Source organism: Mesorhizobium sp. WSM4884, from assembly GCF_029625675.1.
In the GTDB taxonomy this organism is placed as follows: Bacteria; Pseudomonadota; Alphaproteobacteria; order Rhizobiales; family Rhizobiaceae; genus Mesorhizobium.
The window spans coordinates 1-57671 of record NZ_JARTVO010000010.1 but is presented as its reverse complement, the minus strand read 5'-3'; the positions used below and the strand labels follow the sequence as shown (position 1 = coordinate 57671).

Below are 57671 nucleotides of genomic sequence, written 5' to 3'. Positions count from 1 at the left end.
ACGCACCTATTCGCGCTACGCGATGGAAGCGCTTGGCCTTTTCGGTAAGACCATCCGGCTTGGCCGGATGCAGCACCGGTTAACCGCACAGGAGTTAGCCGAGAGAATCGGTGTTTCACGCAGCACCCTGCAGCGCATCGAGAAGGGCGATCCCAAAGTCGAAATCGGACTGATGTTCGAAGCTGCTGCCATTGTCGGTGTGAAGCTGTTCGATGCCGACGGCAATGGCATCACAGCCCTCACAGGCCGCATGGACGATCGCATCGCGCTGCTGCCGAAGCACGTCTACAAGGCCGGCAAGCAGATCGTCGATGAGTTCTAAGGTCCCCAAGTACGACGAAGCCTATGTCTGGGTCTGGCTGCCGGGCGAGACCGCGCCGGTTGTCGCCGGGCGGCTATATGCCCATGACGGACTCGTCAGCTTCAACTATGGCAGGAGCTTTCGTGAACTGGGAAGCGCGATCCCGCTTTATCTCCCGGAACTGCCCCTGAAGGCAGGCGAATTGCCTTTGCTTCCTGGCCTAACCATGCCGGGATGCATCCGCGATGCTGCCCCTGATGCCTGGGGACGACGGGTTATCCTAAACCGCAAATTCGGTGTGAAGGGCGATGAAATCGCGCGGCTCGATATTTCAGAACTGACGTTCTTGCTGGAATCAGGCTCGGACCGCATCGGCGCGCTCGATTTTCAGTTTTCGCCAATGCATTACGAGCCGCGCGCACTGGCCAATGCCACTCTCGAAGAGCTTGTCCAATCGGCGGAGCGGGTAGAGAAAGGTATTCCGCTCACCCCCGAATTAGATCAGGCGCTGCATCACGGCAGCTCGATCGGCGGCGCAAGGCCAAAGGCGCTGATCGAGGGTGACGCCGTCAAGCATGTCGCGAAATTTTCCTCGTCTGCCGACCTTTACAGCGTCGTCAAAGGAGAATTCATAGCCATGCGGCTTGCCGCCTTGTGCGGCATCAGAGCGGCATCCGTCTCGCTCGTTCGCGCCGCAGGCAACGACGTGTTGCTCGTCGAGCGATTCGACCGGATCAAGGTCACGGGCGGCTGGCAACGCAAATCCATGGTCTCAGCGCTGACGATGCTCGCGCTCGATGAGATGATGGCGCGTTACGCCAGCTACCAGGATTTGGCGGAGATCATTCGCCACCGATTCACCGCGCCGTCGGAAACTCTGCGCGAGTTGTTCAGCCGCATTGTCTTCAACATACTTTGCGGCAACACCGACGATCATGCCCGCAACCATGCGGCATTCTGGGACGGCGCTAAGCTCACCCTCACGCCTGCGTACGATATTTGTCCGCAGGCCCGCAGTGGCCAGGAGGCCAGCCAGGCCATGCTCATCAGCGGCAATAACCGCATGAGCCGGATAGCGTCCTGCCTTGAAGCGGCGCATCACTTCCTGCTCAGCGCGCCGGAAGCTCTTGCGATTGTTGAAGGCCAGCTCCGATGCATTGCGGAGAATTGGCCGCGTGTCAGCGAGGAAGCTACGCTATCCGGCACAGATCGCAATCTGTTCTGGGGCCGACAGTTCCTCAATCCCTACGCTTTTACGGCGCTGGAAGGAAGCGCCGACGTTCTCCGCGCTCTGGCTGACGAACTACGCAACAGTGTTCACGCCTGATCCGGCGCTGGATTTCGGACAAGCTCGGCAAGCGCAAGACGCCCACAATATCGACAACCCTTGCCGTGCCAGGACGAAGATTGAACAAACGGCTCTTCAACAGTGACAACGTGCACTGCGGAGAGATGTGGAGCTGACACCGCAAAAGCCCAAGACGCGCGACTTCCCGCGATACAACTCCACATAACTGAGCGTCTACAAGCGGTGCAGCCAGCCAAACATCCAGCCATCAAAGCGATGATCGTCTGATCTTTTGCCGATGACATCACGTCGGGGAAGCCTTGTTCGAGCGCTTGCCGCTTCATATCGATACCGGCCTGGGCGTAGCGCATCGTTAGTTCAGCCCGAGTGGCCTGGCCATCGACTGATGGTGGCGATGTCAACACCCGCCTTGACGAGGTGGATGGCCGTCGTGTCCCGCAAAGGGCGATGATGGATGCTTTTTTCCGCCATGGTGGTTCCTTCGCCCGCAGCCATGTGTGCGCAGCAAGTATGGAACACCGAACCGGGTGAGCAGTGTGGGGCGGTCGTTGCTTTGCTCGGCGGGACAGGGCGATACCAGACGAAGGTCACAATCGAAGATTCAGGATCCCTGAACTCGTGCATCCGTATTGAACATCAGCGAAAACAGAGCGTAATCCCGCTGTCCAGAAGGCGTGCGGCGGACGATACGCGCCAGGACGCTCTTGATTTCCGGGCTCATCGAGATATTCGACAGGTGCCACCCACGCGCCCTCTTGAAGGGAAGTGTCACCACCAGTTGCAGCGTATCCTAATATTCGGGGTGCTCCGAAATCAGGAACCGCGCAAAGGCATGCATCGCCGCCAGCCTTGCATTGCGGGTCGCAACTGCCACGCTCGACCTCAAGTGATGTGAGAAAGCTGCCCATCCTGTCGGTATTGATGTCGGAGACCGCTTCTTCTTTCAAGAATATCTTCCCGCTCTCCCGCGGCATGAGCCCGTGGCATGCTTCGGCCCAATGCTGTGGATTGATGTTTCTTCATGCCACAACCTCGCTGACGAGACCGCCGAAAGCCCCTTCAAAGCGGTCGGTGGCGATCTCTCGCAGCTTTGGAAGGTAGTGCATTGATTTTTCGTGGAATGGGGACCCTGTTTAAAGGGTGATTTTCGTCCAAACGGGACCCCTTAACGATGGGGTCATCAAGATGCCTCCGGCTTGATCGGAGGCATTTGTGTTTTGGATGTTGGTTTTAGAGACGATTGCAAAGATACGTCGGCTGTCGCTGGTCCAGGGGAAGTCGATCAAAGCGATCTGCCGTGAGCTGAAGATCTCGCGCAAGGTGGTGCGCAAGGTCCTGCGTTCTGAGGAGACGCAGTTCCGCTACGAGCGCAAGCACCAGCCCTATCCCCGCATGGGAGCTCGGCGTGAGACGCGGGACCGGCTGCTGTCGGCGAATGCGGCCAAGCCGCAGCGGGAGCGGCTGCCGGTCGCTTCGACGGCTTCCATTGCATTCCCCCGTCGGTGTCGAAGACCTGCACGGTGCGCTTCGACAACAACAAATACTCGGTGCTGTCGAGTGCCGTCGGTCGGCCCATCGAGATCCATGCTTATGTCGATCGGATCGCATCCGCCAGAGGATGGCGTGGTCGTGGGAGAACACGTTCGCTCCTTTGGCCGCAACGAGGTCGCCTACGATCCCTGGCACACGGCGCGCGCCGTTCCTTGGCTGGGTCGTGCGGTCGGCAATGGAGAAGGTGCGGCGCAGCTCAAGGCGGTTGATGACGTCGACCGGCAGATGGTGTTGATCCTCACCTGGGTGCTGACCGACGGATTGAGCGCGGTCGAGGCCGCCTGTCAGGAAGCCATCGAGCACGGTGCATCGTCGGCGCCGGTGATCCTCAACATCCTGGCCCGCAGCCGCGATCCGGCGCCGGGCACGATCCTTTCCATTCCCCAAGCGCTGAAGCTAGCTCACGAGCGGTCGCCGACTGCACCCGCTATGACAGTCTCAGGAGGACAAACAGCCATGGAACGCACCGAGGTACTGGAACTGATGGGAGCGCTGAAGCTCTACGGAATGCGCAGAGCCTATGACGAGATCATGGGCGCGTCGCCATCAAGCGACGGCACGAGCCGCCCAGGATTGTCGGTGATCTCTTGCAGGCCGAGATATCGGAGAAGCAGGCCCGCTCCATCAAATACCAGTTCGCTGTCGCCAAGTTGCCGCTGGCCAAGGACATCGACGACTTCGACTTCGCCGACACGCCGGTCACCCCCTGATGCGCGATCTCGCCCGGCCGCGCCTTCGTCGCCGATCAGCGCAACATCGTCCTGGTCGGCCGCCTTCACGGGTCACCCAACTCGCGCGGAAGGTCGACCGCATTGCGACGGGCGCGTGTCGACTTCCCAACAATGTCAGACAGGAGACGCAACGCTATCGGAGCGATCGCATTGCCCGAAACGATTTTCCCAGTTGGCACGACAATTGCGGTCCTATGCGCAAAAGCAAACTAGACCTGAGAGCCGCACCGCATGAATGTAGCCTCCCAATATCTGCCGCTTGTGGCGCATCACGAAGCCGGGCACGCGGTGGCCGCCATCGTTTTGCACCGTCAGACGTTCGACGACGACCGTGAACTCCCTGCTTTCTCAAGTGTTAGTATTTACCCCGACGTCGGTGACGGAGAGTGCGGTGGTGTTGTCGAAGGCGCGGGTTTTTATTCAGCGCAAGGATTCACCTCGAAGCGAAAGCCGATTTTCGAGGACGATATGGATCGATGTTTGGAACGCGATGATGCGATCCGGGAGATAGTTGCGTGTCTGGCAGGTCCTTTTGCAGAATCCGCATTCGAAGGCTATCTGGACCCGCGCGATATGGCGATGAATGCGTCCGATGGGAATGAGGGGAGCAGCGACTACGCGGATGCCAAGCGAATCTATGGTGAGTTGCGGTTCCTGATGCCGCGCCGCCCCCGTTGGAGGCGGATCGAAGATCGCACGGCCCGGCTAGTACTCGATCACTGGTCAGCCATCGAAGCATTGGCCGCGCATTTGCTGGTCAAGCATGATCTCCAATTCGATGAGGCTCTGACGATTGTTGCGCCGCATCTTCCGCCCATGCCAGCAGCTACGCCGCCAGAGCGTCATCCGCAGCCTGCTTGATCAGCCATTCGATGTGATTTGACCACATCTGCAACACCTCGCGCTTCTCCTTGACGTTGCTATAGAGATTGTAGATTTCGCCAATGTCTGTCAAGGACGCCGCCTTGTGATTCAGTATGTGCTCGATGACGTGTGGCAATACCTGCCGCCTGCCGAGATTTGTCGCGAGCGTCCTGCGCAGATCGTGAAGGGTCCAGTTCTCCAAAGCCACCCCGTCAGTATTGACCTTGCCGTCTAGAGCCTTCTTGCCCTTCGCGTAGCCTGAGAAGTGGCTTCTTTCGTTGCCCCTCGCAGGGAAAAAAACGTGTCATTGGTCTTCGGTACCGTCTGGGGGACCGACACCGCCAGTGTGGACAGCGGAATAAGCGTAGGCTCTTCGTTCTTCGTGCGGTCACCCGATAGTTCCATGTTCCGGCTTCAAGGTTGAGGACCAACGCATCGCGGCAACTTCCGTACGCCTCTGTCCGGTCAGAATGAGCAGCTTGACGATGGAGCCGAACGAATAGCCGATATCGCCCGGTTCGGGCTCACAGCCCGTTCATATAGCCGCCAGTTCGGCATCGTTCACCACTCGCTTGCGCTTGACGATCGGGGCCGGATCCGGATTTTCCAATCCCTCGCGGGGAAACCGCGGATGAGCCGTTGCGGCGGTTTGCGACACCAGTTGAAAAATGCCCGCATACACCAGAAGGCCGTGTTAGCCGCTTGCGGGTGACCCCCGGCGACGATCTTCTTGGTGATGTTAGCAATGTCGGTGTCGATCACATGGTGGATAGAGCGACTCCCGAGGGCAGGCACAAGATACCGGTTCAGGCTGGCCTCGACCAGTGCGGTGTTTTGAGGGTCGTTACTCGGCGGCCTGGAGGTGACCGCCATCGCCGTCCTCGGTATCGTCAGCGCTGATATGCGCCTGATCGGCAAGGAAGGCTGGCAGTTCCGATGGAGCTATGCTGGAATTTGGGTGACGAGGCTGATCAAGCGGCGCTCTGCGGCTTCGTTTCGATGACCTGGATTCCGTCCAGGAACCTGGCACCTGCGATGAGTTTCGGCAACTGATTTTGTCCTTTCAATCGTCGCCACTTCCTGGCCGCGGCCAACAGCTTGAAGACCATCAGCTGGGCGGTTTTCGAGGATAGCGAGCCCTTGGTACGCACCGTGCGATAGCGAACGGTTGCAAAGACGCTTTCGATGGGATTGGACGTTCGCAGATGATCCCAGTGTTGGGCGGGGAAATCGTAGAGCGCCAGCGACGCAATATGATCTTTCGTCAGGCAGTCGACCGCCTTGGCATACGCCTCGGCCTCCATCTCGATCGCATGCGCAAGCAATTTGCGCGCGCCGCTGCGAAGTACATCCGTCAGGGTATCATCGATTTCGTCGGGCTGACGAAGGCGAACAATGTGTTGATAGTCTCGTTCATGGCGTATCACTCTCCTTGAGAGGTACTGGCAGGCTTCATCACCCGCCTCGATACGCCGCTCTCCTCAAGCCGCCATCATCCAGTTTCCGCCATGGCTCCCCCTGATTGATCCGCTTCACCTGTGCAACTGCACAGGCTGCCCTAGCGGGGAGATTGGCCTCCAATGGCGAAAGCTTGCCGCAGGAGACCCTCCGATGACCGTGCCTATGGCGCCGCCGCTACGACAACTTGCCGACAAGCAGCGTGCGATCCACTGCCGCGCTACTGCGCCTTCAAGGGACGTCTGGATCGCGACGCAGGAGCCGATGACCGTTACGGGATCAATTCCAGGTCGCGCTGGCCGTCGCTGTGCCAGTTCGACGGTCTGGTGGCAATTTGGGCACATCTTCTGTCGCCGACAGTGGCGATGGCTGACGCTTCAACGAAACGGGGTCTTCGACGTCTGCTGCCTTCGCCGATGCTTTGCGAAGTGGCATAATGTTTCGACGCACGCAGGCGCGGGCAGGGGATGTCAGTCATGAATCTCCTGACTGGCGCGGATCAGGCCGATTGGCGGGATGAAAGATCATACGACTACACCGCTGGCCTGACGCTGCGGGAGTGGGCTTGGGAGTTCTTACGCCGCAATCCAGCGTTCCAGCGCGATCTGACCGCTGCGCGCCAGCATTGCAAGACTTGGTCTCTCCAATCCTTTCTCGATATGGTCGCGTCGGCCGGCGACCTGTCACGCTGGGGTGTTCTGTTTCGCGGAGTCTTGTGGCCGCGCTTCGGTCGTATTCTGGTGTCCGCTCTGGTGCGTCCATGTGCTGCCGGTCATTGCGGAACGGTTGCCTGCCTCGTCGCCGACACCGCCGTTCGAACTCTCGGCATTGCCCTGTCGTGCAATCGTCCTGCTGGCGCCCGACAAGAGCCAGCATGTTCTTCTTCGCAATGCGGACCACGCGCTGCAGCTCGCCGTCTCGGGCGCGAATATCCTCCACCCTGTTTGCCTGCATACGCAAGCCATCTGGCCCGCGGTGCTTTTAAAGCATCGACTGAGGGGACTGGAGTGCCTCAATGCTCTCAGTCTAGGGCAACAGTTGCCCCCCCGCTTGTTTGCGCCGGAAAAGCGCGGCGTTCGTTTGTCCTTCGTTCTTCGTGCGCTCGACGGTTCGCTCGCCGGAGCACCTCATCGCGAGCTCGCCGAAGTTCTCATCGGTCAACGGCGCGTCCATGCCGACTGGGCGGATCCTCGCGATCATCTGCGCGACCGCATCCGTCGGGCCGTCTCGCGTGGCCGCGCGCTCATGAATGGTGGCTACAGAGATTTCCTAATTTGAAAAGCGACAGTCCGCGCTGTGCGTCGGTGGATGAACGTTCGCTCGCAGCTGTACCCGTCACCAACAGTTCGCCCGCCGACAGGACTGCATGGCGCCTTGCAAGTGCGCTCTGGTCTAGCTTGTCGATGCCGAAATGAGATGGGCGAGGGTGCCAAGGCGGTGGTTCATTAGGGCCGGCCTCGACCTGGACGCACATCATTGGTCGGAAAGCGGCGTGCACCGCAATGTCGCCATAGCAGCCAAGATCCTTTGAGGCCGGACCTGCAGTCCTGTTGGACCGGCGGGTGCAACAATATGGAGGGATCTGAGGCCTCACACCGTTCCCTGGTCGACAGCTCGGTCAACATAGCACCCACCGCTTGATTATGGAAATGGTGTGCCTGGAGTGCAGCGAGTAGCGGCTTGCTGCGCACTGTCCTAAGAATAGCAGTCATGACCCGTCTGGGGTTCTGCAACACGACGATTCAACCGCTTGGGCATTGTCGCATATCCCACAATGTAGAATGCGCAACAGGGCAAAAGCTGATCCATCGGCGGTTTATCAATGCTTTTTGGCTTGGCACGGCACATGCAACGCAATCGGCAAAAGGCGCACGAACTGAGTGGCCCATCGGCCCTAGGAGCGCTGACTTATGCCCTCCCAAGGCATGTCCGGCCCGACAGCGAGCTCAGTCTCCTGCCGGGCATCCGTGTTTCAGGTCAACGGCGTTTGGAACTTCCAATTAGGTGGCGGCATTGACCGCAGGCCGCCCCCCGGTGGGGCGGAGAGACAGTGCAGCAGGTTTCAAATCCCGCCCATGCAAAGATATTTCATTTCCAGATAGTCCTCGAGGCCATGACGGGAACCCTCCCGCCCGATGCCGGATTGTTTGATCCCGCCAAACGGTGCCGCCTCCGAGGACATGCGTCCCGTGTTGATGCCAACCATGCCATATTCCAGAGCCTCTGCCACACGCCAGACCCGCTTCAGGTTTGAGGCATAGAAGTATGCGGCGAGGCCGTATATCGTGTCATTGGCCTCGCGCACGACCTGATCCGCATCGTTGAAGCGAATGATCGGCGCGAGCGGCCCGAATGTCTCCTCTTGCGCGACTGCCATGACGCTGGAAATCTCGGTGAGGACCGTGGGTTCGAAAAACGTGCCATTCTTGCCGATACGCTGGCCCCCGCATCGTATTGTGCCGCCTTTCGCAATGGCATCTGCGACGTGAGACTCGATCTTGGCCAGAGCATGCTTGTCGATGAGCGGTCCGATGTCCACTCCGGCATCGAATCCGTCGCCAACCGACAAGTGCCGGATTCTTTCCACGAATTTCTTGACGAACTCATCGTGAACGCTCGATTGGACGTAAATGCGGTTCGCGGAAACGCAGGTCTGGCCGGCATTGCGGAACTTCGCCTGGACCGCACCGTCAACAGCACCGTCAATGTCGGCATCATCGAAGATGATGAAAGGTGCATTGCCGCCGAGTTCAAGGCTGACCTTCTTGATCTGGTCAGAGCACTGACGCATCAGCAGCCGTCCGACCTCGGTCGAACCGGTGAAGCTGATCTTTCGAATCTTGGAATTGGTGCAGAGTTCACGGCCCACGCGATCACCTTCGGACGCATAGATCAGGTTGACCACGCCATCGGGAAAGCCGGCCTGATGGGCGAGGGCGAACATTGCGCCAGCCACGAGCGGCGTCTGTTCAGCGGGCTTGAGCACGATTGTGCAGCCCGCAGCCAAGGCCGGCGAGATTTTGCGCGCCACCATGGAGGCCGGGAAATTCCATGGCGTGATCGTGCCAACAACGCCGATGGGCTGCTTGATCACTAGCATTCGGCGGTCTGTCGAGGGTGCCGAGATCGTCTCGCCATAGACGCGATTGGCCTCCTCGGCATACCATTGCAGATACGCCGCCGCATGCGATACCTCTGAAATGGCTTCGGCAAGCGGCTTGCCCATTTCCGCAGTCAGAATCGCGGCGAGATCGCCTGCATGGTCGATGATCAGCTGATGCCATCGCCAAAGAACGTCGCTACGTTCTCGGGCCGTCAACGCGGCCCATCCCGACTGCGCAACATAGGCCTTGTCTACCGCAGCACGTGTCTCCTCCACGCCCATATCGGGAAGCTCTGCCAAAACTTCGCCGGTCGACGGATTGACGACCTCGAACGTCTTATTGCCAACTGGTCTGCCGAGTGCCGGCAGGCGGTCGATGGCTCCAAACAGGTGCGGGGATTTCAGACGGCGGATCATCGGCAGGCACAGGGGCAATACCGGATTCCTCCTCAACGCAGCGAACATCCAGGTCGACAGGCCGTCAGTGTGTATTCTGCACCAGTGGGTTCGTCGTAGGGCCTCGGCAAAGCAGCTGGTAGACCACGCTAGCCCGATGAAAAGACAGCAGTTTCGTTAGTTTGAGTGCCCGCGGTTCATCAATTGATGGATTAAGCAGTCGGATGTTTGCTTCATCCACCATGCCTGCTGGTGGCATGCGACTGAATTCTGCAAAAAGGCGGCATACATGCTGAGGAGCGCCATTTCGGCGAGAGGCCGCCGGACCGCCAATGCCGCGCAAGGTCGGCGAAAACGACTCCGCGCGTCTGCATGATCTGCTTGGCCCACGGGCCTCCACATTCGCTCTTCCCACGAGAAGCCCCGATGAAGAAGGAAGGTGAGATGAGTTTCTTTACTCATCCTTGCCGCCCAGCGGCGGGCCGACCACCAAAATGGCGGGCTCGGCCGAAAGCAGCTTTTTGGCCGCCGCCTTGACCTGTTTGAGCGTCACCCGACCGATGCTGCGGGCGCGACGCTGGTTGTAGTCGACGTCGGCCTTGTGAATCTGCAAATCCAGGAGCCGGTCTGCAATCGAGCGGGTCGAGCCCAGTTGGTCGATGGCATAGGCGCCGATCAGGTGCTTCTTCGACGCCTTGAGCTCGGCCCCGGTCGGTCCTTGCTGCGCCATCTGCTTTACCACATCTCGCACGATGCTCAGTGTTTGGGCAGCGCAGTCCGAGCGTGTCTCTGTCGTAACCAGAAGCGAGTCAAGGGTTAGTTCAGAGCTGACGTGATAGGCAAGGCCGCGTTTTTGACGTACCTCCTCGTAAAGGCGGGAAGTCAAGTATGAGCCGCCAAGGATGTCGTTCAGCAGCACGGCCGCGTAGAAATCCGGCGCGCTAGGCTTCACGCCAGGCCAGGCCAACGTCAGCGAAGTCTGCGGCAGGTCGTAGTTCTCCTCCACCAGTTGACCGAGTTTCGGCGCGACATCGTAGACGGGGACGAGGGTTTGTTGCTCAGGCAAATCACCAAACAGCTGGTCAAGCCTTTCCCTCAACGTGTTCGCGTCAATGTCACCCACCACGGCAATATGGAGCCCGTCGCGAGCGAAAATGGCCTGGTGGAAGGCGCGGAGGTCGGACGGCGTGATGCCGGGCAGGCTCTCTTTTGTGCCTTCTCCCAGCCTTGAACAAGGATGCGCGCCATAGATCGCGCGCAGCCATTTGCGCTGAGCGATGGCGTTAGGGTCTCGCTCGCTGCCGACGATGCGGGAGACAATCTCGGCGCGGACGCGATCGATCGGCCCCTGCTCGAAGCGCGGCGCGTTCAGCGCGAGCCGAAGCAGGCCGAACGCCGCGTCCTGCTTTTTGGAAAGCATGCACATCGATCCGTAGATGTCGTCGCTTTGCGCGTCCAAACTCATTTCGGCGCCGGCATGGTCGAGCTTCACCTGGAAGGCACCGCTGTCGTAATGGCCAGCGCCTTCGATGAACAGGCCGGCCATCAGTTTGGCCATCCCCTCCTTCCCGACCGGGTCCTGCTTGGTGCCGCCCTTGAAGGCAAAGCCGATGTTGACGATTTCCACTGTGTGGTCCTCCACCAGCCAGGCGATGATGCCCTTTTCGGACTTCACCTCCTGGATGTTCATCGCAGCATGGGGCCGAGCGCCGAGCGTCATCTCTTGATTCTCCGTCTTGGGCAAGAGATAGCCCGTGGTCGAACGGTCGAACGCGAGATAGCGGGCGGCAACTGCTTTGATTTGCTCGGGGGTAACCTTGCGGATGCGATTCGGCCGTTCCTCGACATCCTTCACGGTACCGCCGGTGGCCAGCGTCGAGCCGTAGATGCTGGCGAGCCAGTCCAGGTTGTCTTCCGCAAAGATCATATTGAGCAAATAGTGGTCCTTGGCCTTGCCTAGTTCCTCGTTGCTGACACCATCCTCGGCAATGCGGGCAACTTCGGCAGCGGCCGCCGCTTCGAGATCAGCCAGCTTGGCATCGCCGCGCGGTGCGCCATAGATGGCGAACTTGGTGTCGTCGAGCATAGTGCCCTGGAAATAGACGCGGGCGCTGGAAGCGATACCTTGCTGGACAGCGAGCGCCTGGTAGAGCCGGCCGCGGTTACCGCCGCCGAGAATTTCGGCCAGCAGGTCGAGCGCTTCGGCCTCGCCCGGCTTGGCGGTGTGGTAGGACGGCACCACCCACTGCGTCGAAAAACTGGGCACGCTGACGCGGGCGTCTGAGAGCGTGACGGTGCGCCTGGTGTTCTGCTCGGGCTCAACCGGCCGGATGCGCGGCGGCAGGTCAGGTCCGCGCGCCACCTTGCCATAGGTCTTTTCGGCCAGCGCCCGCACCGTGTCCGGTTCGACATCGCCGGCCACGATCAGCACGGAGTTGTTGGGCCAGTAGTACTTTTCATAGAAGACGGTGGCGTCGACGCGGTTCAGCTGCTCGATCTCCTGCATCCAGCCGATGATCGGGATGCGATAGGGGTGGTTCTGCCACAGCGTCGCGTCGATCTCCTCATGGAGAACGTCCTGCGGGTTGGTGTCGGTGCTTGAGCGGCGCTCCTCGATGACCACATCGCGCTCGGTCTTGACGACATCGTCGGTCAGGATGAGGTTTCGCATTCGGTCGGCCTCGAAGCTCATCATCAGCTCGAGCGCCGACGGCGCCACTGTCTGATAGAAGGCGGTGTAGTCGGAGGAGGTGAAGGCGTTGTTGGAGCCGCCGATCTCGAACACTGCGCGGTCGAATTCGCCGCCCGCATGGTTGGTCGTCGCCTTGAACATCAGATGCTCGAAGAAATGGGCGATGCCGGATTTGCCCGGCGGCTCGTCGGCGCTGCCGATCTTGTACCACACCATGTGGGTGACGATCGGCGCCCGGTGGTTGGGAATGACGACCACCTCCATGCCGTTGTCGAGCACGAAATCCCTCGCCTTGCCGTCCTCCCATGCGACGGGGATCGGAGCCGGCCCCGCGCCGACCAACTCGGACGCAACGGACGTCCTGCGAAGCCCATGAGTGCGGGGCTTGCTTGGTAGTTCTGGTAGGGAGAGTGGGGTTATGGGCTGCGTTCCTGGCAAAGTGATCTGTTCCTCATTTTGAAGGATCTATGTCTCCCGAACGCCTATTGGGAGAAAGTGGATCGGCACGCGACGCCGAGCCACATGAGCCGTCAGCGTGTTGCTGGGCCTGACGCGAGCCTCATCTTTGGATGCGTCCGGGAAACTTTCGGCATGGTGAGGCCATGGGAAGTCTGCTCGTTATCCATTGGGTGTTTGCGGATACCTGAGCATGCCCCGTGCCAAGTAAGAAAGCCCCGATTCGCAAGGTTTGATCCAACCTTGATACTTGCGATATCCGACATTGTCGGGCATCCGACAGAAAGCGCCTTTCGCCGGCGCGCCGGCTATGACGCTCGCCTCCTCCGGCGTGACGACGATCCTTTGGCGGGCGCCGCGCACACCGATCTGCCCGCCTATCAGCACCGCGACATCGAAGGACAGCGCGATCGTGACTGGATGGGTCTTACGCAAACATGCAGCAGTGCCACCGCGATCAGGACTTCATCCGCCCCACAAAGACCCGAGCGCGAGGGACGACGTGTAAGGCAACATGTCATCCTCGATAATGATGCCGCGCATAAAGAGGTAAGGTCCCTCGTCGTACCGGCGAGCCCCTTCGCTGGGTCTCGCGAGGGTCTGGTTTGCGAACGTCGACCGACAGCATCACGGCATGGGCGGCCCCATCGGTAGGCAAGCATTGACCGTGCCATCAGCGTTGAGGCAGCGCAGAGCCCAATTTCCCGGTGCCAGCCGGTACGTTGGAGCTTCAACTGTGGCCAGCCAAGCGGGCCGAGGCCGTGAAACTCCTGATACCCTGGACCGTCCGGATTGCAACGCACGACGCCTTGGTCTCGCGCCAACGTCCATTGACGCTCAGCGAAGCATCATGCGGACGAGCTGGGAAAGCTTGGCCGGGCCGGCGCCTTCCCAGGCGCATGGGACGCGCGACGACCCATGTGGACCTTGGATTTCACTACGCACTTACGCTGCTTTGGCCTTGTCAGCAGCCTGAGCATAAAGCGTGCTCAGCTTTCAGGGCGAGCCTCTTTCATGTTGATAGCATCTGTCGTCATTCAGGATCGCCCCATTTTCGCATGCCGCTTGCAGCTTTCAGACTGTTGTCAGCCAGGGCCGCCATAAAGGGTCTCGTTTAACGCATTCGGGAGGCTTCATCACTCGACCACATTAATTTCGGGCCGTTCGCCGGCGCTCCGAATGGCACTTAACACCAGATCCTCTCCAAACCCGTGATGATCCAAGAGGAAAACGAAAAATCCCTAAATCATAAAAAAGCACCGATACGGTCGGCTCCAGGCTGATGAAATTGCGGTCTCACTGGCCACGCACGATACTTGCGATGGCGATGGCCATTGCAAAGGCCGGTCAAGCACCCAAGACGCTGACAAGCACGCCTCCGACCAAAGCTCGATCGTTGGCAGCCTTTCTAGCCGTATACTTGGGGCATTTTGGGACGGCGATCCGGACGCCGATTAAAACCTGCCGGTCGTCTAAATGGAATGGTTGGTCCGGGTCCTTACTGGACCTGCGCCAACCCGATCGGGCCGGCGCACAGGGGCACCCAGACAATTGGACACGTCGCCTTTGCGCGGCGGCTTGCACTTTCTCGGATGGCCTTTTTTCTCCCCGGGCGAAATCGAGCGAGCGGTGAGGCGGAGCCTTCGATTTTGCCGATCATGTCGTGTCGCTTCGATCGAACTGCTCAGACGATGATAGCGGCATTGATTGCCGCGGCCGAAATGCGTTGTGTGAAGTACGATTTCTACGCCGTATACATACTGCCGTACAGTTCGCCCTGTCAGCAGCCTTGCCAGCAATCCGCCCTGTGTCCAACTGTCGTCGAATTCACCGGTGTCATTGAGGAATTCGTATGATCGCCTCGAAACCATCATTGCGACCGCGGGCGGGCGACGCAAGCTCTAGACTGCCACCGATCCGCTGGATAACCATGTTAGCGATATGTAGACCAAGGCCTGAGCCCGCAGCAGGAGTAGCACCACGACTAAATCGCTTTGTAAGCCCTTCGAGGTCGGGGAGGGGCACCACCGGTCCGGCGTTTGCAATAGCGATGGTTCCATCAGTTTGGACGGAAACTGTTGTCGGAACAGTGGGCAGTCCATGTATCAGCGCATTCTCGATCAGGTTACGAAGGAGGATCCCAAACGCATCGACATCCACTTTGCGCATCAAAGTGGGGCAGCCGTCGACGTTAAGATGCAGGCGTCCGGCATATTGCGGCTTTTTCCTCAGGTCATCGATTTCCAGCCGAACCGATCGGACAAGATCGATCGCGTGATCCGCCATGCCAACCCCCGATTCGGCTTGAGCGAGCTGAAGCACTTTTTCGACAAGGCGGCCAAGGCTCGACAGCGCTTGCTCGATGCCGCGCGCACGCATTTTGGCCGACCCATTGGGAAGCTCGGCCACTAATCTCTGCATCTGAGCGATTGAACCTGCGATCGGCGTGCGCAGTTCATGCGCACTGTTTGCGGCGAACTCGCGTTCGGCCTCGAGAGCCGCCCGCAGACGATCGAGAAGCCGATTGACGGATGCCGCGATTGGAGCCAACTCTGCCGGGAAATCGCCCAAGTCCATTGGTGACAGATTGCCGCCGTCGCGCGATCCGATCTGCTGTCGCAGTACCTCGATTGGCCGCAGCGAGCGCCGGATCACGATCCACCAAACAGCTAAGCTAAAGGGCAGGAGCACGAGTGTCGGAAGGAAGACAAAAAGTGCGCCCTTCGCGATTGTGGTACGGCGGCCATCAAGCGGTTCGGCCAACTGATGATACACGCCGTCTTGGATCTCCTCTGTGTAGACGCGGTAATCAGCGTTTCGCCAAAAGCCGTTACTCAGGGGAGCATCAGGGAAGGGCTGCTGACCCTCTTCCGGTTCAGAAATAAGCACTACCCCGTACTTATTAATAACCTGCTCACGATAGGTCCAGTACTTTTCATAAGTTGGCAAGTGGTTATTGTATTGATCAACGTGTTTTCCATTCAAGACCTTGATCAGCTCTGGTTCTCTGTACTCTGCGCTCCCCTGGAGCAAGTCATCCGAACTTTCGTTTACATTATTGCAAAAAATGAACGCAGCAATGGTTGGGGCGGCGATCCAAACCAGGAGCGTTGCCCCGCCTAACCACGATATCAGCTTTCTCGTCATGCTGTTCGAGTTCGTCATGTGACCACGAGCCTGTATCCGGAGCCACGCACGGTTGCTATTCTATCCCCGCCGATCTTCTTGCGGAGCCGGCTGACATAAACCTCCACTGTGTTGCTCTCGAACTCCGAATTGAATGAATAAAGCGCGTGCTCGATCCTCCCCTTTGAAACGACCGAACCGGGCCGGCGTAGAAGGCAGTCGAGCACCGCCCATTCGCGTCCAGACAGGTGGACCTCCTGCCCGTCGCGGAAGAGGCGTCGCTCGGCTGCCTGTATGGAAAGCGTCCCAACCGAAAATTGCGGCTCCGGAAAATGCCCTTGGCGACGTGCCACTGCACGGATGCGTGCCGAGAGTTCCCCCAGATCGAACGGCTTGACCAAATAGTCGTCGGCGCCAGCGTTGAGCCCCTCGATGCGATGCGAAATCCGATCGCGGGCTGTCAGAATGATGACCGGCGTTGTATCAAGCCCCTTGATCAGCTCCCGCAGATAGTCGATGCCATTGCCGTCCGGCAGGTGAACGTCGAGCAAAATAACGTCGTAGCCGGCCACAGCTGCATGACCGCGCGCTCCGGACAGGCCCTCGGCCCAGTCGACCGCGTGGCCACCAGCCACCAAATGATCGTGCACAGCACTTCTAAGGTCGTCGTCGTCTTCAATGAGCAGTATTCGCATCAGGCTGCCGAGCTCCGGTATGAGGGCAAGGCTCCTGCCTTATTGATCGAAGCTGACAGTAGGCTGAACCGGCGCCAGCGAATATCTGGGGGCTTTCAGGCTGCTGTCAGCTACAATTGCAAGAAAGGGGTCGTTAACAAAGCCAAACGAAGAGGCCTTATGAAACCCCTCCTGATCTCGGCACTTTTGCTCAATGTGACCACCGGCGGCTGTACACTGGTTGGCGGGCAATTCGACGTGGCGGTCAACGAATGGCAGCCGCGCCACGCGTCAATGTCCAGGCTTGAAACTGACAGGTGTCTTAAATACGAGGGCACCGTAGCGGGTGCCTCCAGTTATCGAACAGTGCCTAGCAGGTCAGAAGTGCACTTTGACCATAGGGGTCGTCCGTATTTTCGGCGCTCGCGAACAGAGTCGACGGTCAATCGATGCGCCACTGCCAGAGTCTGGAACGGTCAAGTGTTTGTTATCCCCCGTCCGGGCCATATTCTCTGCCGAGGACCAAGAAGGCCCTATTTTCGGTGCCCACGAACAGAGCCAACGGTCAATCGATGCGCCACTGCCAGGGTCTGGAACGGTCAAGTGTTTGTGATCCCCTGTCCCGGCCGTGTTCTCTGCCGAACTCGCCCTTGTAGTCGGCACACCAAAGATCGTTAGGGCGACAGCCGTTTGAAAGTGGTGTCCCCGTCGCCCTGTTGCGCCTGCGCTTGCGGCGCTCGACCATGCCGTGGCGGTCGAGCACGGCATGCACGGCCGAGATCGCGGGCCGGTGCACATCCGGATACAGCCGGGCCAGCCGCTCGCGTATCTTCGGCGCACCCCATGTCGGCTTGTCTTGCTTGAGGCGCACAATCAGCTTCTCGATTTGAAACGGAAGCTGATTGGCGTGGCGATAGGGCCGCCGCGATCGGTCCGTCAGCCCTCCAGGCCGCTGTCGTTGTAGCGCGTGAGGATCTTGTAGCCGGTCTTGCGCGAGATATCGAACTCCCGGCAAAGCACCGCCATCTTCTCGCGTCCAGCAGCCGGGCGACGAACTTCAGCCGCTCTTCCATGACGTTACACTCCTTCCAAGGCACCTTGCTCTCCTTGCAAAGGGCCGAAAGTGTAACCCATCTATCCGGAATGAACTGTCACCCATCTCTCGGGAAGGAAAGTCATGGCCAAGGCAACTGGAAGCCGAATTTTCTTTTAGAGTATGAATCAGCGCCGTCTGCCGAAAAGCGCGTCCACGATCTTCCCTTTTGAAACGACCGTGCAGGGCTGGGGCAGACGGTAGTCGAGCACCGCCCATCCGCGTCAAGTCAGGTAGACCTCCTGCCCGTCGCGGAAGAGGCGTCGCTCGGCTGCCTGTATGGAAAGCGTCCCAACCGAAAATTGCGGCTCCGGAAAATGCCCATGGCGACGTGCCACTGCATGGATACGCGCTGAGAGTTCCCCCAGATCGAACGGCTTGACCAAATAGTCGTCGGCTCCAGCGTTGAAGCCCTCGATGCGATGCGAAATCCGATCGCAGGCTGTCAGAATGATGACCGGTGCCGATTCAAGTTCCTTGATCAGCTCCCGCAGATAGTCGATCCCATTGCCGTCCGGCAGGTGAACGTCGAGCAAAATAAGGTCGTAGCCGACCACAGCTGCATAATCGCGCGCTTCGGACAGGTTCTTGGCCCAGTCGACCGCGTGGCCACCAGCCACCAAATGATCGTGCATAGCACTTCCAAGGTCCTTATCGTCTTCAGTGAGCAGTATTCGCATCATGCTGCCGAGCTCCGGTATGAGGGCAAGGCTCCCATCTTATTGGTCGAAGCTGACAATAGGCTGAACCGGCGGCAGCGAATTATTTGGGGAGCTTTCAGGCTGCTGTCAGCTACAACTTGCAAGAAAGGGGTCGTTAACAAAGCCAAACGAAGAGCCCCTATGAAACCCGTCCTGAACTCGGCACTTTTGCTCAATGTGACCCCCGGCGGCTGCATCAGCAAATTGATTTGGGAAACAGGCGCGCCGGTTCTAATGACCGACGCAGGCCGAGGTCTGGAGCTGGACCAGCGAACGGCGTCTTCGGTTTTTCAGGCAACAGCCACATGGAAGAATATGATTGGCTCGACCATGCGCCGAGCTTTGTCGAACGGATTGGTCGCGGGCGCACTACCACAGATTATGGCAGGTTTACGCCCTGGCCTTGACACCCGGGGTGATCGTCACCGGCGGAGCCGCGGCGTACTGATCGGATATCTAACGTCGCTGAGTCTCTCGTCGGTGCAGTGGATCTCTCGGCTTAGCCATCATGCAAAAAACGACGGTTCCGCGACACCACTTTTCAGGTCCGTGACACAGGCTTTGTGAGCCGATCTGTTGTTCTTACCCCAGGCTAATGGCTGAACAGCTCTGTCGCCGGCTCGATGCGCCAGATGGCGCGATGTTTTGAACCCTTTCACGAGGCGACGGCAGCAGCCGACCGGCTCTCCTATCGCGGCTCCCGCGATCCACACACCCAACAAGGGAATCTACCATGGTAATGAAGGCACCGGTTGCCGACGCTAGGAATGGGTCGGTAGTAGATCGGCTGGTCGGCATCGACCTCGCTCGGGGCCTGGCTGTCTTCGGGATGTATGCCGCCCATCTCGGTCCCGACCCCGGCGAAGGAGGACTAGTCGGGTTTCTGATGGAACTAACCCATGGGCGGCCGTCGGCCCTGTTTGCCGTATTGGCCGGTTTTTCAATCCTCCTGATTACAGGTCGCAAGGCGCCGAAGTCGGGGATAGCCGGTAGACAGGCCATCGCCAGAGTCGCAATTCGTGCCCTTGTTTTGCTCGCGCTTGGCTCAATCCTGGGCTGCCTCGGTACCCAGGTCGAAGTCATCCTAGAATACTACGGAATTTGCTTCTTGTTGGTATTGCCGCTCCATCGGCTCAGCGCATATCAGCTGGGCTTGATCGCTGCCGCTACGGCATTAGTTCTCCCGCAAGTCCGTTCCTCCCTTCTGTCGGTTGCCCCCAACCTCCTCGACCCGGTCTTCAACCTCATGGTCAACGGCTACTATCCCGCGGTGACCTGGGTTCCTTTCCTCATCGCTGGCATGGCCATCGCGCGCCTTAATCTTAATACGCTAGCAGCGCATTGGCGCCTTGGTCTGGCGGGGGTCGCGCTGGCCGTGTTGGGCCATGGGGGATCCTTGCTCGCGCTGAGTTCCCGCGCTTTGACTGAAACCTCCTTGTGGTGGTCTGACGTTGACGGCGCTTTTGAGCCTTCCAAGTCGTCATTTATAGTCAAGTCGTCATGGATAGCCGCACCTCATAGCGAAACGACGCTTTCGATCGTGGGCAGCACCGGTTGCGCAATGATCATCTTGGCGGCTTGCATGCTCGCTGTGGATGCGCTCCCGCGTCTGCGAAAGCTGGTCTGGCCAATAATCGCAGTCGGCTCGATGTCTTTGACGGCCTATGTGCTGCACATTGCGGGAATAGCCTATCTTATGAAGATAAACATTTTCAAAGACGAGAGCCTGTCCACGCTCTTTGGCTTCGTTGTGGTTATCAGCACTTTTGCGGTGCTTTGGCTGCGCATCTTCCAGCGAGGACCGATGGAAGTGCTGATGGGTAGGGTCGCAGATCTCGCGCGTCACATCCGCTGAGCACCGCCGCGCCCCGGCCTCCCGATCACATTACGGACAAGGTGGGGCTTTGTCCAAAGCTTGTTCGCGGCAGGGGAGGGTACTTCCTCCCAGCCTGCCGCCTTGTTGATGGAAGCTAAAACGGTCGCGCAGGCGCTAGAGTTGCATCGGCATAATCAGCTTAAACTCGCGAAGTTAAACCCGCGGTTGGTCTATCTCGGCCCGCCTCACCTGAAAGGCTAAGGTATCCGTTTCGGTCAAGGGTTTTAGGGGCCATTTTCGCTGCGCCTTGAGGAGAGCGTTTGCTAGGATGAGGAGCTTTCGCAACAAGATGATGACCTTTGCGGGTTTGCCTGCCGCCTTTAGCGCCTGGTATTTTGCCTTGAGGTCGGGGTTGAAGCGCAGGGCGAAGGGCCGGGCATGTAGAGGGCCTGGCGAACATTGGCCCGGCCGCCCCGGATGAAGGCGCGGCCGCTCCATTTTGCCGAGGCCGGCGAGGCTTGCGGCCTTTGGTTCCGAGTTCCGGCATGTCGATGGTGAGTGTGCAGGCGGTGGCATCCGATGCGCCATATGCTGGTCAGGATTTCGCGGCGCTGGACAGCGTCGGGATCGGCTTTCATGAGGGTAAGCATCGTCTGATCGATATCGCTGAGTTCACGTGGATCTGCTTCCAGCCACTCGTTGTTGTGGCGCCTGAGCAAGGCAAGCGGTCAAGGTCTGGCTCTGGTGCTGGCTGCGGTGCGATCCCCGCACGGGCCAGGTGCCGATCGTGTCGACGATCCACCTCGCCGCGACCAGAGAGCTGCTACTCTCTTCCGCTGTTCATTCTGGCCTCTTCGCAATGAATGTCATAAAATCACCTGTCGCAATTAATGGTTTTTGATTTGGCTCCTACAGCTGGCAGATATCGCCGAGAGTTCCGCAGAGAGCGTCGAAAGTTTTGGCCGCCTTCTTCCGCAGCCGCGCCTTGAGTTTTGAGCAGACCTGTCTTGATCGGGTTGAGATCGGGCGAGCATGGCGGCAGGATCAGGAGCCAGTGCCCCTTTGGCCAACCAGTGGGCGGCGCGTACCTTGCCGACAATCTGGGGTTCCGAACCCGACAGTTGGTTTTCAACCCGACAGTGGCCCGCCTCAGAGCAGGCTACCGCCCTTCGGAGCAGGCAGAAGCTAATCGAGGTTCGCGGGTTCCGGTTTGAATGTGCAGGTCGCTGCGCGCCTGATCTTTCGGTCTGGCGGCACATGACAAAAACTCTCATTTTGGCCGACGATACCCGGTCAGGAGCGGGTATCGCAGTCGAGAAGCGACCCGAGCACGTCCACAAGATGTGCCGAGTTTGCAAGGTGTGTCATTGTTTCTGTCAACGTTCGAGCGACAGCGCACGACGAAACGTCTGGCATACGCCTCGTCTGGCACGCGCCTCGCATATGTTGCAGTTGCTGCTGGAGATCAGGCGATCGAGTGGGCCTTGCAATTTTCCGATTTTGATGCGCCTAAAGTCTCGTGTACAAATCAGGCTGGCGTGAATGGCCTGCCTAAGTTGCGACTTATTACAAAGGAATGGATATGGCGACTGGAACGGTGAAGTGGTTCAACAGCACGAAGGGTTTTGGTTTTATTCAGCCTGACAACGGCGGTCAGGATGTCTTTGTCCACATTTCCGCTGTTGAACGAGCGGGCCTGTCGACCCTTAATGAGGGCCAGAAGATCAACTACGAGGTGGAACAGGATCGCCGCACGGGAAAGTCCTCTGCAGGCAGCCTCAGCAAGGCTGGCTAACGGTCCGGGAAAGCCTTGGCAAGGTTCGTCATCGCCGGAACGCATTGACGGCTCGAAACCCGGGCCGGAGCATGCAAGTTAATGCCGCGGCAGGGATTGCTGGAGCCATCATGAATTACTCTGGAAATGAGGCTCTTGGACGGGAAAGGCGGGGCTCATCCCCGCCCTTTGATTCCGCGCAGATTGGGCCAACGGCTGCTGCGCGTCCGAACGACTGTTGATACGGATTTAGGCTGCGACCTTCTTGCGGGTCCGTTTCGCCGGCGCCGTGGCTGGGGCTTCCGGCTCTTTCGGTTTGCGGCCGAGTCCCATGGTCTTGGCCAAGGCGGAGCGCGCAGCGGCGTAATTCGGCGCCACCATGGGATAATCCGACGGCAGACCCCATTTGGCGCGATATTCGTCTGGGGTCAGACCATAGTGCGTCGCCAGATGGCGCTTTAGCGATTTGAATTTCTTGCCGTCTTCAAGGCTAATGATGTAGTCCGGTTCGATCGACTTTTTGATCGGGACAGCAGGTTTTTTTACAGGCACAGGCTCTTCTGCCGGTATGAGTCCAGCCGTGCCGTTTAGAGCCCCGTGCACTTGGGCGATCAGGGCAGGAAGCTCCCCCGCCGGGACGGGGTTGTTGGAGACGTAGGCTGATACAACATCGGCAGTGAGCTCGATGAGGATGTCGGTCTTGTGGGGTTCTTCTGTCATAAACTTCTCCGGGCAGCTTGAAACACAGTTGGGCGAAGTGTCGCTTCATAGTGGCGGTTGCCGCTGAAAGCAAATGGATCGACGGGTGCGCTGCTCCTCCACCATTGAAGTCTCGGCGACGCATCCCGTCATCGTCCATCGCTAAAGGCAGCGTATTGAATTATGGGAGCGGTCGCGCCCGCCCCACCATAGCGATACAGCAAGACAATCAAAAAAGCCGGTCTTTGCTTGGCCCCAAATCTTTTCTCCTTTCGTGAACGCTGAGCTGCCAAGCTGCTACAGTTCACCTCGCGGGGCAACCGTGCACAACACAGGAGTTGCCCGAGCGATACATTCTTCACTTGCCGCTTATCAGCGCTGGTGATTGCACTTTGCAGCCTGCCTCCGGACCCGCAGCGCTCACGCTGTTGGTTTTGCGCCTGCAGGCGTCGGAAGTCGGATCGCCGCAGCTAATTTCCTCAGGCGGACGAATTCAACAAATCGATTGTTTGGATCGAAGGCATCCACACCATCGATGCCTCTAGAATATGATCCAGCTACAATCACCGTGCTGTAATGGCAGGGACGGCCAGCACAAGCGCGACACGATCCGGCGGGTCCATCGCTGCGTTACGTATTCATGGCTACTGCATCGGGCGCTCGGTCGACCGCCTTAAGCCAGGTCGCCGCATTGCGAGACGGTGACCGGCGAGGGAGAGGGCGCTCTGGCAACGAAGCGAGGCGGGTGGCCTTGCGGGTGGCCGCGTGATGTCATCCGGCTCTCCTGCCGATCTCTGCCGGCCAGATCTGGAGCAACTGTTTTGCATAGATATGGCTCTCTTCAGGGGGCCATCTATGATGGGAGCCGAGCGCGTGTTCGAGCCGGGGAACAGGCTGCGCATGCACTGTGCCCACCTATTGCGATCGTGCTAACCTTGGTTGTTCGGACTTGCCGTTAAAGGCAAGCGACAGATTGAAGTTATGCTGCACCATCTGATTGCCTGGCTCGTTTTCGAGAGCTCGCCGATACAGGGCCTGTGCCGCGTCATGCCGCCCCTCAATGTCCAAAATCACGCCCTTCGCATTCAATGCACGTACGTTTCCTGGGGCTGCAACCAAGACGCTGTCGAGCACCTCAACCGCTTCGTGCGGGCGCTTCTGGCCCACCAAGGCATTTGTAAGTCGTATCGCCGCATCAACATTGTCCGGGTGCTGCTTCACCTCATCCCGCAAAGCCCGCTCTTGAACATCCTGACCAACTTCGCGCAAAATGCGTTCGCGCATAGCCGGATCGATTTGATCGGCGCTGAGCAACTCGGGGGAAGATGTCTCCTGCACGGAAAGAGCCGGCTTTTGCCAGCTGGCGCAACCGCCCAAAGGCAGAATGGCGAGTACGGCAAAAAGAAGTGAGTTCCGGCGCAGAAACATAGGCGATGGAGAAACTGTATTACTATTCATGTTATCTCTCAGTTATCGGGGAGGCGCGTGGCGTTCAGTTAGGAAAGGTGGGACTACTCTAACAATCCGCTGTTCGATCCGTGCGGGAGTGTGACGGATCCTGCGGGGCGAATTGTAAAGTCGGAGGCGAGGTCTTGATAAGACAGCACGGCGAGATCAACCCCGTTTCGCGTCAGAAAGCCGCGGACGAAACGTCGGACATCCATCGACGTCAACAGAATAGGGCGGGTTTGACCCGGTTCTGCGTTCGAAAGGACCTGACGTATCTGTGATAGCATCGCTTCGCTTTGCCGATCCTCCAGTGCGAGATAGGGGCCTGCATCCGAATCTCGAACCGCGCCACGCATCACATCCTCGCTCTCGCGCTCGACGACCAGGGCGGACACGATGCCCTCCGTGTTGGCATGGCGGTGGCAGATCTGTCGCTTCAAACCAGAACGGACATATTCCGTCAGCAGGGCAACGTTCTGCTCACGCTCGCTCCATTCGGCCAATGCCTCCAACACGAGACGGGTGTGGCGGATTGGGATACCTTCCTCCAGGAGGCGGCGCAGAACATCGGCAATCCGAGGAATCGGCGTCGTGCGTAGCACCTCTTTCACAAGCTCAGAATATTCCTGCTCCATTCGGCCCAGGAAATGTCGGGTCTCTTGGATGCCCACCAATCGCGGTGCGTAGCGGGTCAACGCTGCATGGACGCGCAAGGCGAGGAGTTCGCCGGGAGCCCTATGCTCCGTGCCGGCGCCCGTAAGGGCCTTTGCAGGGGTATGTTCAACCGGGAGTCTGTCCGTTTTCGGCTCACGTCTAAGGGGGACACCGCTCGAGTCGACGTGCGCTACATCGGCTCGGAGCGCCATCTGGTTTGGATCTAAGGCGTCCTGTTCGACTGGCACGCCCTCGACATCAATTCGGAATTGCGATTCAGGCAGCTGCTCGTCAACCAAGACAGGGATGCGAGGAACGATAATGCCCAGATCGGCTGTGACCAGGAGCGAAACGCGCCCAATATGTTTTTGCAATTCGGCTTGATCGACCGCCTGCATAAGATCTGGCGCTAGAAAAAATGCGATCGGGAATTCCTTCGCAGGCGCGGCTTGCTTAGGCTCCGCTGCAGTTCCACCTTTCGCATCGGCAGTGCCGGCGCCCAGCACATCAGCCTTGACAATGCTTACCGCAGCGAACACTGCGGCCAGCATCAGAAAGACGGGGAGGGGAAACCCAGGAACGAACCCCATTACAACCAGGACGCCGGCCGCCAGTCGCAAGGCTCGAGTGCTGGCCGTGAGCTGACTGACCATTTCTGTACCGAGGTTGATCCTCGCCGTCCCAGTCACACGGGTGACGATGGTCGCCGCAGTAATGGAGAGCAGAAGGGCCGGAATCTGCGATATCAATGCATCGCCTATCGTCAGCAGAGTGTAGTGATGCAGTACCTCGCCGAAGGACATGCCCTTGGAGAGCAGGCCGATCGAAATTCCACCCAGCATGTTGATGCAGATAACCACCAGCCCGGCGATGGAATCGCCCTTCACAAATTTCATCGCGCCGTCCATCGCGCCATAGAGTTGGCTTTCCTTCTCCAATTCGGCGCGCCGCCGGCGGGATTCGTTGGCATCGATGTGGCCGTTGCGTAGCTCTGCGTCGACCGCCATTTGCTTGCCCGGCAGAGCATCCAGCGTGAAACGCGCCGCCACTTCTGCCACCCGTTCGGCACCCTTCGCGAGGACCATGAATTGCACCATGGTGACGACCAGAAATATGACGAAACCCACCACGATATTGCCTGAAATGACGAAATCGCCAAAAGTATGAATAATGCTGCCGGCCTCCCCCTCGGCCAGGATCAGTCGCGTCGTTGCGACCGTGAGCGCGAGACGGAATACAGTGGAAATCAAAATAACGCCGGGCAAAGAGGAAAAATCAAGTGGAGTACTGACATACAGGGCAACCATCATCAGCAGTATGGCCAACCCCATATTGAATCCTATCAGGGCGTCGACCACCACGACCGGGATAGGCATGACCATCATCGCGACAGCCAGAAGCAGCATCAACGCAACCATTAAATCCGGGCTGGCCGGCGCACGCTTGATGAAGTCACGCAGGACGTTGGCCATCGAGACACCTTTGCAATCGGTTGAGACTTACTCTGCTGTTACGCCATGAAACGTGGCTTTCGAACTCCGAAGGCGCCTCAGCCTTGGCCAGCGCGTGACCCTGCATGAGAGCCACAAGCAGGCGCGAAATGGCTGGGCAGCAAATGTTTCCAACGCAGCCAGCTTGTCAGCACCGAGCGCGACAGGATGTTTGGCTGGCCATAGAGTGCTGCTTGATGGGGCCTGCGAGCTTTCAATATTGGAGAGCAGCAATGCGGCCATTCCTGCTCAGCAGCACACGGCTGTCCTCAATACGTTCGACCACCCATCCATCAGCCAAAATGGCGCCGACAAAATACTTCTCGCTGTCGATGACAATATATGGTTGGACCCCATGCCACACAGCTTCGACCGCGATTGCGGATGGCGCCTTCTCCTCTTTGATGAGCACTCCGTTCACCAGTGTTAGAGTACCCTTGGTGCGACGATCGAACGATTGCTGAAGCTTCTGCCAACTGATGACCGATTCAGACGTGACGGTGCCTTCGGCGGTCACAACACCCTTTGCCGACCCAATCTTGACGTCGAGAAGACCCGCTCGATCGACTTCCTCCTGCAGCTCTTGGGCCGCTGCCTCCGTAAGTTCATTGTCAGCGCGGTGACTGATCGTTCTGGACGCGACTTCAGCCCGAAGTGAATTGGGGCTCGATCCACTTGCATTGCCAAGATAGGAGATCGTGCCTGAAAGCGCGCCGATCCCGAGTGAGCTGATTATGACCATGGCGAGCACACCGATCGGTAGGCGCGGTATGCCGGTCGAACCAGGCGGCTCTGCATCCTGCACGGACAAAGCAATGGACATCTCGCCTACGAGCAGGACGACAGGAAGGGGCACAACAACGGACTGGCCTGCGGCGATATTCCGGTTGCCCTCGATACTGAGTCCGGGTGCAAGCGCCTCCAGTTCGATCGACTTGCCAAGAAGAGTTACACGAAGGTGATGCGGTGCCAGTCCCTGCTCGACAAAGACCAAATCGGCATCGAAGCCGCTGCCGATTAAACACTTTTGAAGATCCGTCTTGCCGGTCAGACCGCAATAGTGCCCCGAACGCACTTCGAAACGGAGGGAAACGGCGTCATCCACAGAGCATCTCTCAAACAGGATAGAAGCCGCATGGCAATTGCCATGCGGCTCATTTCGGGACTACGTCGCGTCAATAAGGAGACGCGCTAGGGGGCAGTCTAAAACCCGCTTCCGACATTACGAAACGCGTTCGTCGGCGGCCTTCTTGATGGTCTGGAGATTGGTCGTTAGAGTGCGCAACTGGACACTCCTTTTCGTCGCCTCCAAGCTAACATTGGTTAGTTCCTGCACTTGCGCCTGAAAAGCAGTAGCATCAGCTCCGCTTGTATTGCCGGGAGTGCCACTGTTAGTTTTATCGGTATTGCCGGCGCTACTGGTATTGGTATTGCCTGATTTTTTATTATTATCAACTGCAGCCATGATCATTCCTTTTTCTGTTGGAGTTGTGCCGTCAATAACGGCCTGTATGACCTCACGCCGGATTTCCCGCGTCAGGCATCTTCTGTGTCATCCAAAGCTTCATCGGCCTCAGCCATCGCATCGTTCGCGAATTGGAACGCGAACGATCGCAGGATACTTTGGAAGGCTTCACTTTGTGCTGCAGACTGTGAGTTGTCTTGAAGTTGATCATTTGAAACGGTCCGGTTATCCGCCCGATCGTTCCCGCCAGCTGCCTTGCCATCATTCCCACCAGCTGGCTTGCCATCATTGCCATCAGCCGGCTTGCCATCACCAGAATGCTCGGATTTCGAATCCCCATGGCCCTTTCGGATCAAGGAAGTCCCGAGGTTGCCAACTCCACTCCCAATTGCTGCTATCATCAGGTACTCCGGCATTTGCCATTGGCGGCGACGTGTTAAAGGTTAGCCTCGATCAAGCTAAGGGCGGGAGCTTTCGAGAACCTGACGGCTTTTGACAAAAACCGGCCAGCGCAAAAACGTATGCTCTGCAGGATGTTGCTCTCGCATCGAACAGTCGACCACGATCTCGGCTGTTCGGCCAATCCCGCCGTCCACGCATGCCGCGACCGAATGGCAGCCGCAGCAGCTCGTTTGCATCCTCGATGCTGTGGTGTCGAACAGGAGACACGGTCCACGTGCTGCATGACCGCAATGACCGTATTCTTGCTGGCTCCACGGGCGCACGCAACGAGCAGGAACTCGGTCTTTGCATCACCATTCTCTCGCCTGCACATCACGGCCCGGCGCGGTGAGCTCATTGGCTTCGAGAAGGTCGGCGACCGTACGAACATGGGATGGTCTGCCGGCTTTGGGAGGCCGGTGCGGATCCTCTTCTCACCATATCGAAAGCTTGAAGCGGTCGGATTTTCTTGCCCTGTTCGTGAGAACTCCCATCGTCAGCTAATCGTCAGCCAAGCGGTCTATCTAGGCCGGCCGTGCCTGACCTTCGGATCCAAAGGTCCCGTCTCGACACTTTTTGTAACTATAGATCGAAATGGTCCGCGTGATACGCAACGCACACGCTTCTCTGAAGCAAATGTGTGACTTTGTCGGTGGCGAACGAGAGGAGTGACGCATCAATAAAATCGTCAGGCACGTGTCTAGGAAGGGGAGCTAGCCGAGTTGGTCTGATTTCATTCGCTGTTCCTGGAAATCGGCGGACTGAAGCGCTGATAATCTCAGGACATCGATGGCAACGTTGCGAAAGTCCTGTGAGCTCGGGCCAATCTTGGCCTGCTACTGAGAAGCACTTTGGCGGGAACATTACGCCGTCGCGGGTCTGGCTGACCGTGACGTTAACCGAAAGATGCCGCTGGTCTCGTCAGCCGCCAGCACAATAGCAGCACATTCTCGCCTACTACGGAGACGCAATATGAAGGGCATTGGCCGACCACGGAAATCGCAGGCTGAAACTGGAGCCAGCCGCGCGGGGCGGGCGAGCAGTTCCCTTTCGCAATCAAGTCTTGCTGCGGGAGAAGGTGGACAGTCATTCGATTCCGTTGTGGAGCAGATGCGCTCTGGGGACGCCGATAGGAGGCCCTCCTCCCTTCCAGTTGCGCGCGGTCCAGGCGATGCCCGCGAAAGTCTGCCAGGCGCCTCGATTGGCGAAGATCAAATCCTGAACACACCGCCACGTGGAGCCGCTGCGCCACCACGCGGAACCGTAGCGCCACGTGGCGCAGCCGCAAGGCGGCGCGGTTCTCCCTCCATGTCTGAGGGCGAAGCCATGGCGCCGGTCGGTAGCCAACTATCAACCGCGCAGGTGGAAGGCACCAGCTCATCGTCAAATAAAGATATCAGTCCGACACAGCTCAGAATGAACAGTCTTGTTCAACAACTGACTGATTGCGAGGCTGCGGCCAGGAAAACCGACGTCCCCGAGGAGGCGGTGGAGCTGATCAGTGGGGTCGTCGATGCAGCCTCAGCAATTCTGGAGTACCGCGCTAGCCTGCCTGCGGCTGAGGCGCAGACAATTATGCCAGACGACAAGGTGCGTAGATGTTGCCAGATCGTGTGCGACGCCGCGAATGAAGTAGACAAACTTGGCCTGTCGACGATCACGAAATTGGACAAAAAGACCAAGAAAGCGGCAGGTATGGTCGATAAACTCTACTCCTACTCCCAGGCGGACCGGCAGGAGCTGTTGATTTTAAATGTGGAGAACCACCATACGGCGGCAATTAAGTGGTGGGAAAAAAAGGCATGGCGCTCCGAACGGCAGCGATCCGCCTGCGCTGCCACCGCTAGCCTATCCAGTGGAACGCCCGTGATGCGGGAAGCCGAGCGGTGCGCACTGCGGCTGCGTGCCGGCTCGGTACTGAGTGTCAGGATCTGGCTGGTCCGTGAGCGGATCGGTCTTGCGCGGGCCAAGATTGAACTGCGGGCGAGCAGGTTCGAGCCAGATTTGAAGGAACTCCTCGTCGGTCGAAATGGAGTGGTGCAGCTGATGGCAAGCGCCGCTCAAGAAGCTCTTCGCGCCCTCTCTTTGGCGAAGGGCATAATGGATGATGGCAAAACACTCAACGCTCATGATTGCGCGGTTGTAGAAAAAATCATGGAGCGGCTTTCGGATTTTGGATTGGCGTTGCACGAGGTGCATACCAAGCTAAGCCATACCTACCCAGATGCCGGCCTCCCATTGAAACTGTTCGAACGGATCGTGGACGATGCATGGATCACTGCGCACGATGCCATGCACTTGTTGAACCTGCAGTCTCCGCCGTCAGCCATCATGGCGCCACAGGCCCAGGCGGGCGCTGCGATGCCGGCCAGGGCAGGCGCTGCGATACCGGCTGACACTGCTGGTACGGCTGCAGTGTCAGAAGGCACTACAGCGCGAAGGAAAGGGAAGTCAAAGCATAAGTCGGCAGCTCGCGCCGGGACTTCTGCCGCCGGGCAGCCATCAACACCAGTCGCTGCGAACGCCGGCACAGTGCCAGCAGCCAAGGTTCTCGCGCGCTCGGATCAAGTTGCGAGTACACAGGTGAGAGCGCAAGAGGTGGCTGCGAGTTCGTCGGGGGCAGGCTCGACAATCGGGGGCGCCGCGTTGTCAATGGAGGTATTGACGGAGCGGCTCAAACGATTGGACGAACTTTTGCAGTTCGATCTGGCCGGTCAGCAAAGCGTCGTCTCCCAAGTGCGCCAGATGAAGCCTGAGGAGGCCGGTAAGGTCGTGGACGATGTGGCCCAGTACCTGCGAGCCCAGGCCATTGAGATGCAAACCTGTCTCGCCGGGTTGCAGGGGCGTAATGTACGCCTGCTACTCACCTCCACCCAGCTACCCAAAGTGCACGAACGCACAGACCAGCTCAAAGGGTTGCTGAACATGGTGCTGGGACAGGCCAACGCATTGAATGAAGGAAAAGCCGGCATTACGACTGATTGCATGAAGACCTACGCATTTCCGGCGCAAAAATACCTGGAACATTTGTGCAATGCCGACGAATTGATGCCGCCGGAGGCACCGGTCGCGCTGCGTGGCGAGCCAGGAAAGCTGTTTGAGATGAAGCTGCAGCCCAAGATGCTGGTCAATGGTGCGATGCCGAGCCCGATGTGGGTGCACATCCACACGAGTCGCCCCGTCATGGCCAGAAACTTGGAAGGGCTGGCTGATTCCGAATTCACCGCTTGCCACGTTAAATCCAACGAACAGCGCGGCTACAATCGAGAGCGAGAGGAAGCCGATGCTAGGTCCGGTCGCGAGAAGGTCATAATTCATCGCGGCAAACTCACCCCCGCTTTCTGTAAGTCCTTGTTGACCTCAGGGCTTGGCCGCCAACCACGCCATTCGCGTGCCGAGCTCCCGTCGGCGCAGGCTGCATGACAGGGCACTCAGAATGCGGCCGGCCACGCTGTGAGTCAGCGAGCATTTCTCCTGGCCAAACCGCGAATGCCGCTGCGCGAGTTGCGGTCCGGCGATTGGAGTCGATCGGCTACCGTCAGGGCCGATTTGCGATGTCGCGTTACCGGCTGTTGACGTGGCGGCGTATCTTGCCTCCCATCCAACTTATCGCCGAGATCGCGCCGCCAAGATCGAGGCGGAAGGTCTTCCTGCGAGCGCGGAGCAGGCATAGCCGATCCGATCGGGATCGGCGCATCGCAACGACCCAACGGTGTGGTGGAGAAAATTGGATTCGGGAGAGCTCGGTTCCAAGAGGCGGAGTTCCGGCCCGAATACAATCCGCTCGCAAGCACCCACGATGCGCATCCGCAGTTTATTGTCTGGGAGATGGGCTGGATTGCTCGGCGGCGCTGGCGCTAAGGCGGGGCTGTCGCCGGACAATTAGCATTCACTGCCAACAGCCTTGCAACCGTCACCAGTTGCAAGGCTCGGCGGCGGGTCGACAAATCACATGAAATCGTCGTCGGACCCGCTATCGCTGCTGTCGCTATCCTCGGTTTTGTGGAGATAGAGTGGAGGTTTGCCTGCACGCTGCCACTCACCGGCACTGTTCTTCGTCCATTTGTCGGGATGCTGCGTAGGGTCAAGCACCAGGTCGCCATGATCCACTTCAACAAACCCCATCGTCTGCGCGCGCGCTTGTGCTTCCGGATTAGCCGCACGCCAATTCAGCAACGGTCGGTCGCCGTCTATCCGAAGTTGATGCTCCAGCAGAATATCGCCCGCATTTTCGACGAGCGGATGGGCGACTTGAAGATCCACTATGGAAGTGACCTCAGTTCGACCAGGAAATTGTTCCCGCCAACTTTCCGATTCGAACTCGTTCATGCTGAATCCGCCTTCCATTCTCAGCAGTCCGGCACTCCGGTCTCCCAATTGGTAACTGAAATATCGCGCGTGCTCCGTATCTCGACGGATGCCATATTGCTGAGCAACGTCCGCGGTGCGCCTGGCTCGTGACGATACGAACTCCGAATACTCTTGAGGATTGTCGGCGATGTGCGTGATTTCATCACCATGAAATTGCCTCACCTGTCTCCTGAAGGAAGTCCTGTTGATCTCCACCACAGGAGGTCGGGAATTGAGGGAGTATGCTTGGGGAGCCGCCGATGATGAGGCGCCGCTACCTTCCGATCCGGATAAGTGCATTCGGGCAAATGTGTCCGCGAACCCTTCGCTTCCTGCATCCGATTGCTCGCCGGCATTATGCGCGCGGTAACTATCGGATGAGCCACCAATTCGACCATACATGACGATTCGTACTCCTATGTTTCGCAACCGAGCTCAAGTTAGCACGGCTGTTCAACATAGGGCGCTTAGTTGACGACTAGCTGACGAGGGCATTCCAACGGCTGCACCAATCAAATCCGCACTGCCGGCCTCAAAACCTCGGACTGCGCCACGCACCGGCCAGCAGAGGCTGCAAGGTCATGCCCGGAGGACTTGCCGTAGTTGCTGGGTGGCAGATCCGAGGGGAGTGATTGCCCCAGGCCCGCGGTTGCGCGGTTGGCCTGACAGAGACACTGGGGCACGGATGGCCAGCCGACATTTGCCACTAGCATGGAGCCAGGTCAGTTTTGAACTGGGCAGTCGTGGACTTCCATGACTAGGCCAAGCCTGCGGCAAAGAATGCTTTCGCGACAGGCTGGAAATATTGCATAGGAACCGCGTGGCCGAGTTTTGTAGTGCCTATCAGCTGACGCGCTAAGACATGGTCATGGACGATCGTCAGGCGTAGTGCCCGCGCCTCGCTCAACACATGTGAAACGCGCTCACCTTCGGCACGGCAAACTAAGAACGGCACCCCGGTTTCACCGCGAACGTAACGCAGACCGATCAGGACCGCCCTTCCTGTTAAGACCAGCGTGGCGCGATGCACGCCAAGCGCAGGCTCGTCGGCCGCCTCCTCGCGGATGCGACGCTGTTCACCTTTCAACTCTGGCGCTCCTTGCTGATCCTTCGACTCGCGCGTCACTTCGGTATTGGTCATGCGCATTTCGCGCAGATACAACGCGCGCTGGAGCAGAAGATCGATCAGTCCGCCGACCAGCAGTGCGCCGGCGCCAATTCCCATCAGCAATTTTGTCTCCATAAAGATGAGGCCAACACAGCCCATGCCGCAGATCGGCAGAGGGACCATTGTCTTCCACATCCCGAGAAGGACAATGGAAAAGGTTGCGCTGAGAACCAATACCTTGAACATGGTCTTGCAGACTTCGACCATGGAACGAGCAGACCCCAAGCGCTTCAGCCCTTCAAAGGGGTCAATTTTCTTAAAGCTGAGCTTCATCGGCTCCAGAGAGAAGACAAATCCACCATTGGCTAGCAGGCTGGCCAAAATCACCGCGGCGACAAGGGTTCCAAGCAGCGGGCCAACAGCCGCGACTGTGAGTTGGACGAGCACAACCAATGCCTGCGGCACCGCGGTATCGAAAGGTAGGCTCTGCAACTTGGTGGCTAATAGGAGCGCTTCCCGGCATTTGTCCTCGATCACGCTGCCTCTTAGCCAAAGGTAGCCGAGCCCAGCGCAAGTCCCGACCGCGCGGACGAAATCGGAGCTACGTGGCAGCTGTCCTTTTTTGCGCGCTTCACTTAACTTCTTCGGGCTGGCGGCGTGTGTCTTCTCTTCACTTGTGTCGCTCATGGCAGCAATTTGTCGAACCACTCCAGCACGCCGTTGGCACGTGTGACCTCCAGTTTCATGCTCTCCACCAGATAGGCAGCGTAGGTGACCATGAGAACTGGAAAGACAATGTTCTTGATTGCCGGAGACAGTTGGCTCGCCTTAAATTGCGGGGCAAAGCGACGCAGCAGCATCATCGATATATCAATCAGTATCAGGAAGAACACGACAGGCCCCGAAACCAATAATGCCGTGCGCATTATGCTGTCGAGAAGCCCCAACAACTCCATTGCTCCTGGCCCGCTCAGTGTCGGGTGAAACTGATACACCGGCCAGATCAAGTAGCTGCGGTACAGGACACTGATCAAAGTTTCCAGGCCTCCTGATCCGACGAATATGGCAATCGCAGTGATCCCCAGAAAAACGCCCATCGCGGAAGCCTGACTGTTCGTCGCGGGATCGGCCGAAGCGGTCGGGCTGCTGATGCCGCGTTGGTTGTCGATAAGCTCCCCGGCAGCCTGAAGGCCCCAAAGCGGAATGCCAAGAAAAGTGCCAAGGAGTACACCGACAAAAACTTCCTTGAATCCGAGCAGGGTTAGCTGGATCAGGCGCGTATCAGGATCCAGCGCCGGCAATCCGCCGCTGACGTGTGCCAGGCATGGTAGTGCGAAGCCAACAGCCAAACAGCCCCGGATCAGCCCACTGATCTGCGAGCGTGTGAATACGGGAAAGATCAGCATGATGCCCATCGCGCGGGCTGCCCCAAGACCTGCCGCAACGACGAGTTCGAAAGCCGTCTGGATCAGAATTTGAATATCGGCCGATGGCGCGTCCATGGGGCGGACTAGTAGCTAAGTGTCATTGCGGGAAACTCGGTGAAGATCTGATCGGCTAGCTCTATGAGCGGGGCGCTTAGCACAGGAGCAAACAGCCCAATCACCGCGACAACGACCAGAAGCTTCACGGTGAGCGGCAAGCTTTCATCCTGGATCTGCGTCGCCGCCTGGAGGATGCCGATGACGAGGCCGACAACCACTGATGCAATGAGCGGCGGTAGAATCCAGATCATGAAAACCACCAGTGATTGGCTCATAAGAGTAATGATGCTGGATTCAGTGATGATCAGCCTCCCGGTAACGTATAACTCAGCACAAGCCCATGCATCAATTTTGACCAACCATCAATGGCAACAAACAAGAAGATCTTGAACGGAACAGATATAACAGTTGGTGAGACCATCGACATACCCATTGCCATCAAGATAGTTGTCACTATCAGATCTATAACAATAAAAGGCAGATAAAGTAGAAATCCTATCTCAAATCCGCGCTTCAATTCTGATAGCAAGAAAGATGGTACAAGTATTGCAAAGTCATCAGGCGTGGCTGCAGCGTGCATTTCCTCTGGCCAGACCTTTTCTGTCGAAGATAGGAAAAATCGCCGCTGCTCTTCATTTGTGAATTTCTTGAGATGCTCGCGCAAGGGCTCACTTCCGGCTTTAGCGGCGCTTACCCAGTCGTCGAATGTCTGATAGTGGAGCTTGGGATCCGACATGCGGTCATAGGTCTGCTCAGCAACGGGCGCACTAACGAACATAGTGAGGATCATCGCCGCGGCGTACAGCACCACATTGGGTGGTATGGTCTGGGTCCCGAGCGCATTGCGGACGAGGAAAAGAACAATTGATACCTTTACAAAGGCCGTTGTCGTGGCAACTGCTAAAACCAGCAGACCGAGTCCGGCGGTAACCGCAAGAAGCGCCAGGATTGTCGGCTGAGCTTCACTCATTGCATGCAAACCCGCCACGGAGCCTGATGCCCAGCTCTTCTCCGATGCGGACAATGTCGCCACGCCCGATACGCTGACCATTGGCCACTATGTCGACCGGGCCGTCGATCGGCCATCCAAGTTCAAAAATATGCCCTTCGCCGGCACTTCTTAATTCCCCAAGAGAAATAGGCCAGCGGCCGCATTCAAAGACAAGCACGATCTCGACATCGTCGAGATCCTTAGTAAGCTCCAGTTGCGATCCGGGTTGTGTCATATGCGCACTCTCCAAAGGACACGGTCGCGGGCGGAAAGGCCCCCGCAAGATTAATTCATCGCCGTCAAGATCCGCCTCGGCGCACAACTGGCCGACAGCTAGGGTGATCTGGCCGCGGCCGAACGGCGCAATATCGGGCAACAATGCATCACCGACACATGCGCTTCGAAGAAGCGCCGCAGGAAGGCGAAGCGTGCCGACCTCTCCTGCAACAATGAGCGGGAGCTCTGGAGGCAGCCCGCCCAGCTGCCGCGGCAACTGGGCAAGCAGTTCGCCTAGCGCGCGAAACGCAGGCGGTACTAAGCCGTCAAGTGGCGTGAACAGGAATAGACGGCCCTTGCCCTTGACCGCGCCGAAAATGATGTCGAGTTCAAGATGAGGAGCCAGCATCGTGGCTTCGCATACCCGCACGAGTTGCACGTTCAGACGCGTCGTCTCCTCCAGTCGAGTGACAAGCGGCTCCAGAGCGAGTTCGAGAATTAGCGAAGCAGTTGGCTCGGAAGGGAAGGCCAAGCCGTTCTGCACTGTCGTGATGAACTCCTCTACGAGCGGGCGCGACAGTGACAAGATGACCGTTTCGGCTCCCACTCTCCAGACGCAGTCAAGCATCGGAATGGCAGCAGGTTCCTGCTGCCAGACAAGCCCTGCCGTTCGCACCGATAGCGGCACCTCGTTGATCCGGCTTTGAAACGGCGTGCGCGGCGCTGCTGTATCATTGAGCCACGAGACAACCGTGTGGGACAGTTTCAGAACTGGTTCGAACATGGCGGGTGTGACCGCAGCGCCTATCAAAGACTGCACGGTCGTGTCATTCGGACGACCTCTTGCGACCGTCGGATCCGGTTGCGCGGCATTTAGGCAAGCGACCCCCTCGCATATTTCAGCAGTATCTCATCGTCGGCCTCGATCTCGGCTGCGGCCTCCGAATGAGTCTCGACGGCGCGCCGCACGTCGTCCTCGATTTGTTGCCATTTGTCCCTTGCCGCCGAACATATGACCCATAGCTCCCTCGTCCTGGACGCCGCCATCTCAGCCTCCTCTTGAGCGATTTGGGTATCATCAAGCATCTGCCGTCTGGAATTGATCTCAGCGGCAAGTTGTTCAGTGTGAAGGCGGTGACGGTCGAGCGCTGCGCTAGACAAGTTGTCGAGTGACATCAGATGCTGATAGAGCGCTGCTTCTTTTCTTGAACAATGTTGCTGTATCATTGCAAGCTCCCTAGAGGCATTTTGTACGGCTGAGGCGGCCACATCGCGCTGGGCTTCCTTCTTGGACAGCTCGCCAAGGGCACGACGCTCTTGCATTTCCTTCAGAAGCCGTATACTCGAAGACTGAATCCAGTTTACGCGGTCAGACGCGACATCCATGCGACCGTCTCCTCGAAATCTGACGCGTCATCTTCGCTCTGGCGCAGAAACTCCCTCAGTTCGTCGATTGACGCGACAGCCCGGTCAGTCAGGGGATCTCCACCTGGCTTGTATTCGCCAACATTGATCAAGAACTCGGTCTCGGCATAGCGCGACAGGAGCTCGCGGAAAATGGATGCTGCCTTGCGATGTGTCCCCGAAACGACTGCATCCATGACGCGGCTGCGACTCTGCAGCACATCAATAGCGGGGAAATGCGATCGCGCCGCAATAGCGCGTGAGAGGATGACATGGCCATCGAGAATACCACGCGATTCCTCGGCGATTGGATCACCCGTGCCATCACCCTCTACAAGCACCGTATAGAAGGCCGTGATTGAGCCCCGCTCACCCATGCCGGCGCGCTCGAGCAGGCCTGGCAGCATGCCAAAAACGGAAGGAGGAAAGCCCCGTCGCGTCGGCGGCTCACCCGCAGCAAGGCCTATTTCGCGCATAGCGCGGCAGAAGCGCGTCAGCGAATCCAGCATGAGAGCAACGCGTAGGCCTTGATCGCGGAAATATTCCGCGAGCGCAGTCGCCATTGGAGCGCATTGCGCACGCTCTACCGCCGAGCGGTCGGATGTTTCAACCACGACGACCGTACGGAGAAGGCCCTCTTCACCAAGATTCCTTTCGATGAATTCACGAACTTCCCGTCCACGTTCGCCTATGAGCGCCACTATGACGACGTCAGCGGCGGCACCCTTTACGATCTGTGACAACAGCGTCGACTTGCCACCACCTGGCTCGCCATAAATCCCGATCCGCTGGCCCTCGCCGCACGTCAGCAGACCATCGAGGACACGGACCCCAAGCGGGAATGGCCGCTCAATCATGCGCCTCGTCATCGGATTGGGGGCTCTGCCATGCAGGGGCCGAGTTTCGACGGTCTTGATTTCGCCTTTGCCGTCCAATGGGCGGCAACGACTGTCGATCACGCGACCGAGCAAATCGCCGCCGACGGGCACCTCACGCATTCGGCCAGTGGCCACGACCTCTGCGCGGCTGGATAGGCCCACCAAGTCCCCGATCGGTGTCAGCAATACACCATCACCCGACAGGCCGATCACCTCGGCCTCGAGCGACAGCCCGGTTCGCGGGTCCTCTAGGAGGCAAAGTTCCCCAATACGAGTGTCTGGCAAGACGGCATGAACCAGTGTGCCGATAGCCCGCGTGATCCGACCGCGCACCGCACGCGTGTCAATTCGCTTGGCCGCAGCCCTCAAAGACGAGATTGCTGGAACGAGAGCTCGAGTGTGGGCGTCAGCGTTATGTTCTGGGACGGGCTTTCTCATAGCTCGCCTTTCTCACAGAGCGTCCCGAAACCAAGGCGCAGCGCGCGCATCTGGGCGTCAAGTCCAAGGTCAACATTGCCGTACTCGCTCCACAGCACGCAGCGTTGCGGCGACAATGTCGGGTCGGGCTCGATCCGCACCCTTGGTCGACCATCCTGGCCGTCGCATCGAGCAAACTCTCGTGCAAGCATGTCGACTTGCATGGGAGAAACATGAAGGCAAACGTCGGCGCCGCTGTATTGACACTCTATGGCGTGACGAACAGCCCTCACCAATAGCTCGCCCGGATCGAAAGCGCCGATAAGATCGCTCAATATTTCCATCACGAGCTGCGGCAATTCCTGCTCCAGAGCCGCCTTTCGTCGCGCGATTTCGGAGATTGTCTCCGCAATCAACCCTGCCATCTCCTCGGTGCCTGCATTCGAGCCCTCCATGTGGCCGCGCGCCCACGCCCGCTGGTAAACCGCGCGTGCCCAGTTTCGAACGCGCTGCCGATGCCGTTCTGCCGCGGCAAGGGCTTGCGCGGCGCTGTGCCAGGTTTCGAGCTCGCTCGCGGGTATCAGTGGTCCGACTGGACGCATCTGCGGCGCTATTGGCCCCTCGGAAAGTTCGACTGTCATTTCACCGGGGTCTCTGTCTCAAAATGAGCTACTACAAGTGAAAGCAATTGGCCGGCGGCGGTCCAATGCTCATGTGCTGGAGTCTCCGCGGCAGTCCCCTCGGGCAATCGAAGAAGCACGCGGTTACGCTCGGTCGCTGAACTGTCCTGGAGCCAAGCTCCAAGACATGCGTGTCCATCGTATTCGATTTGCTGAGCGAGTTTTTCTGGGTCCGAGATCAGTCTTTTGTCAACAGCATGCAGCAGGTGTCGGATTCCGAATGCGTGTGCATCCACGCCGATGCGTTTAACAAGGATGGCAAGCTCAGGCTGAGAGACAAACGCGACCAGCGAACGGGCATGCCAGATACTACCAGCAAGAAGGGTCGCTCGATATGGATCATGCCCGCGTAGAAGGTCCGGCCTGCAGCCGATGTGGTTCAGATCCACGTCATCGTTGCCCAGCAATTCTGCCAGCCTTGGATGCAGTCTGGAACACTTCTGCAACTTCACTAACGTTTCGGCCGATAACGCTGGATCAAGACGCGCCGCAAGACGGGTTGGATGGGCCGAAGCCGCAAGCTCGCTCGCGCCCGGAAAGTGCGGACCATCAGGTCGGGCGGTCTGTATAGGCATTGGCAATGAGATGTCACCCACGTCCAATTGCAGGCATTCTTTTGCGAATGGCCTCGACAGCAGAAGCATCCCGGCGCCCCTCGACCTTGGAAACGCCGGTTGATTGCTTGCGCCGACGCGTAACAACGCCGATCAAGAGATAACAGGCCACGGCGAATACGGCTGCGGCAAAACCTGTTACGGTCGCCAGAAGTGGCGCAGGAAGAGGTAGTGATGCTTGTGGCAAAACAGCAGTCGGATCGGGCCGTTGCTCGTGTGCGGAACGTTCTACCGGCACCAAAACCACTTCCACCTTATCGTAGGACAGGCCTTCGATGCTGTCGGCTACAAGCATCTTTATCTTTGGCAGCAGAGCCGCGACATTTGTTTTTGCGTCGTGCCTGATAAACACCGAGGCCGAGGATGGCGTGGCACCGGCTCGCACAAGGTCGTTATGCGGCAGCACGACGTGAACACGTACAGAAAAAACGCCATCGATATCGCTGATCGTCCGCGACAACTCTTCGCTCAGGGCATACACGTAACGGGCACGCTCTTCGGTCGGCGAGGCAATCAGGCCTGATCCTTGGAATATCTCACCGAGGTTCTTGAAGGATTGGCGCGGCAGCCCCTTGGCGTTCAGAAGGTTGATTGAGAAGGCGAGCAGCTTTTCGTCAACCTGGATCGTGCTGGTTCCATCCTTGGCGACCACCCGGATCGCGGCGACCCCGTTGTCTTCAAGAAGTGCGAGCATTTCATTTGCCTCACGCTCTTGCAATTGCGTGTAGAGGTCGGCTTTGCAAGCAGTGAGGGCGACGAGAACTGGCAGCATGACAAGTCTAACCGACCGCCACCCTGACAGGCCACGCATGATTTCGCCCTCGGCCAAGCCAATCATGCGCGCGGTTCAGCCTTCCTTCAAAAGTTTATTCACGGATGATGTGACGCCGCTGACGCCTTTGGAGATAAGCGCCACCTGGGTGACGCCGTTGTAAACATCCCGAAGACCAGCCATCATCGTTTCGAAGTCTTGCCCTTGTTGGGGAATGCCCGAGATTCCGGTTCCCGCCTCACCTGGAACGGGAAGCTTCTGCGCCGGTCCCGGTAGAGCGCCCTTCGAAAGGGCTATGTCATGGTCGAGCGCGGGGAAGGAAACAGTGTTGTGTGGATATAGGGAGGAAATCGTCTGCAACACGCGATCGCCCATGCCGCTCGTCGGCGCAGCCGCGCGCTGAACATCCATCGCCGCAGCAACTGGCGCCGCACTCGCTGGCCCCGCGGCGGCATCGTTTTTCAGCGAGTCGGCTGCATGCCCTAAGGCGCGCTCAAACTGGGCCTGCTCGACAATCGACGGTGATCCGACCCTGGGGAGGCCAGCCGTTAGAGTGGCAGAGATCGACGTGACAGGCATCATCATGTAAGGACTCGGTTGCTCTCTCTGACCGGGCGAGCCCCGCCCATTCATCACCCGGTGTCGGCGCAACACTCCTAGGGGGGCAAGCTGACAACAAGCTGACTAACGGCGGCGTCATTTCGACAATCTAAAATCTCTTCGGCAATTTAGTCACTTGTGATGATTTCAGCGTTTGGTTTATCAGTGCGACATGCCGAGAACGCTTATCCAACCCGTCACCCTGCATGTTTTGAGACTTCTTTGTGCCGGGTTTTTTCTGTCCACCGGGATTCACCCGGCGCATGCAGTCCCGCTGTCCCTTCCGGCGACACCCTATAGATACACGGTTCTGGATCAGGAGCTCGCTGCAGCGTTGCAGGAATTCGGCAACAACCTGAATATCAGGGTCAACATCAGTCCTGCGGTGAAGGGGCGAATTCGCGGACGTATGCCTGATTTGCCACCGCGCGCGTTCCTCGACCGCTTGACGAACCTTTACGGTCTACAATGGTACTATGACGGCCTTGTGCTCTATGTGTCTGCTGCACAAGAATCGCAAACTCGAATGCTTTTGATGACGTCGATTCGCTTCGATGCGTTCAAGGGGGCTCTCGACAAGCTTGATATCTCCGACGAGCGCTATGTGGTCAAACCCGTGCCAGGCAATGGCCTCGTCTTCGTTTCCGGTCCACCGCGCTTCGTCGCACTCGTGGAGCAGACCTTTAACGGCTTGGTGGCGCAGGCGCAGGCGCAGACTCACATAGCGGCAACGCCAAAGGAATCAGTGCTGATCTTGTTTCGCGGCTCCTCCACTACGGTCGTTCGCGACGGACGACCGGATGCTTCTTATTCTTCTGACATCCCACAACAGGATAGCGTTGGCGGGAAGCCTGAGCTGGGCAAGAAATGAACATTGAGGATTTCCCGCAGCTCTGAAGAACATGACTGCGGCTACCCCTTTGTGAACTCTTCGCAAACTCGTCAGTTTCTCGAAAGCTAATCCGCTCATGATGAGTCCCGGCAGCTCTCGCGGTGACTCCGGCCATTGTGTTGGACCGAACCTTGGAGCCGGCCCGGAACACAGCAATTGAAGGCAGGGCAGGCGCATTCGTGACCTGCCGACGCTTGGAATTGTCGAATTTTGTGAAACGCAAGGGATCTTCTGTCGGGGTCTCTTGTGGGGATTTCAACGTCACGTCTGAGGATGCATAATGTCGGCCAGTAATCTTTCAACTTTCTACCGCTCAAATTCGCTACAGTCCGCAAGGGGTTGGCCGGGCCTGAAAGTTTCCCATTTTGCGACCCAGCATCAGCAAAGTGCATCGTGCTTCGAAGCGATGCTGTCCACTTGTGTGCTGGCAGACAAGCCCGGCTCTTTCGCGCAAGGGGATCTGCCAGCGTCGAATCTTGATTCGACAATGGATAAATTGCGGCAGGACCCTTTGGGCCATCTGGCACCGGATGTCTTGACATTGAATGGCTTGGAGCAACACCCACTGGATCTGCTGCCGCCAAATATGAGGGCGGCTCTCAAGGAGGACCAATCGCAACGCTCCAAGGCGACTGAAGCCCAACATCTGCTCGGCGTCACTCCGAAGATCGAGCCGGCTCCCAGGCCGAGCCCCGGAATCACGTGGAACGGTGGGTCGCTGACCACGGCTGAGTTGCAGATTGTTGCGGTACTCAACCGTCACAAGGACCAATGCCCGCTTACTTGGAAGTCGTTGACCGACAAAGCCAATGATCCCTCTACGCCACCGGATCTGAAAGCGGCGATCCAGGGACTGCAGCAGGATTCGGGACTTTTTTATGCGATTGGCTCGCAGGGCGACGGCCGCTGTGGAGGCAAGATCAACGCCAAGGACTTGGCCGGATTTTCAAACCACCACCCACAAGTTGCTGCATTTCAGGAAGCCCAAGCGCGAAGCTACGAGCAGAACTACATACCATCCGACGGCAGCGGAGGTTTGCAGCCTTCGGTCATGACCTTGAGCGATGCCTTGCGGGAGTTTTACCGGTACTCCGAAAATCTGTCCAAGGACCTGAGTCTGGATGAGTTCAAGAAAATGGTCGGCGGCGAATCGAAAAACGGCAAATTTCCGCCCCAGGTCATTGCGGCGGCGCAATATTTCCTCGATCACCCCGATGCTTGGAACCAGTTGTGCGGTGGCTCGAAAGGGAAGATGCACAAAGAGGATTTCCTGCAAGTCGCCTCATCGTCGATGAGCCTCACGCAAACTGAGCTGAATACGGTCGAGATGATCAAGGACCATCAGGACACGTTCTTTGGAAGCGGTGTTCTGACTCGCGACAAACTGGCGAAAATGAAAGACGACAAGAGCCTTGATCCGAAAGTGCGGGAAGCAGCCTCTCAGCTCCTTTCAGATCCTCTTTTGTTTGGCCTCCTGAACAATTCGATCACGGGCTATAAGACCCATCATAAATTCTTCGACTTTGGCGGCGGGCATACGGTTGATTCCGGCAATATCAGCAAAAAAGACTTTGCCCATTTTTGCACAAACATGTCGTCTGCGAACCGCAACGTTCAGCAGCCAATCACCCACGGCGCCCAAACCGCAGAAGAGCAGAATGCCGTCGCGGACATGAAGATGGGCCTGATGGACCAGCCTGACATTAAGTCAGCCAAAAAGAACGGCGGGGCCGTCATGCACGTCGTCGACTCCGTGCTCAAAATCGAGACGAAAGTGCTCGACTTGGCGGCAACGGCGGTGGGACTGCTCAGCTTCATTCCGGGCCTCGGACAAGTAGCCGATCTTGCCTCGATGGTTCTCGAGGCTGAGTCGCAAGCAGCCAATCTCCTGCGTACGGCCATTAACGGAGGCGATATGAAGCGAGCGCTGGAGGAAGCTGGCCTCAATATGGCCGCGCAGGCGATCGGCCTTATCGCAGGCCCCGAGGTCAAGCTGGCCATTCGAAATGGGCTCGTAAAGCACCTGATGGAAGAGGCCTTGGCGGCAGGCATTGATCTTTCGGTCTCGACGGCGCAGGACTACGCAGAAGGCTATGTGAATAACCTCAAAGCGCGCCTTGCAGGCGGCCCTGAGCAAAGCCTAGGCCTTCCGAGCATGCCATCATTCCAGAGTGTGGCAAGCAATGTGCCCTTCGTCGGCATTGCCTTATCCTAGCCGTCGCCTTGCGCGGAAGCTTTGGCTCGCGCGCTGACATAAGGGTCATTGTGGCACAAGCAGGGGTTCATCCGCATCAACGCAAGCGGTGTTCCTGACGCCATCTGGATCGGACTGTGAGGGGGATGTCCGAAGTCTGTGAAGACTTCGGTATATGACGACTTCAGAGTTACGCTGAGCCCAGCCATCTCGAGCCGGTGCGCCGGGTCGAGGTTTTCACGGGCGCCGGCCGGTAGCGGGAATGGTCTCCGGAAGGCACGGCGCGGATGGTGGCGGAGCGGCGCAGCCGAAGGAACGGCTGTCGCGCGCCCAGGGCGGCCTCCCGAACAGCAGACGATGATCTCCTGCCTTGGGCCTATATCCTCGTGCCACGCTCAAGGCAGTCGGCTGAAAACAGCGCTGATTTAAAACAGCATTATCCTGCACTGCACCCTCGATCCTTGCGCTCACCGATCGCTCGTCGACACGCACGCGGTCAAGTCGTTATCGGCGCTATGCCGATGGGCTTCGAGAGCAAGGTGGACGCTGAGCGGTGCGTCAGCCTCAGGGCGCGGCTGGCCAGCTTTGGGTCTCACGCTCTATGACGGCAACACCCGGCTGATCCACTTGGCCTGTTCGCGGGCTCCCGGCAGCGGCGCGGAAGCCACGGTCCGCCTTCCTCGGCTTCAGGCCAAAGATACCGCAGCATGCTCCAGAGCTATGTCTGCCGCCTTCGCCCCATCGTCGCTGGTCATGTGGAAAGGACAAGCAGGCTACGCACCCTATAATCCCGTCGGGCAGGATTCGACAGTCGACGGCGAGACATTCGCCAAACCTCCCCCTTGATTCTCAGCAACGTTAAAAAAAATTCACATAATGTTCGTGAGTGTAGTCTCCTGTCAGGTGGTACATTAGCCCCAATATCTGGCGTCTTAGTCGTAGAAAGGACTGTGATCTATCTTCCATTAGCATCCATACCAGCGGATTTACAGCAAATGACGAGAGAGGTCTCATGCGGATTGATGGGGATAGAAGGGCTAGCGGCTTGCTGCATCCCGTCCGGGTTGATGCTAACCAATGTTGACACTGGTAAATCGCCTAAGGACGGCAGCGCATCTTGATCGCCTTCGAATCCTGGGCCTTTGCGCGCATGCGGATCTAACCGTCGGCGAGCTGGCCGATATTACCGGTCTGCCTCGCGAGCAGGTTCGACGCCACGTTCGGCGGCTGGTCAGAGCCAACTTTCTTTGCTGCAACGAACAACGTCCGCAGTCTTCGTACCATATGCAAGCAGGAGGCAAGGATGGCGAGCTGGCTCAATTGGTGGTCGATCTCCTGCCCCACGATGATGGCCATCATAAAAGAGACCTACAACGCCTGGAAGCAATACAAGACGCGCGGTTGAAGGGACCGCCTGCTTGATCGTGAAATAGATCAGTCCAAATGGAGCGCGACTACCATGGATAACTCCGCCGGCGGCGCCATCGCGCAGCCCGACACTTACGGGCGGCCTCACTTAGCCGCCGTCGACTCCCGCGTTCACGAACTGCTTCTAAGACAGGAGCGTCAGGAGCGGACAACTCTCAAACTGATCGCCTCCGAGAACTTTGCCTCCTCGGCGGTGTTGGAAGCGACCGGGTCGATTTTCACCAACAAGTATGCCGAGGGATACCCCGGTGCGCGCTACTACGCCGGAAACGAGATCGTCGATGAGCTTGAGACCCTCGCGATCGAGCGCCTGAAAGCGCTATTTGGCAGTGAACATGCCAACGTCCAGCCTTATTCAGGCTCGCCAGCCAACCAGGCTGTCTATCGCGCGCTTTTGAGCCCCCGTGACAAAGTCATGGGCTTGCCTTTACCCGAAGGCGGCCATCTGACTCACGGTTGGTCCGTCAATTTTTCCGGCAGCGATTATCAGCGCGTCCCGTACAGGCTGCACGAAAAGACACAGCAAATTGACTATGACCACTTGCGCGAGACCGCCAAGCGGGAACGCCCGAAGCTAATTTGGGTCGGCGGAACTGCTTATCCGCGTATTTTTGACTACGCGGCAATGGCCGAAATTGCTTCGGAGGTGAACTCGTATCTGGTGGCTGACATCGCCCACATCTGCGGCCTGGTTGTCGCAGGAGTGCATCCGAACCCCGTGTCCCATTGCGATGTGGTCACCAGCACCTCTCACAAGTCGATCCGCGGTCCCCGGGGTGGCTTCATTTTATCAAGGAATGAAGACCGTTATCAGCCCCTCCATCATCCGAAGAGCAAACACAATCTGGCCAAACGTATAGACCGCGCCGTGTTCCCTCTTCTGCAAGGCGGACCGCATATGAATACTATCGCCGCGCTTGCCGTCGCTTTGCAGGAAGCAGCGAACTCGTCCTTTCGTGTCTACGGTCAGCAGATCGTCCACAACGCCAAGGCTCTGGCCCAGGCACTTCTGGAGCGAGGTTATGAACTCGTCACCGGGGGCACTGACAATCACATGCTGATCCTTGATCTTCGGGACCGGTCGCTGTCAGGCAAAGCCTATGCGGAGCGCTTATCGCGTGCAGGCATCATTGCGAATTTCAATATGGTCCCGGGCGACCGGCGGCATCCGGCGCTGACAAGCGGCATCCGCTTAGGGACACCAGCGGTGACGTCCATGGGCATGCGCGAAACGGAGATGGTGCAGATCGCCGCTTTCATCGACTCGGTCTGCCGCCAGCCCGATGACCAGGAAGTTCATGCGAGCGTACGAAGAGACGTTGCCGACTTCTGCACTGCGTTCGATGTTCCCGGCATCCCCGACCGATAAGCCACCCCAATCCAGAAACTCCTCACTAACTCCAGCACTTGAAGCGAGGGCATTTTTATGACCAGGCAGTTCGTGTTCTCTTCCGAATCCGTCGGCGCGGGACACCCCGATAAGATGGCAGACAACATCTCCGATGCCATTCTCGATGCGGTCCTGCGCACCGATCCGAAGGCGCGCGTCGCCTGTGAAGTGTTGGTGAAGACGGGGATGGTCGTTGTGGCTGGCGAGATCACCAGCCATGCCCACATCGATTACAGCCAAGTCGCCCGCGATACGATACTCGATATTGGCTACGACGATGATGCGATTGGCTTTGATGGTCGACGTTGCGCCGTCGTTCTGGCCCTCACCGAGCAGTCGCCCGACATAAGCCAGGGCGTTGATGAAGGACGAGGGCAGGATCTCGGGCAAGGGGCAGGGGATCAGGGCATCATGTTTGGATTCGCATGCAACGAGACGGATACATTGATGCCCCTGCCGATCCAACTCGCTCACCATTTGACGAAAAGACAGGCCGAGGTCCGGAAAGCGGGACAGCTTGGCTGGCTGCGTCCGGACGTGAAATCTCAAGTGTCGGTACGCTACGAAGGGCTCCGCCCGGTGGCGCTGGATACCATAGTCCTGTCAACGCAGCATGACGAAGCGGTCTCACAAGCCACGGTCCGCGAAGGCGTCATTGAGGAGATCATAAAACCGGTCCTGCCGGCCCACCTGGATACTTCGGGGATCAGATTTCTGGTCAACCCAACAGGGCGGTTCGTGGTCGGTGGGCCTGCCGGCGACTGCGGCCTCACAGGACGGAAGATCATCGTCGATTCCTACGGTGGGACCGGGCGTCACGGCGGCGGTGCCTTTTCGGGCAAGGACCCATCCAAGGTTGACCGCTCGGCGGCCTATGCCGCCCGGTATGTCGCGAAGAACATCGTTGCCAGCGGCCTTGCGGAGGTCTGCGAGGTTCAGCTTGCCTACGCGATCGGCGTGGCCAGTCCGGTTTCTGTCATGGTCAATACCTTCGGAACCGCAAGGATCGAGGAAAAAAGGATCGAGCGCCTTGTTCTCGAGGTTTTCAATCTCCGACCGAAAGGCATCATCAAGATGCTTGATCTCTTACGGCCGATATACCGCAAGACGGCGACATACGGACACTTCGGGCGTGAAGAGCCTGAGTTCACTTGGGAGAAGACGGACAAAGCTGACGATTTGCTGCGTGAAGCCGGACCGGCAGCTGCGTGAGGGCGGCTGGATCAAGCGCATGCGGCAACCCATTTCAACTCGCGAGACCACGCCCGGCCGGCGTGGCAAGAAGCCGGCTCGGGTTTTGGCGGAGATTTTGATGCCGGATTATGACGTGCTTTGCATCGGCAATGCCATTGTCGACATCATCGCCCAGTGCGACGAGGAATTCCTCGAGACCAACGGCATCATCAAGGGCGCGATGAACCTCATCGACACACAACGCGCCGAACTGCTCTACAGCCGCATGGGCCCGGCGATCGAAGCGTCCGGCGGCAGCGCCGGCAACACGGCGGCCGGCGTCGCCAGCTTTGGCGGCCGCGCGGCCTTCTTCGGCAAGGTCTCCAACGATGCGCTGGGCGAAATCTACGCCCACGACATCCATGCGCAGGGCGTCGCCTTCGGCACCACGCCGCTCAAGGGTGAGCCGCCGACGGCGCGCTCGATGATCTTCGTCACGCCCGACGGCGAGCGCTCGATGAACACCTATCTCGGCGCCTGCGTCGAGCTTGGCCCTGAGGATGTCGAAGCCGACAAGGCGTCCGGCGCCAAGGTCACCTATTTCGAAGGCTATCTGTGGGACCCGCCGCGCGCCAAGGAGGCAATCCGCCAGACGGCGAAGCTGGCGCACGCGGCAGGCCGAGAAGTGTCGATGACGCTGTCGGATTCGTTCTGCGTCGACCGCTACCGCGACGAATTCCTCGACCTGGTGCGCTCGGGCACGGTCGACATCGTCTTTGCCAACAGCCACGAGATCAAGTCGCTCTACCAGACATCGTCGTTCGACGAGGCGCTGGCCCAGATCCGCAAGGATTGCCGGATCGCCGCCGTCACCCGCTCGGAAAAAGGCTCGGTGATCGTGCGCGGCGACGAGACCGTGGTGATCAAGGCGACCGCCATCAAGGAACTGGTCGACACGACGGGCGCCGGCGATCTCTATGCCGCCGGCTTCCTGCATGGCTACACGCAAGGCCGCGACCTGCAGACTTGCGGCGACCTTGGCTCACTGGCAGCCGGATTGGTGATCCAGCAGATCGGCCCCAGGCCCCGTCAGAATTTGCGCCGCGAGGCTGAGCAGGCGGGGCTGACCATTCCGGACGTTCAAACGAGTTAGTGGCCTACCTTCCCGTTGTGCAGGCTATCTCGCCAGAAGCGCAATCACGGAATAGGGAAATCCTGATGTCGAACATGATGAAGGCGCTTGTGAAGGCCAAGGCCGAACCGGGCATCTGGATGGAAGAGGTGCCGGTGCCGGAAATCGGCCCCAACGACGTGCTGATCAAGATCAAGAAGACGGCGATCTGCGGCACCGACGTGCACATCTACAATTGGGACCAGTGGGCGCAGAAGACGGTGCCGGTGCCGATGGTGACGGGCCATGAATTCGTCGGCACCGTTGCCGATTTCGGCGCAGCGGTCACCGAATACAAGGTCGGCCAGCGTGTATCGGGCGAAGGCCACATCGTCTGCGGCCATTGCCGCAACTGTCGCGCCGGGCGAGGGCATCTGTGCCGCAACACGCTCGGCGTCGGCGTCAACCGTCCAGGCGCCTTCGGCGAGTATCTGGCGATCCCGCAGCACAATGTCGTGCCGATCCCCGACGATGTGCCCGATGAGATTGCCGCGATCTTCGATCCCTTGGGCAATGCCGTCCACACCGCATTGTCCTTCGATCTGGTCGGCGAGGACGTGCTGGTGACTGGCGCCGGGCCGATCGGCATCATGGGCGCGCTCGTCGCCCAATGCGTCGGCGCGCGCAAAGTGGTCATCACTGACATCAACCCGGTGCGGCTGGCGCTAGCCAAGAAACTCGGCGTCCAGCATGTCGTCGACGCCTCGAAGGAGAAGCTGCGCGACGTCATGCCGGTGCTCGGCATGACCGAGGGGTTCGACGTCGGCCTCGAAATGTCAGGCGCCGCCCCCGCTTTCCGCGACATGATCGACACCATGAACAATGGCGGCAAGATCGCCATTCTGGGCATCGCGCCGACCGGCTTCGAGATCGACTGGAACAAGGTCATCTTCAAGATGCTGCATCTCAAAGGCATCTACGGCCGCGAGATGTTCGAAACCTGGTACAAGATGATCGCGCTTGTGCAGGGTCCGCTGGATGTCTCCGGCCTGATCACCCACCGCATCGGCATCGACGATTTTCAGATCGGTTTCGATGCGATGAAGAGCGGCAGTTCCGGCAAGGTGGTGATGGACTGGTAGGGATTGCCTTGGCCGCTATTCAGGAAAAGCTGACGACAGCACCTCTGGTCCGCCGGACATTTTCCAACTAGGGGAACATGGCTGGGTGGAGAGCTATGGCTCCGCTACGTGCGCTCGCTAATCATATACGGCGACGTATCGCGGCCCACCCGGTGACGGTCGATGGGGCAATTCGCTTCAGTCGATGACGGAAACCCGGTGAACCGATGCTGAGGCCCCGACGCGATCGTCTATTTCCTATGATCTGCGATTGAGGTCGAGGTGTTGCCGCTTTCAGCGGGTAAGATGCGATAGACGACTTCCGGTACCCTTCCGGTCAGCGAAAAGGAAGGCAACGAGCCGCATTGCCTCAAGCAAAATGTTACCAATAGTGTCCTGTTCCAAAGGGGATGGACAGGTCGTGCCATTCCGGTTCGGGGGAAGGATGGCGCGGCTCAGCATGGCGACACGGTGAAGCGGCGATCGTGGAGCTTTATTGCGGCGTTGACAAGCGGCGCATTCTGGATGAGTTCGAGGCGGTAACCGGCTATTATTCGCAAGCGCGCGATCCGTCTTATGAACCGTCGTGAGCAGAGGCCGTCTGCGGGCAAGAGCCGCAGCCGCTGTTACGGCAGCGATGTCCGCGACGCGCTCATCGTGTTGTGGGAGGATTCGGAGCGGCTGGGTCCGCATCGACGCTCGCGGCGGCCAGCGCCGCCGGGCAGGAATGAGTTCGCAGTTCGCCGCTCGGTGCCAGCCCGCACCTTCGGCGATTGGAAAGATCCGCCGCCCGGCTTTGTTGAGCGCATTCGGGCACGTCTTCGTCAGGGAGCTTCGTGCAGACGATGGTGCTGACCGGATTGCCGCCGGCTGGACCGATTGCATTCCGCTCCGCACGCGCGACAGCGGCAATGTGATCATGGCGATCAAGCAGGCCCGCTCCCGGTTTCGCTGACCCTGTGCTGCTGTTTGCCGGCATCCGCCCGCACAGGAAGAGCTTGTAAAAGTGCGGAAATCGAGGAGCCGTTGGTCGTCGATCTTCAGCCTGAACGCGGTCGTTTGCTGGTGCCGCAAATCGGCTGTTGCATGTACATCCCTGTCAGACGTCAGTTTTCCTCGCCTATTTTGGTGTCGAGCGCGAAGTGCTCCAACCAGATTGCAAGGCTTTTTGGAAATGAGAGCGGCTTTGCGCAGGGCGCTCCGTTGTTGAGCATTCAAGCTACCAAGCCAATGACGCGCAGGTTCCACCAGGCTCGCCAGCCTTGAAGGACAGCGAAAAAAGCAGAGCACGACAGACACAACAGTGCATCAGGACGCCGCAGTCGTTGAAGATGGTGCGCTGCATCCATACCGTGGATGCATTCGATCCAAATAATCGATTTGTTCAATCAGTTTCTCGAAAGCTAACCCTACCCTCTGTGGGAATCGGGCTCTGAGCCGCGACGCTGCCTTGCGAGCGCAGGGGCTGCACGTAGGAGAGATGATGCAACGAGAAATCGCACGCGGGTTGCTGGCCTCGTGGGTTCGCCGACCGGCGTATTTGAGCCCGTCAGTTGGTCCTCACCCGCGCCTATTGCCACCGAGCGACTTGCATGTCCCTCCGACTCGGACCAGTTCCGAGAGCTGCGACGAGTTGCGCGCCGTGTGCTCCGATCAGATGGCCGCCGGTGACGCGTTCGATGGGCCGTCCCTCTTCGAGAGGAGATGAAATGCGAACGCTGCTCGTGGATCATCATGCGGATCTTGCGCGCGCCATGCGACTTGCGCTCGGGGATGGCGGCTTCGTCGTTGATGTCGTTGGTACTCTGGAACTGGCTTCGAGTGCATTTTCTTGCGCCAGCTATGAAATTCTCCTGCTGGAATTGGCTCTGCCAGATGGCGATGGCTTGGGTTGGCTGAGGCAGTTGAGGACCCACGGGCATTCAGTTCCTGCCGTCATTATGAGCAGCCTTAACGATCTCGATAAGCGAATTGCGATCTTCAACGGTGGTGCGGACGACTTTCTGCTCAAACCCATCTCTACCGATGAGCTTATTGCCAGAATGAGAGCCATTCTGCGCCGGGCGACACAGATGACCGACCTGAGGCTCGTATTTGGCAATCTCGACTTTGATCCGGTCGCCCGCCAGGTTTTCGTTGATGGGCACCCAATGATGATCGCACGTCGCGAACTCTGTGTTCTAGAGCACCTGCTTAACCGGGCAGGCCGCATCGTGCCCCGTGCGCAATTGGAAGATCACCTCTATTCATTCAACGACGACGTGTCTGCCAACGCGCTTGAAGTCGGAATTTATCGTTTACGGGGACATCTGACCAGATCAGGTGCAACGCCACGGATCAAGACCATCCGAGGCATTGGTTACATCCTAGAATTGACTGACGCCTCGTCCGCATAGTTTGTCGAATCGAAAGAAGATCTATTTTGCTGATCCTTCAACATCCTTGCGCTGCGCTCAATTGGCGGGCGATCGCCAACAAGGTTACAAGACCTGCAGTGCCCCGTTACCTGGGCCATCTCCTCTGCGCGCTTATTGTGACTTTCCCACTTGGTGTCGCGGCGCAAAACAAGCAGGACAAAGGCCCGCCGCATGCGGCTTCGAATAGCATCAACGCCACGCTGACCCTTTCCTCTTCGCTCGGGGAGACCGTTCATCTGCCCGGGCCAGCCACGACCATCTTTGTTGCTGACCCCACGATCGCGGATTTTCAGGCGCCATCGAGCAAAACAATCTTCGTCTTTGGCAAGAAATCGGGGCGGACCAGCCTATTCGCCTTGGATGGCAATGGCGAGCCTCTCGCCGAATTGCGTATCGTTGTCACGCAACCGATCGGGGATTTACGCGCCATGTTGCGGGAGCAGGTCGGCGACTATCCCATCCGCGTCAACTATACGCCGCGCGGCGCAATCCTTAGCGGGACGGCGCCCGACGCAGAGGTCGCCGACACCGCAAAAAGAGTCACTGAGCAATATCTGGGCGACGGAGCGCAAGTCGTCAACAACATCAAGGTCGCTGGATCCCTGCAAGTTAACCTCAGCGTGCGCGTAGCCGAAGTCTCACGCAGCGCCATGAAGTCACTCGGCGTCAACTTGTCCGCCTTCGGTCAAATCGGCAATTTCAAAGTGGGCGTTCTAAGCGGAAGCGCTGCAAGCGCTGGGTCTGGTTCAACCCAGGGTGGCGGTACAGCAGAAATCGGATTCGACAACGGTGCCGTCAACGTCAGCGCGGTTCTCGACGCGCTCGCCAAGGAGCATATAGCTTCCGTCCTGGCTGAGCCGAACCTCACCGCTATGTCGGGTGAAAAGGCCAGCTTTCTCGCGGGCGGCGAATTTCCCATTCCTGTCCTGCAGGAAAACAGGCAGGTATCGGTTGAATTCCGTCACTTCGGCGTCAGTCTGGAATTTGTGCCGACAGTTCTCAGCAACAATCAAATCAACATTCACGTAACGCCCGAAGTCAGTGAACTGTCGACGCAAGGTGCCGTGCAAATCAACGGAATTTCCGTGCCGGCAGTTTCCACGCGCCGAGCCGATACGGTCGTCGAACTCGCCAGCGGCCAGAGCTTCGCAATCGGCGGTCTAATCAGGCGGAACGTCAACAATGATGTCAGGGCCTTTCCCTGGCTCGGAGAACTGGCGATCCTGGGACCGCTTTTTCGCTCGACCTCGTTTCAAAAAGAGGAGTCAGAACTGGTCATTCTAGTTACGCCTTACATTGTAAGACCAGGCTCCAACCCAAACCAGATGAGCGCACCGACCGAGCGGGCGGCACCGGCTTTGAACGGAGGGGGCGCTCCGACGAATTCCGTGACAAGTCCCCCGCGAGACCGCGCTGCTATCCGTGCGGGCGCGCCAAGCGCCCAGGGCGGTCTCGGCTTCATCATCGAATAGTGTCATCCAAAGATGTTGCGTTTTATAATCCTCTTTGTCGCTCTGGCACCAAGCGTAAGTGGCTGCACAAGCACTACGCCAGTTGATGTCGAACCATCGGCACCAATGCTTGTCCGAGAGGAGACCACCGTCCTGACGTTGCAAAGCCTGCGCGCTTCCGAACGGCAGCGTTTGCGTGTTTTCCTAGACAAGGCCAGTCGCGGCCGGTTCGATGCCATCCACCTCCTCATCAGCGGTTCGCCCCAGCTCAGCGCAGGGGTAGCCCATCAGGCCAGGCAGTTGGCAATCGAAGAAGACAACATTCAATTGCGCGATCAACACGACGCCGGCTCAGTGCGAATTGAGGCGATTGTCTATCACGCCCGTCCGCCGGTCTGTCCCTCATATGGTGCCTTACCCAATGAAGAATCCTTCAAACAGCCGCTTGGTTGTTCGACAGGACATAACCTGGCCGTGATGGTCAACGATCCGCGCGATCTGCTCGACAATCAGGCCGTCAAGGCCGGCGATGGCGATCGTGCTTCTGTACCAGTTGCAACTTACAGAACATTCGGGACGGATAAAGGTGGCTGATACCGCCCTTATCTCGGCAGCACTCCTACCGGAGATTGAAAGCTTCCAATCGCGTCCTGATCTAAAATAAAAGGAACCGCTGGATGCAATATAGGCGCTATATCGAGGGCCTTAGGGCCGTTGCTGTACTTCCGGTCGTACTCTTTCATTTCGGAATTTCGGCGATCCCGGGTGGCTTTAGCGGGGTCGATATCTTCTTCGTCATCTCCGGCTACCTAACCAGCGGAAGCCTCCTGGATGACCTTGAACGCGGCCAATTTTCCATCGTCAACTTCTACTGGCGCCGTGCCCGGCGCATTCTGCCGGCGCTCGTCTTTGTGATGCTTCTCACCTGCATTGCGGCATTGTTCATTCTTCTGCCACCGGATCTGCGCGGATTCAGTCTTAGCATCATAGCTACCTCGACCTTCTGGTCGAACGTTTTCTTCTGGAAAACGTCAAGTTACTTCTCTATCGATGCCGCGCTTCTACCACTGTTGCACACTTGGCCGCTTTCCGTAGCGGAGCAGTACTACATCTTCGCACCAATCCTGATGTTCCTAATCTATCGCTACATCGGGAAGCGCTGGCTGACGACACTTCTTCCGATAATTCTCTGCAGCTTCGTAGTGGCGGTGATGGCGACATCGCTGGCACCCACCGCCGGATTCTATCTGCTGCCGACCCGAATCTGGGAACTCATGTTGGGCGCCCTGCTCATGCTCAAATGCCCCTCGCCGCTGGGCAACCGACTCCTGATGGAGTCGGTGGGGGTGGCCGGATTTGGCCTTCTCGCCATCGGGTTCTTCGCGATTTCGGCGAGTGATCCGTTCCCAGGCTACAACGCCTTGTATCCATGCATCGGAACGGCCCTTCTGATCTATGTTGGCCAAAATACCCCCTCGACGGTCGCCACCCGCATGCTCGAAGTCAGGCCGCTGGTCTGGATTGGGCTCATCTCGTATTCGTTGTATCTTGTTCACTGGCCTCTCAATGCGTTCGCGCACTATCTTTCGTTCCAAAAACTCGATCCGTTGATGACCGGTGCGATGTTGGTGGCAAGCCTCGCATTGGCTGCATTCTCCTGGAAGTTTGTAGAGCAGCCGTTTCGACAGAAGAGGGCCTTCACCTCCCCGGGGCCTATCTTCGCCTTTTCAGCGCTCGCGATCGTTGTCCTTTGTGCCGGCGGAGCGGCGGGGGCGCTCGGCAACGGCTTTCCGCAACGGTTTCCGGACTATGTCCAGCGGCGCATTTCCGTCGGGGACTGGAGGAATGGCATCTGTTTCAACGAGGGCACCAGCCGGATCGAAAGCTGGAATATGGAGGATTGCACGCGCACCAGCGGTTTTCCAACAACGGTTTTTTTGTGGGGCGACTCCTTCGCCGCGCACTATGTTTCCGGCTTGGGTGCTAACATAAATCGATTGCAGGCGAACATCGTTGAATATACGTACGCCAGCTGCGCGCCGATACTCTATTACTACCCGTACGATCGTCTTGATTGTGTCCGGTTCAATCGCAAGGCCTTGGACGTCATCTTGGAAGCGGACATCAAGACGGTTATCCTCAGCGGTAGATGGAGTGACTATGAGGTCAGAGGTTTCGACGGTCTTCAGCAAACAATCGCTACGCTTCGTGCCCTGGGCGTGCGCGTGTTTGTCATCGGCCAGTCTCCGCAGTTCCCAACTGACGTCCGGAAAATTGCGTTCTTCGCCAAGCGCCAAAATCTGGACGATACGTCCTGGCCGATCGCGATGGACCCCGACGTCAACGAACGTGTGCGCTCATTTACCAAAGGCGCCACATTCATCGATCCGCTGAAATTCCTGTGCAGCGCAGGACGCTGCGCCTATTTCGATAGAGGAGAGTTTTTATATTTCGACTATGGTCATTTCTCTTCAGCCGGCGCCACACTGGCAATCTCGAAATACTGGCCGGCTTTTGGCAAGGACAATGCTCTTCCTAAGACGAAGTAGCGGCTCAGCGGCTGACAAGCACCAGTACGGGTCCCAGTGATAGCTCCTGCTTCCGCAGCAGCCGCGACGATGGAGCTGTTCAGGTTTAAGGCCCCCCGATAGTGACCTAGGTGTGGAGCTTCAACAGGTTGTCCTCGATCAGGGCGAGGCGACTGATAGGCGTTTTTGACTTTAGGCTGCCATGTGGA

43 protein-coding genes and 6 pseudogenes (1 of these 49 running past the window's edge) are annotated in these 57671 nt (G+C 58.3%); 21 read left to right on the top strand and 28 right to left on the bottom strand.

Features of this window, described 5'->3' with window-relative positions; all coding sequences use genetic code 11:
* Together P9236_RS17625 and P9236_RS17620 are read left to right on the top strand one after the other, a co-directional pair.
* On the top strand, positions 1 to 322 hold the 3' portion of the coding sequence (locus P9236_RS17625) for a helix-turn-helix transcriptional regulator (protein ID WP_063169282.1). The gene continues 17 nt to the left of window position 1, outside the view; the window shows 322 of its 339 coding nt (coding positions 18-339); its start codon lies off the left edge, out of view; it ends in the stop codon at positions 320 to 322.
* Positions 312 to 1628 (top strand): HipA domain-containing protein, encoded by a 1317-nt coding sequence (locus P9236_RS17620; protein ID WP_063169281.1) that lies wholly within the window; start codon positions 312 to 314, stop codon positions 1626 to 1628. Before P9236_RS17625 ends, P9236_RS17620 begins: the two co-directional genes overlap by 11 nt.
* A 569-nt stretch (positions 1629 to 2197) precedes the next feature.
* Here P9236_RS17620 and P9236_RS17615 read toward each other — a convergent pair.
* The gene (locus P9236_RS17615; RefSeq protein WP_126066776.1) at positions 2198 to 2557 is read right to left on the bottom strand and encodes a hypothetical protein; all 360 of its coding nucleotides are present in this window, start codon (positions 2555 to 2557) and stop codon (positions 2198 to 2200) included.
* Between the two features lie 516 nt (positions 2558 to 3073).
* On the opposite strand from P9236_RS17615, the pseudogene P9236_RS17610 reads away from it, so the two are divergent.
* From P9236_RS17610 to P9236_RS17600, 3 genes and pseudogenes are all read left to right on the top strand, one after another.
* A pseudogene (locus P9236_RS17610) lies at positions 3074 to 3607 on the top strand (IS21 family transposase); the annotation flags it as partial.
* Between the two features lie 10 nt (positions 3608 to 3617).
* Positions 3618 to 3931, top strand: a pseudogene (locus tag P9236_RS17605) (ATP-binding protein); the annotation flags it as partial.
* A 192-nt stretch (positions 3932 to 4123) separates the two neighbouring features.
* Complete coding sequence (locus tag P9236_RS17600) at positions 4124 to 4753, top strand: hypothetical protein (RefSeq protein ID WP_127371024.1); 630 nt, start codon at positions 4124 to 4126, stop codon at positions 4751 to 4753.
* On the opposite strand, the gene P9236_RS17595 is transcribed toward P9236_RS17600, so the two are convergent.
* Both P9236_RS17595 and P9236_RS17590 read right to left on the bottom strand, forming a co-directional pair.
* Entirely contained in the window at positions 4719 to 4847 is a 129-nt protein-coding gene (locus P9236_RS17595) for a hypothetical protein (RefSeq protein WP_135907184.1), read from the bottom strand. The genes P9236_RS17600 and P9236_RS17595 overlap by 35 nt on opposite strands.
* 880 nt (positions 4848 to 5727) lie before the next feature.
* Positions 5728 to 6183: a transposase gene (locus tag P9236_RS17590; protein WP_256748481.1), complete on the bottom strand. Its 456-nt coding sequence runs from the start codon at positions 6181 to 6183 to the stop codon at positions 5728 to 5730.
* 793 nt (positions 6184 to 6976) lie between these two features.
* On the opposite strand from P9236_RS17590, the gene P9236_RS17585 reads away from it, so the two are divergent.
* Positions 6977 to 7492 carry a DUF2285 domain-containing protein gene (locus tag P9236_RS17585; RefSeq protein ID WP_224570032.1) on the top strand — a complete coding sequence of 172 codons (516 nt, stop codon included), beginning with the start codon at positions 6977 to 6979 and terminating at the stop codon, positions 7490 to 7492.
* A gap of 784 nt (positions 7493 to 8276) precedes the next feature.
* Here P9236_RS17585 and P9236_RS17580 read toward each other — a convergent pair.
* From P9236_RS17580 to P9236_RS17550, 7 genes and pseudogenes are all read right to left on the bottom strand, one after another.
* Positions 8277 to 9752, bottom strand: a complete 1476-nt coding sequence (locus tag P9236_RS17580) for an NAD-dependent succinate-semialdehyde dehydrogenase (protein WP_095769043.1) — start codon at positions 9750 to 9752, stop codon at positions 8277 to 8279.
* 415 nt (positions 9753 to 10167) lie between these two features.
* Positions 10168 to 10893, bottom strand: a pseudogene (locus P9236_RS30865) (pitrilysin family protein); the annotation flags it as partial.
* A gap of 549 nt (positions 10894 to 11442) precedes the next feature.
* Positions 11443 to 12747 (bottom strand): annotated as a pseudogene (locus tag P9236_RS17570) (pitrilysin family protein); the annotation flags it as partial.
* Between the two features lie 1950 nt (positions 12748 to 14697).
* Positions 14698 to 16026 carry a HAMP domain-containing sensor histidine kinase gene (locus P9236_RS17565; RefSeq protein ID WP_063169275.1) on the bottom strand — a complete coding sequence of 443 codons (1329 nt, stop codon included), beginning with the start codon at positions 16024 to 16026 and terminating at the stop codon, positions 14698 to 14700.
* Positions 16023 to 16682, bottom strand: a complete 660-nt coding sequence (locus P9236_RS17560) for a response regulator transcription factor (protein WP_024505389.1) — start codon at positions 16680 to 16682, stop codon at positions 16023 to 16025. Before P9236_RS17560 ends, P9236_RS17565 begins: the two co-directional genes overlap by 4 nt.
* Positions 16683 to 17301: 619 nt before the next feature.
* Positions 17302 to 17734 (bottom strand): annotated as a pseudogene (locus P9236_RS17555) (helix-turn-helix domain-containing protein); the annotation flags it as partial.
* A 244-nt stretch (positions 17735 to 17978) separates the two neighbouring features.
* Positions 17979 to 18437, bottom strand: coding sequence for a response regulator transcription factor (locus tag P9236_RS17550; protein WP_224570033.1), 459 nt, complete (start codon positions 18435 to 18437; stop codon positions 17979 to 17981).
* 751 nt (positions 18438 to 19188) lie between these two features.
* Here P9236_RS17550 and P9236_RS17545 point away from each other — a divergent pair.
* Both P9236_RS17545 and P9236_RS17540 read left to right on the top strand, forming a co-directional pair.
* Complete coding sequence (locus tag P9236_RS17545; protein ID WP_063169274.1) at positions 19189 to 20310, top strand: DUF418 domain-containing protein; 1122 nt, start codon at positions 19189 to 19191, stop codon at positions 20308 to 20310.
* 1543 nt (positions 20311 to 21853) lie between these two features.
* Positions 21854 to 22066: a cold-shock protein gene (locus tag P9236_RS17540; RefSeq protein ID WP_008874821.1), complete on the top strand. Its 213-nt coding sequence runs from the start codon at positions 21854 to 21856 to the stop codon at positions 22064 to 22066.
* A 228-nt stretch (positions 22067 to 22294) separates the two neighbouring features.
* Here the strand turns inward: P9236_RS17540 and P9236_RS17535 are convergent, their stop codons facing one another.
* The 6 genes from P9236_RS17535 to P9236_RS17510 form a co-directional block, all read right to left on the bottom strand.
* Positions 22295 to 22765: a MucR family transcriptional regulator gene (locus tag P9236_RS17535; RefSeq protein ID WP_024505385.1), complete on the bottom strand. Its 471-nt coding sequence runs from the start codon at positions 22763 to 22765 to the stop codon at positions 22295 to 22297.
* 894 nt (positions 22766 to 23659) lie between these two features.
* The gene (locus P9236_RS17530) at positions 23660 to 24202 is read right to left on the bottom strand and encodes a tetratricopeptide repeat protein (RefSeq protein ID WP_082826568.1); all 543 of its coding nucleotides are present in this window, start codon (positions 24200 to 24202) and stop codon (positions 23660 to 23662) included.
* 53 nt (positions 24203 to 24255) lie between these two features.
* On the bottom strand, positions 24256 to 26319 hold the full coding sequence (sctV, locus tag P9236_RS17525; protein ID WP_063169272.1) for a type III secretion system export apparatus subunit SctV: 2064 nt from the start codon (positions 26317 to 26319) through the stop codon (positions 24256 to 24258).
* Between the two features lie 232 nt (positions 26320 to 26551).
* On the bottom strand, positions 26552 to 27442 hold the full coding sequence (locus P9236_RS17520; RefSeq protein ID WP_024505382.1) for a hypothetical protein: 891 nt from the start codon (positions 27440 to 27442) through the stop codon (positions 26552 to 26554).
* Between the two features lie 117 nt (positions 27443 to 27559).
* A complete protein-coding gene (locus tag P9236_RS17515; protein ID WP_224570034.1) occupies positions 27560 to 27802 on the bottom strand; it encodes a nodulation protein NopA in 243 nt (80 codons plus the stop codon).
* Positions 27803 to 27873: 71 nt separating this feature from the next.
* Complete coding sequence (locus P9236_RS17510) at positions 27874 to 28203, bottom strand: hypothetical protein (RefSeq protein ID WP_081714433.1); 330 nt, start codon at positions 28201 to 28203, stop codon at positions 27874 to 27876.
* 1348 nt (positions 28204 to 29551) lie between these two features.
* Here P9236_RS17510 and P9236_RS17505 point away from each other — a divergent pair.
* Positions 29552 to 31666 (top strand): hypothetical protein, encoded by a 2115-nt coding sequence (locus P9236_RS17505; RefSeq protein ID WP_224570035.1) that lies wholly within the window; start codon positions 29552 to 29554, stop codon positions 31664 to 31666.
* A 525-nt stretch (positions 31667 to 32191) separates the two neighbouring features.
* Here P9236_RS17505 and P9236_RS17500 read toward each other — a convergent pair.
* The 12 genes from P9236_RS17500 to P9236_RS17445 all read right to left on the bottom strand — a co-directional run bounded on the left by P9236_RS17500 (position 32192) and on the right by P9236_RS17445 (position 41742).
* Positions 32192 to 32995 (bottom strand): hypothetical protein, encoded by an 804-nt coding sequence (locus P9236_RS17500; RefSeq protein WP_024505378.1) that lies wholly within the window; start codon positions 32993 to 32995, stop codon positions 32192 to 32194.
* A 355-nt stretch (positions 32996 to 33350) separates the two neighbouring features.
* Positions 33351 to 34388: an EscU/YscU/HrcU family type III secretion system export apparatus switch protein gene (locus P9236_RS17495; RefSeq protein WP_024505377.1), complete on the bottom strand. Its 1038-nt coding sequence runs from the start codon at positions 34386 to 34388 to the stop codon at positions 33351 to 33353.
* Positions 34385 to 35203 carry a type III secretion system export apparatus subunit SctT gene (gene sctT, locus P9236_RS17490; protein ID WP_063169270.1) on the bottom strand — a complete coding sequence of 273 codons (819 nt, stop codon included), beginning with the start codon at positions 35201 to 35203 and terminating at the stop codon, positions 34385 to 34387. The genes P9236_RS17495 and sctT overlap by 4 nt, the downstream gene beginning before the upstream one ends.
* Before the next feature lie 8 nt (positions 35204 to 35211).
* On the bottom strand, positions 35212 to 35487 hold the full coding sequence (locus P9236_RS17485) for an EscS/YscS/HrcS family type III secretion system export apparatus protein (RefSeq protein ID WP_024505375.1): 276 nt from the start codon (positions 35485 to 35487) through the stop codon (positions 35212 to 35214).
* Positions 35488 to 35489: 2 nt separating this feature from the next.
* Positions 35490 to 36155 carry a type III secretion system export apparatus subunit SctR gene (sctR, locus tag P9236_RS17480; protein ID WP_029354851.1) on the bottom strand — a complete coding sequence of 222 codons (666 nt, stop codon included), beginning with the start codon at positions 36153 to 36155 and terminating at the stop codon, positions 35490 to 35492.
* The gene (gene sctQ / locus P9236_RS17475; protein WP_095769044.1) at positions 36148 to 37176 is read right to left on the bottom strand and encodes a type III secretion system cytoplasmic ring protein SctQ; all 1029 of its coding nucleotides are present in this window, start codon (positions 37174 to 37176) and stop codon (positions 36148 to 36150) included. Before sctQ ends, sctR begins: the two co-directional genes overlap by 8 nt.
* A gap of 89 nt (positions 37177 to 37265) precedes the next feature.
* On the bottom strand, positions 37266 to 37778 hold the full coding sequence (locus tag P9236_RS17470) for a hypothetical protein (RefSeq protein ID WP_063169269.1): 513 nt from the start codon (positions 37776 to 37778) through the stop codon (positions 37266 to 37268).
* Positions 37754 to 39112: a type III secretion system ATPase SctN gene (sctN, locus tag P9236_RS17465; protein WP_063169268.1), complete on the bottom strand. Its 1359-nt coding sequence runs from the start codon at positions 39110 to 39112 to the stop codon at positions 37754 to 37756. The genes P9236_RS17470 and sctN overlap by 25 nt, the downstream gene beginning before the upstream one ends.
* Positions 39109 to 39732 carry a type III secretion system stator protein SctL gene (sctL, locus tag P9236_RS17460; protein ID WP_024505371.1) on the bottom strand — a complete coding sequence of 208 codons (624 nt, stop codon included), beginning with the start codon at positions 39730 to 39732 and terminating at the stop codon, positions 39109 to 39111. The genes sctN and sctL overlap by 4 nt, the downstream gene beginning before the upstream one ends.
* Positions 39729 to 40415 (bottom strand): nodulation protein NolU, encoded by a 687-nt coding sequence (locus P9236_RS17455; RefSeq protein WP_210326671.1) that lies wholly within the window; start codon positions 40413 to 40415, stop codon positions 39729 to 39731. The genes sctL and P9236_RS17455 overlap by 4 nt, the downstream gene beginning before the upstream one ends.
* Complete coding sequence (sctJ, locus tag P9236_RS17450) at positions 40360 to 41223, bottom strand: type III secretion inner membrane ring lipoprotein SctJ (protein WP_024505369.1); 864 nt, start codon at positions 41221 to 41223, stop codon at positions 40360 to 40362. Before sctJ ends, P9236_RS17455 begins: the two co-directional genes overlap by 56 nt.
* Positions 41224 to 41232: 9 nt before the next feature.
* Positions 41233 to 41742 (bottom strand): nodulation protein NolB, encoded by a 510-nt coding sequence (locus tag P9236_RS17445; RefSeq protein ID WP_024505368.1) that lies wholly within the window; start codon positions 41740 to 41742, stop codon positions 41233 to 41235.
* Between the two features lie 187 nt (positions 41743 to 41929).
* Here P9236_RS17445 and P9236_RS17440 point away from each other — a divergent pair, with 187 nt between their 5' ends.
* The 12 genes and pseudogenes from P9236_RS17440 (at position 41930) to P9236_RS17385 (ending at position 57483) form a co-directional block, all read left to right on the top strand.
* A complete protein-coding gene (locus P9236_RS17440) occupies positions 41930 to 42628 on the top strand; it encodes a secretin N-terminal domain-containing protein (RefSeq protein WP_024505367.1) in 699 nt (232 codons plus the stop codon).
* A gap of 301 nt (positions 42629 to 42929) precedes the next feature.
* A complete protein-coding gene (locus P9236_RS17435) occupies positions 42930 to 44864 on the top strand; it encodes an HrpF/NolX family T3SS translocon protein (protein ID WP_024505366.1) in 1935 nt (644 codons plus the stop codon).
* A 1056-nt stretch (positions 44865 to 45920) separates the two neighbouring features.
* Positions 45921 to 46265 carry a helix-turn-helix domain-containing protein gene (locus P9236_RS17430; RefSeq protein WP_082826567.1) on the top strand — a complete coding sequence of 115 codons (345 nt, stop codon included), beginning with the start codon at positions 45921 to 45923 and terminating at the stop codon, positions 46263 to 46265.
* A 37-nt stretch (positions 46266 to 46302) separates the two neighbouring features.
* Positions 46303 to 47640, top strand: a complete 1338-nt coding sequence (gene glyA, locus P9236_RS17425) for a serine hydroxymethyltransferase (protein WP_063169266.1) — start codon at positions 46303 to 46305, stop codon at positions 47638 to 47640.
* Between the two features lie 57 nt (positions 47641 to 47697).
* Positions 47698 to 48873, top strand: coding sequence for a methionine adenosyltransferase (gene metK, locus P9236_RS17420; RefSeq protein WP_063169265.1), 1176 nt, complete (start codon positions 47698 to 47700; stop codon positions 48871 to 48873).
* Positions 48874 to 48973: 100 nt separating this feature from the next.
* Positions 48974 to 49987 carry an adenosine kinase gene (locus P9236_RS17415; protein WP_063170366.1) on the top strand — a complete coding sequence of 338 codons (1014 nt, stop codon included), beginning with the start codon at positions 48974 to 48976 and terminating at the stop codon, positions 49985 to 49987.
* Positions 49988 to 50052: 65 nt separating this feature from the next.
* Positions 50053 to 51087 carry an L-threonine 3-dehydrogenase gene (gene tdh / locus P9236_RS17410; protein WP_063169264.1) on the top strand — a complete coding sequence of 345 codons (1035 nt, stop codon included), beginning with the start codon at positions 50053 to 50055 and terminating at the stop codon, positions 51085 to 51087.
* 714 nt (positions 51088 to 51801) lie between these two features.
* Positions 51802 to 51970: pseudogene (locus P9236_RS17405) on the top strand (transposase); the annotation flags it as partial.
* 805 nt (positions 51971 to 52775) lie between these two features.
* On the top strand, positions 52776 to 53462 hold the full coding sequence (locus P9236_RS17400; protein WP_063169262.1) for a response regulator transcription factor: 687 nt from the start codon (positions 52776 to 52778) through the stop codon (positions 53460 to 53462).
* A gap of 71 nt (positions 53463 to 53533) precedes the next feature.
* The gene (locus P9236_RS17395) at positions 53534 to 54955 is read left to right on the top strand and encodes a type II and III secretion system protein family protein (protein WP_063170365.1); all 1422 of its coding nucleotides are present in this window, start codon (positions 53534 to 53536) and stop codon (positions 54953 to 54955) included.
* Positions 54956 to 54967: 12 nt separating this feature from the next.
* Positions 54968 to 55528 (top strand): CpaD family pilus assembly lipoprotein, encoded by a 561-nt coding sequence (locus tag P9236_RS17390; RefSeq protein WP_063169261.1) that lies wholly within the window; start codon positions 54968 to 54970, stop codon positions 55526 to 55528.
* A gap of 83 nt (positions 55529 to 55611) precedes the next feature.
* The gene (locus tag P9236_RS17385) at positions 55612 to 57483 is read left to right on the top strand and encodes an acyltransferase family protein (protein WP_063169260.1); all 1872 of its coding nucleotides are present in this window, start codon (positions 55612 to 55614) and stop codon (positions 57481 to 57483) included.
* The last annotated feature ends 188 nt before the right edge of the window (positions 57484 to 57671 follow it).

What these genes read in the sequence shown, in the direction of transcription:
- P9236_RS17620 (WP_063169281.1), top strand. Translation starts at nt 312, where the DNA reads ATGAGTTCTAAGGTCCCCAAGTACGACGAAGCCTATGTCTGGGTCTGG.
- P9236_RS17600 (WP_127371024.1), top strand. Translation starts at nt 4,124, where the DNA reads ATGAATGTAGCCTCCCAATATCTGCCGCTTGTGGCGCATCACGAAGCC.
- P9236_RS17565 (WP_063169275.1), bottom strand. Translation starts at nt 16,026, where the DNA reads ATGACGAACTCGAACAGCATGACGAGAAAGCTGATATCGTGGTTAGGC.
- P9236_RS17560 (WP_024505389.1), bottom strand. Translation starts at nt 16,682, where the DNA reads ATGCGAATACTGCTCATTGAAGACGACGACGACCTTAGAAGTGCTGTG.
- P9236_RS17550 (WP_224570033.1), bottom strand. Translation starts at nt 18,437, where the DNA reads ATGATGCGAATACTGCTCACTGAAGACGATAAGGACCTTGGAAGTGCT.
- P9236_RS17545 (WP_063169274.1), top strand. Translation starts at nt 19,189, where the DNA reads ATGGTAATGAAGGCACCGGTTGCCGACGCTAGGAATGGGTCGGTAGTA.
- P9236_RS17540 (WP_008874821.1), top strand. Translation starts at nt 21,854, where the DNA reads ATGGCGACTGGAACGGTGAAGTGGTTCAACAGCACGAAGGGTTTTGGT.
- P9236_RS17535 (WP_024505385.1), bottom strand. Translation starts at nt 22,765, where the DNA reads ATGACAGAAGAACCCCACAAGACCGACATCCTCATCGAGCTCACTGCC.
- P9236_RS17530 (WP_082826568.1), bottom strand. Translation starts at nt 24,202, where the DNA reads ATGAATAGTAATACAGTTTCTCCATCGCCTATGTTTCTGCGCCGGAAC.
- sctV (WP_063169272.1), bottom strand. Translation starts at nt 26,319, where the DNA reads ATGGCCAACGTCCTGCGTGACTTCATCAAGCGTGCGCCGGCCAGCCCG.
- P9236_RS17515 (WP_224570034.1), bottom strand. Translation starts at nt 27,802, where the DNA reads ATGGCTGCAGTTGATAATAATAAAAAATCAGGCAATACCAATACCAGT.
- P9236_RS17510 (WP_081714433.1), bottom strand. Translation starts at nt 28,203, where the DNA reads ATGATAGCAGCAATTGGGAGTGGAGTTGGCAACCTCGGGACTTCCTTG.
- P9236_RS17505 (WP_224570035.1), top strand. Translation starts at nt 29,552, where the DNA reads ATGTCTGAGGGCGAAGCCATGGCGCCGGTCGGTAGCCAACTATCAACC.
- P9236_RS17500 (WP_024505378.1), bottom strand. Translation starts at nt 32,995, where the DNA reads ATGTATGGTCGAATTGGTGGCTCATCCGATAGTTACCGCGCGCATAAT.
- P9236_RS17495 (WP_024505377.1), bottom strand. Translation starts at nt 34,388, where the DNA reads ATGAGCGACACAAGTGAAGAGAAGACACACGCCGCCAGCCCGAAGAAG.
- sctT (WP_063169270.1), bottom strand. Translation starts at nt 35,203, where the DNA reads ATGGACGCGCCATCGGCCGATATTCAAATTCTGATCCAGACGGCTTTC.
- sctR (WP_029354851.1), bottom strand. Translation starts at nt 36,155, where the DNA reads ATGAGTGAAGCTCAGCCGACAATCCTGGCGCTTCTTGCGGTTACCGCC.
- sctQ (WP_095769044.1), bottom strand. Translation starts at nt 37,176, where the DNA reads ATGTTCGAACCAGTTCTGAAACTGTCCCACACGGTTGTCTCGTGGCTC.
- P9236_RS17470 (WP_063169269.1), bottom strand. Translation starts at nt 37,778, where the DNA reads ATGGATGTCGCGTCTGACCGCGTAAACTGGATTCAGTCTTCGAGTATA.
- sctN (WP_063169268.1), bottom strand. Translation starts at nt 39,112, where the DNA reads ATGAGAAAGCCCGTCCCAGAACATAACGCTGACGCCCACACTCGAGCT.
- sctL (WP_024505371.1), bottom strand. Translation starts at nt 39,732, where the DNA reads ATGACAGTCGAACTTTCCGAGGGGCCAATAGCGCCGCAGATGCGTCCA.
- P9236_RS17455 (WP_210326671.1), bottom strand. Translation starts at nt 40,415, where the DNA reads ATGCTTCTGCTGTCGAGGCCATTCGCAAAAGAATGCCTGCAATTGGAC.
- sctJ (WP_024505369.1), bottom strand. Translation starts at nt 41,223, where the DNA reads ATGATTGGCTTGGCCGAGGGCGAAATCATGCGTGGCCTGTCAGGGTGG.
- P9236_RS17445 (WP_024505368.1), bottom strand. Translation starts at nt 41,742, where the DNA reads ATGATGATGCCTGTCACGTCGATCTCTGCCACTCTAACGGCTGGCCTC.
- P9236_RS17440 (WP_024505367.1), top strand. Translation starts at nt 41,930, where the DNA reads ATGCCGAGAACGCTTATCCAACCCGTCACCCTGCATGTTTTGAGACTT.
- P9236_RS17435 (WP_024505366.1), top strand. Translation starts at nt 42,930, where the DNA reads ATGTCGGCCAGTAATCTTTCAACTTTCTACCGCTCAAATTCGCTACAG.
- P9236_RS17430 (WP_082826567.1), top strand. Translation starts at nt 45,921, where the DNA reads ATGTTGACACTGGTAAATCGCCTAAGGACGGCAGCGCATCTTGATCGC.
- glyA (WP_063169266.1), top strand. Translation starts at nt 46,303, where the DNA reads ATGGATAACTCCGCCGGCGGCGCCATCGCGCAGCCCGACACTTACGGG.
- metK (WP_063169265.1), top strand. Translation starts at nt 47,698, where the DNA reads ATGACCAGGCAGTTCGTGTTCTCTTCCGAATCCGTCGGCGCGGGACAC.
- P9236_RS17415 (WP_063170366.1), top strand. Translation starts at nt 48,974, where the DNA reads ATGCCGGATTATGACGTGCTTTGCATCGGCAATGCCATTGTCGACATC.
- tdh (WP_063169264.1), top strand. Translation starts at nt 50,053, where the DNA reads ATGTCGAACATGATGAAGGCGCTTGTGAAGGCCAAGGCCGAACCGGGC.
- P9236_RS17400 (WP_063169262.1), top strand. Translation starts at nt 52,776, where the DNA reads ATGCGAACGCTGCTCGTGGATCATCATGCGGATCTTGCGCGCGCCATG.
- P9236_RS17390 (WP_063169261.1), top strand. Translation starts at nt 54,968, where the DNA reads ATGTTGCGTTTTATAATCCTCTTTGTCGCTCTGGCACCAAGCGTAAGT.
- P9236_RS17385 (WP_063169260.1), top strand. Translation starts at nt 55,612, where the DNA reads ATGCAATATAGGCGCTATATCGAGGGCCTTAGGGCCGTTGCTGTACTT.